General features: G+C 59.4%; 48 protein-coding genes and 1 tRNA gene (2 of these 49 running past the window's edge). 34 read left to right on the top strand and 15 right to left on the bottom strand.

What is annotated here, in order from left to right; translation table 11 throughout:
- Positions 1 to 207: the 5' portion of a DUF1780 domain-containing protein gene (locus tag SB765_RS26510; RefSeq protein ID WP_016501581.1), read on the bottom strand. The gene continues 423 nt to the left of window position 1, outside the view; 207 of the gene's 630 nt are visible here — the first part of the coding sequence; its start codon is at positions 205 to 207; its stop codon lies beyond the left edge, outside the window.
- Positions 208 to 400: 193 nt separating this feature from the next.
- Here SB765_RS26510 and SB765_RS26505 point away from each other — a divergent pair, with 193 nt between their 5' ends.
- Complete coding sequence (locus SB765_RS26505; RefSeq protein ID WP_016501580.1) at positions 401 to 1,108, top strand: energy-coupling factor ABC transporter permease; 708 nt, start codon at positions 401 to 403, stop codon at positions 1,106 to 1,108.
- 111 nt (positions 1,109 to 1,219) lie between these two features.
- Here the strand turns inward: SB765_RS26505 and yacG are convergent, their stop codons facing one another.
- From yacG to SB765_RS26485, 4 genes are read right to left on the bottom strand one after another with little or no spacing between them, the layout of a single operon-like run.
- Positions 1,220 to 1,420 carry a DNA gyrase inhibitor YacG gene (gene yacG / locus SB765_RS26500; protein WP_016501579.1) on the bottom strand — a complete coding sequence of 67 codons (201 nt, stop codon included), beginning with the start codon at positions 1,418 to 1,420 and terminating at the stop codon, positions 1,220 to 1,222.
- Entirely contained in the window at positions 1,417 to 2,040 is a 624-nt protein-coding gene (coaE, locus tag SB765_RS26495) for a dephospho-CoA kinase (RefSeq protein WP_410932186.1), read from the bottom strand. The genes yacG and coaE overlap by 4 nt, the downstream gene beginning before the upstream one ends.
- A complete protein-coding gene (locus tag SB765_RS26490) occupies positions 2,040 to 2,906 on the bottom strand; it encodes a prepilin peptidase (RefSeq protein WP_410932185.1) in 867 nt (288 codons plus the stop codon). The genes coaE and SB765_RS26490 overlap by 1 nt, the downstream gene beginning before the upstream one ends.
- A 2-nt stretch (positions 2,907 to 2,908) precedes the next feature.
- A complete protein-coding gene (locus SB765_RS26485; protein WP_410932184.1) occupies positions 2,909 to 4,117 on the bottom strand; it encodes a type II secretion system F family protein in 1,209 nt (402 codons plus the stop codon).
- A gap of 216 nt (positions 4,118 to 4,333) precedes the next feature.
- Here SB765_RS26485 and SB765_RS26480 point away from each other — a divergent pair, with 216 nt between their 5' ends.
- From SB765_RS26480 to SB765_RS26440, 9 genes are all read left to right on the top strand, one after another.
- Positions 4,334 to 4,744 carry a pilin gene (locus SB765_RS26480; protein ID WP_016484801.1) on the top strand — a complete coding sequence of 137 codons (411 nt, stop codon included), beginning with the start codon at positions 4,334 to 4,336 and terminating at the stop codon, positions 4,742 to 4,744.
- A 71-nt stretch (positions 4,745 to 4,815) separates the two neighbouring features.
- Positions 4,816 to 4,891: transfer RNA gene (locus tag SB765_RS26475), tRNA-Thr, on the top strand.
- A 161-nt stretch (positions 4,892 to 5,052) separates the two neighbouring features.
- The gene (locus SB765_RS26470; protein ID WP_410932183.1) at positions 5,053 to 6,342 is read left to right on the top strand and encodes a tyrosine-type recombinase/integrase; all 1,290 of its coding nucleotides are present in this window, start codon (positions 5,053 to 5,055) and stop codon (positions 6,340 to 6,342) included.
- 300 nt (positions 6,343 to 6,642) lie between these two features.
- Complete coding sequence (locus SB765_RS26465; RefSeq protein WP_410932182.1) at positions 6,643 to 6,876, top strand: pyocin activator PrtN family protein; 234 nt, start codon at positions 6,643 to 6,645, stop codon at positions 6,874 to 6,876.
- Positions 6,877 to 7,116: 240 nt separating this feature from the next.
- Complete coding sequence (locus SB765_RS26460) at positions 7,117 to 7,380, top strand: helix-turn-helix transcriptional regulator (RefSeq protein ID WP_410932190.1); 264 nt, start codon at positions 7,117 to 7,119, stop codon at positions 7,378 to 7,380.
- Positions 7,377 to 7,712 carry a hypothetical protein gene (locus SB765_RS26455; RefSeq protein WP_410932181.1) on the top strand — a complete coding sequence of 112 codons (336 nt, stop codon included), beginning with the start codon at positions 7,377 to 7,379 and terminating at the stop codon, positions 7,710 to 7,712. The genes SB765_RS26460 and SB765_RS26455 overlap by 4 nt, the downstream gene beginning before the upstream one ends.
- An 813-nt stretch (positions 7,713 to 8,525) precedes the next feature.
- Positions 8,526 to 11,408 (top strand): DUF927 domain-containing protein, encoded by a 2,883-nt coding sequence (locus SB765_RS26450; protein ID WP_410932180.1) that lies wholly within the window; start codon positions 8,526 to 8,528, stop codon positions 11,406 to 11,408.
- An 88-nt stretch (positions 11,409 to 11,496) separates the two neighbouring features.
- Complete coding sequence (locus tag SB765_RS26445; RefSeq protein ID WP_410932179.1) at positions 11,497 to 12,375, top strand: chromosome segregation protein SMC; 879 nt, start codon at positions 11,497 to 11,499, stop codon at positions 12,373 to 12,375.
- 85 nt (positions 12,376 to 12,460) lie between these two features.
- Positions 12,461 to 12,649, top strand: coding sequence for a hypothetical protein (locus tag SB765_RS26440; protein WP_410932178.1), 189 nt, complete (start codon positions 12,461 to 12,463; stop codon positions 12,647 to 12,649).
- A 296-nt stretch (positions 12,650 to 12,945) separates the two neighbouring features.
- On the opposite strand, the gene SB765_RS26435 is transcribed toward SB765_RS26440, so the two are convergent.
- Positions 12,946 to 18,027 carry a hypothetical protein gene (locus SB765_RS26435; RefSeq protein ID WP_410932177.1) on the bottom strand — a complete coding sequence of 1,694 codons (5,082 nt, stop codon included), beginning with the start codon at positions 18,025 to 18,027 and terminating at the stop codon, positions 12,946 to 12,948.
- Positions 18,028 to 19,177: 1,150 nt separating this feature from the next.
- On the opposite strand from SB765_RS26435, the gene SB765_RS26430 reads away from it, so the two are divergent.
- From SB765_RS26430 to SB765_RS26405, 6 genes are all read left to right on the top strand, one after another.
- Positions 19,178 to 20,056 carry a hypothetical protein gene (locus SB765_RS26430; RefSeq protein WP_410932176.1) on the top strand — a complete coding sequence of 293 codons (879 nt, stop codon included), beginning with the start codon at positions 19,178 to 19,180 and terminating at the stop codon, positions 20,054 to 20,056.
- 88 nt (positions 20,057 to 20,144) lie between these two features.
- Positions 20,145 to 20,999: a hypothetical protein gene (locus SB765_RS26425; RefSeq protein WP_410932175.1), complete on the top strand. Its 855-nt coding sequence runs from the start codon at positions 20,145 to 20,147 to the stop codon at positions 20,997 to 20,999.
- Between the two features lie 658 nt (positions 21,000 to 21,657).
- A complete protein-coding gene (locus SB765_RS26420; RefSeq protein WP_284365305.1) occupies positions 21,658 to 21,885 on the top strand; it encodes a hypothetical protein in 228 nt (75 codons plus the stop codon).
- A gap of 529 nt (positions 21,886 to 22,414) precedes the next feature.
- Positions 22,415 to 22,798: a hypothetical protein gene (locus SB765_RS26415; protein ID WP_340622720.1), complete on the top strand. Its 384-nt coding sequence runs from the start codon at positions 22,415 to 22,417 to the stop codon at positions 22,796 to 22,798.
- 521 nt (positions 22,799 to 23,319) lie between these two features.
- Positions 23,320 to 23,547, top strand: a complete 228-nt coding sequence (locus SB765_RS26410) for a hypothetical protein (protein WP_049278030.1) — start codon at positions 23,320 to 23,322, stop codon at positions 23,545 to 23,547.
- Between the two features lie 372 nt (positions 23,548 to 23,919).
- A complete protein-coding gene (locus SB765_RS26405; protein ID WP_016501565.1) occupies positions 23,920 to 24,162 on the top strand; it encodes a hypothetical protein in 243 nt (80 codons plus the stop codon).
- A gap of 39 nt (positions 24,163 to 24,201) precedes the next feature.
- Here SB765_RS26405 and SB765_RS26400 read toward each other — a convergent pair whose 3' ends face one another.
- Positions 24,202 to 25,356 (bottom strand): helix-turn-helix transcriptional regulator, encoded by a 1,155-nt coding sequence (locus tag SB765_RS26400; protein ID WP_410932174.1) that lies wholly within the window; start codon positions 25,354 to 25,356, stop codon positions 24,202 to 24,204.
- 53 nt (positions 25,357 to 25,409) lie between these two features.
- Here SB765_RS26400 and SB765_RS26395 point away from each other — a divergent pair, with 53 nt between their 5' ends.
- The 3 genes from SB765_RS26395 to SB765_RS26385 all read left to right on the top strand — a co-directional run bounded on the left by SB765_RS26395 (position 25,410) and on the right by SB765_RS26385 (position 27,450).
- Complete coding sequence (locus SB765_RS26395; protein WP_410932173.1) at positions 25,410 to 25,778, top strand: hypothetical protein; 369 nt, start codon at positions 25,410 to 25,412, stop codon at positions 25,776 to 25,778.
- A gap of 46 nt (positions 25,779 to 25,824) precedes the next feature.
- The gene (locus SB765_RS26390) at positions 25,825 to 26,373 is read left to right on the top strand and encodes a hypothetical protein (protein WP_410932172.1); all 549 of its coding nucleotides are present in this window, start codon (positions 25,825 to 25,827) and stop codon (positions 26,371 to 26,373) included.
- Between the two features lie 147 nt (positions 26,374 to 26,520).
- Positions 26,521 to 27,450, top strand: a complete 930-nt coding sequence (locus SB765_RS26385; RefSeq protein WP_410932171.1) for a malate dehydrogenase — start codon at positions 26,521 to 26,523, stop codon at positions 27,448 to 27,450.
- Positions 27,451 to 27,554: 104 nt separating this feature from the next.
- Here the strand turns inward: SB765_RS26385 and SB765_RS26380 are convergent, their stop codons facing one another.
- Positions 27,555 to 28,376 carry an amino acid ABC transporter permease gene (locus SB765_RS26380; protein WP_003247513.1) on the bottom strand — a complete coding sequence of 274 codons (822 nt, stop codon included), beginning with the start codon at positions 28,374 to 28,376 and terminating at the stop codon, positions 27,555 to 27,557.
- On the bottom strand, positions 28,373 to 29,194 hold the full coding sequence (locus SB765_RS26375; protein WP_410932170.1) for an ABC transporter substrate-binding protein: 822 nt from the start codon (positions 29,192 to 29,194) through the stop codon (positions 28,373 to 28,375). The genes SB765_RS26380 and SB765_RS26375 overlap by 4 nt, the downstream gene beginning before the upstream one ends.
- Before the next feature lie 118 nt (positions 29,195 to 29,312).
- On the opposite strand from SB765_RS26375, the gene SB765_RS26370 reads away from it, so the two are divergent.
- The 12 genes from SB765_RS26370 (at position 29,313) to SB765_RS26315 (ending at position 43,239) form a co-directional block, all read left to right on the top strand.
- Entirely contained in the window at positions 29,313 to 30,197 is an 885-nt protein-coding gene (locus SB765_RS26370; RefSeq protein WP_410932169.1) for a homocysteine S-methyltransferase family protein, read from the top strand.
- Positions 30,198 to 30,364: 167 nt separating this feature from the next.
- Positions 30,365 to 31,636 carry a cystathionine gamma-synthase family protein gene (locus SB765_RS26365; protein ID WP_012051143.1) on the top strand — a complete coding sequence of 424 codons (1,272 nt, stop codon included), beginning with the start codon at positions 30,365 to 30,367 and terminating at the stop codon, positions 31,634 to 31,636.
- Positions 31,637 to 31,778: 142 nt separating this feature from the next.
- Positions 31,779 to 33,218 (top strand): amino acid permease, encoded by a 1,440-nt coding sequence (locus SB765_RS26360; protein WP_010951918.1) that lies wholly within the window; start codon positions 31,779 to 31,781, stop codon positions 33,216 to 33,218.
- Positions 33,219 to 33,263: 45 nt separating this feature from the next.
- Complete coding sequence (locus SB765_RS26355; protein ID WP_014859427.1) at positions 33,264 to 34,148, top strand: LysR substrate-binding domain-containing protein; 885 nt, start codon at positions 33,264 to 33,266, stop codon at positions 34,146 to 34,148.
- A 24-nt stretch (positions 34,149 to 34,172) separates the two neighbouring features.
- On the top strand, positions 34,173 to 35,561 hold the full coding sequence (locus SB765_RS26350) for a threonine synthase (RefSeq protein WP_410932168.1): 1,389 nt from the start codon (positions 34,173 to 34,175) through the stop codon (positions 35,559 to 35,561).
- Positions 35,558 to 35,995: an Lrp/AsnC family transcriptional regulator gene (locus SB765_RS26345; protein ID WP_010951921.1), complete on the top strand. Its 438-nt coding sequence runs from the start codon at positions 35,558 to 35,560 to the stop codon at positions 35,993 to 35,995. The genes SB765_RS26350 and SB765_RS26345 overlap by 4 nt, the downstream gene beginning before the upstream one ends.
- A 198-nt stretch (positions 35,996 to 36,193) precedes the next feature.
- Entirely contained in the window at positions 36,194 to 37,237 is a 1,044-nt protein-coding gene (locus tag SB765_RS26340) for a homoserine dehydrogenase (protein ID WP_410932167.1), read from the top strand.
- Positions 37,238 to 37,249: 12 nt separating this feature from the next.
- Positions 37,250 to 38,668, top strand: coding sequence for an aldehyde dehydrogenase family protein (locus SB765_RS26335; protein WP_410932166.1), 1,419 nt, complete (start codon positions 37,250 to 37,252; stop codon positions 38,666 to 38,668).
- Between the two features lie 16 nt (positions 38,669 to 38,684).
- Positions 38,685 to 39,047, top strand: a complete 363-nt coding sequence (locus SB765_RS26330) for a RidA family protein (protein ID WP_410932165.1) — start codon at positions 38,685 to 38,687, stop codon at positions 39,045 to 39,047.
- 170 nt (positions 39,048 to 39,217) lie between these two features.
- Positions 39,218 to 39,754 (top strand): sigma-70 family RNA polymerase sigma factor, encoded by a 537-nt coding sequence (locus SB765_RS26325; RefSeq protein WP_410932164.1) that lies wholly within the window; start codon positions 39,218 to 39,220, stop codon positions 39,752 to 39,754.
- Positions 39,751 to 40,716 carry a FecR domain-containing protein gene (locus tag SB765_RS26320; protein WP_410932163.1) on the top strand — a complete coding sequence of 322 codons (966 nt, stop codon included), beginning with the start codon at positions 39,751 to 39,753 and terminating at the stop codon, positions 40,714 to 40,716. Before SB765_RS26325 ends, SB765_RS26320 begins: the two co-directional genes overlap by 4 nt.
- 90 nt (positions 40,717 to 40,806) lie before the next feature.
- A complete protein-coding gene (locus SB765_RS26315; protein ID WP_410932162.1) occupies positions 40,807 to 43,239 on the top strand; it encodes a TonB-dependent siderophore receptor in 2,433 nt (810 codons plus the stop codon).
- A 77-nt stretch (positions 43,240 to 43,316) separates the two neighbouring features.
- Here SB765_RS26315 and SB765_RS26310 read toward each other — a convergent pair whose 3' ends face one another.
- From SB765_RS26310 to SB765_RS26285, 6 genes are all read right to left on the bottom strand, one after another.
- Positions 43,317 to 45,746: a TonB-dependent siderophore receptor gene (locus SB765_RS26310; protein WP_410932161.1), complete on the bottom strand. Its 2,430-nt coding sequence runs from the start codon at positions 45,744 to 45,746 to the stop codon at positions 43,317 to 43,319.
- Positions 45,747 to 45,825: 79 nt separating this feature from the next.
- On the bottom strand, positions 45,826 to 46,794 hold the full coding sequence (locus SB765_RS26305) for a FecR domain-containing protein (RefSeq protein ID WP_410932160.1): 969 nt from the start codon (positions 46,792 to 46,794) through the stop codon (positions 45,826 to 45,828).
- Positions 46,787 to 47,326 (bottom strand): sigma-70 family RNA polymerase sigma factor, encoded by a 540-nt coding sequence (locus SB765_RS26300; RefSeq protein ID WP_258655093.1) that lies wholly within the window; start codon positions 47,324 to 47,326, stop codon positions 46,787 to 46,789. The genes SB765_RS26305 and SB765_RS26300 overlap by 8 nt, the downstream gene beginning before the upstream one ends.
- Before the next feature lie 101 nt (positions 47,327 to 47,427).
- Positions 47,428 to 48,384 (bottom strand): arsenic resistance protein, encoded by a 957-nt coding sequence (locus SB765_RS26295; protein ID WP_410932159.1) that lies wholly within the window; start codon positions 48,382 to 48,384, stop codon positions 47,428 to 47,430.
- Positions 48,385 to 48,514: 130 nt separating this feature from the next.
- Positions 48,515 to 49,768 carry a serine hydroxymethyltransferase gene (gene glyA, locus SB765_RS26290; protein ID WP_012270418.1) on the bottom strand — a complete coding sequence of 418 codons (1,254 nt, stop codon included), beginning with the start codon at positions 49,766 to 49,768 and terminating at the stop codon, positions 48,515 to 48,517.
- Positions 49,769 to 50,052: 284 nt separating this feature from the next.
- Entirely contained in the window at positions 50,053 to 53,883 is a 3,831-nt protein-coding gene (locus SB765_RS26285; RefSeq protein WP_410932158.1) for an EAL domain-containing protein, read from the bottom strand.
- A 247-nt stretch (positions 53,884 to 54,130) separates the two neighbouring features.
- Between SB765_RS26285 and SB765_RS26280 the strand changes: the two genes are divergently transcribed.
- The 3 genes from SB765_RS26280 to gdhA form a co-directional block, all read left to right on the top strand.
- Positions 54,131 to 54,544, top strand: coding sequence for a hypothetical protein (locus SB765_RS26280; protein ID WP_410910738.1), 414 nt, complete (start codon positions 54,131 to 54,133; stop codon positions 54,542 to 54,544).
- 291 nt (positions 54,545 to 54,835) lie between these two features.
- The gene (gene ettA, locus SB765_RS26275; protein WP_016501553.1) at positions 54,836 to 56,503 is read left to right on the top strand and encodes an energy-dependent translational throttle protein EttA; all 1,668 of its coding nucleotides are present in this window, start codon (positions 54,836 to 54,838) and stop codon (positions 56,501 to 56,503) included.
- A 221-nt stretch (positions 56,504 to 56,724) separates the two neighbouring features.
- A protein-coding gene (gdhA, locus tag SB765_RS26270; protein WP_410932157.1) for an NADP-specific glutamate dehydrogenase crosses the window boundary here: on the top strand, positions 56,725 to 57,671 show its 5' portion. It continues 394 nt past the right edge of the window; only the first 947 of its 1,341 coding nucleotides appear in the window; its start codon is at positions 56,725 to 56,727; its stop codon lies off the right edge, out of view.

Raw genomic sequence — 57,671 nt, 5'->3', positions numbered from 1 at the left:
CACCTCGAAGGCCGCATCGCGGAACAGCACATCGGGCGGCTCTTGTCCGGCCGGGGTGAAGTCCTCGCTGCGGTAGGGGATGTTCAACCCCTGCAATAGACGCTGGCACACCCAACGCTCCCGCTCCCACTTGCGGGCGTTGGAGAGAAAGGCGTTAGCTTGCTCGGCCTGGATGGTAAGCAGGCGCAGGTAGTCTGAGTCATCCATGCAGACAAGCTTAGCCGCTAATCGATGACGGTAAGATGCTGTTTAAGCGTGGGAATCAGCCCAGTACTGATAACGCTTGCACAGGTGCGCCCGATTTCTTCGGGCTTGACCGATGCTTCCTGGATCGAATGAGGGCACTAATCCACCGCAGCCGAAGGAAAGGGAGAATGGGTGTAGACTCGATCTTATCCACATGGCTGCAAAGGGTATTGTTCAGGTGATCAGCGCGCAGGTGTTGTCCGGCACCACCCTTACTCTTGGCTGGCTGGGTTTTGTGCCGTTGCTGATCTGGGCGGTAAGCCGGGTTCGCTGGGTTGAACTGTTCACCGACCGGCGCCGCCAGCATTTGCTGTTTGGCACGGTGTTCTGCCTGTTCGCGCTGTGGCTGGTGAGGCGCGATTTTGATACCGGGGTGTCGTACCACTTTATTGGCATGACCGCAGTCACCCTGTTGCTGGACTGGCCGCTGGCGGTGCTGGGCGGGTTCATGGCCCAGCTTGGCTTGCTGGCGCTAGGGCGACAGGACCTGGCGGCGCTGGGGGTGAACGGCTTGTTGCTGATTGGTTTGCCGGTGCTCATTACCGAGGTGTGCGCGATAGTGGTCGAGCGCGCCCAGCCGCGAAACCTGTTCGTTTATATCTTCTGTTCGGGGTTCTTCCCGGCAGCGCTCACCGTGCTGGTTTGCGTACCGGCGGCGCTAGGGTTGTTGTGGCTGGACGGGCGTTTTGCCCTGCCGGAGTGGCTCAGCGACTTTGTCGGCTACCTGTGGCTGATGATGTTCCCCGAGGCGTTCATCAACGGCATGGTGATCAGTGCGCTGGTGGTGTTTTGCCCGGAATGGCTGGAAACCTTCAACCGCACACGGTATCTGCAGGCGCCCTGGAAGGACGATGAGCGGTGATCATACGGCGGCTCTGCCATCATATCTAAAACCTGACGCGGTCTCTGTGGGAGGGCCCTTTCGCGACACAAGGCCCCTCCCGCAGGCCGGCACAGCCGCCTTGCAATCAGCTCAGTGCCGCGGCTCCAGGTCCCCCGAATACAGCTCATCTTCGGACTCTTCCGACCCCGCAATCTTGTGCTCCTCGGCTGCCCAGGCCCCCAGGTCGATCAGTTTGCAGCGGTCCGAACAAAACGGCCGGAACGCGCTTTTCTCGGCCCATTCCACAGGTGCGCCACAAGTAGGGCAATCGACGGTCAACGGCTGGCTCATGGCTGGCCTCCTTTCAAAGTCAGGTAAAAGTGGTGCAGGCGGTCAATCTGCTCATGCAGCGCGGCCAAATCGCCGTCGTTGACCACCACATCATCGGCATGGCGCAGGCGGTCTTCACGGGCCAGCTGGGCCTGCAGAATCGCCTGCACCTGTTCGGCACTGGTGTTGTCCCGCGCCAGGGTACGGGCTATTTGCAGCTCCTGCGGCGCATCGATCACCAGCACGCGCTGGGTCTTATGGCACTGCCCCGATTCGATCAGCAGCGGCGACACGTACACCGCATACGGCGACTGCGCCTTGGCCAGGTAGCTGAAAATCTCTTGCCCGATCAGCGGGTGCAGCAGTTGCTCCAGCCATTTGCGCTGCGCCGGGTCGGCGAAGATCAGCTGGCGCAGGGCGGCGCGATCAAGCTGGCCGTCCGCCTGCAACACACCCGGGCCGAAGCGCTCGACGATGCTGGCCAGGGCCGGGCGGCCAGGTTCGACAACCCAGCGCGCCGCCTGGTCGGCGTCGACCAGGTGCACGCCAAGCTCGACAAAGCGCTCGGCAGCAGCGCTCTTGCCGCTACCAATGCCGCCGGTCAGGCCGAGAATCCAGGGGGTAAAGGCTGCAGTGGCCATCAGTATCCAAGCAGTTGCATGTAAGAGGCGTATATTTCATCACCCCAGAGCACAGCAATCCACCCCGCAATCGCCAGATAAGGGCCAAACGGTATCGCCGTGCCCATCGCATGCCGGCGCAAACGCAGCAGGCACAGGCCAACCAGCGCCCCCACCATCGACGACAGCAGCAGCGTCAACGGCAGCACCTGCCAACCGCCCCAGGCCCCTATCAGCGCCATCAGCTTGAAGTCGCCGTAGCCCATGCCTTCCTTGCCGGTGACCAGCTTGAACACCCAGTACACCGCCCACAGGCTGAGGTACCCGGCCACTGCGCCCCACAACGCGTCGGCCAGTGGCACATACAGGCCAAAGGTGTTCACGATCAGCCCAAGCCACAGCATCGGCAGCACCAGCACATCCGGCAGCAATTGGTGGTCCGCATCGATCAGGCTCAGGGCCAACAGGCACCACGTGAGCGGCAGTGCCAGCAAGGCCTCGACCGAAGCGCCAAAACGCCAGGCCACCACCAGCGACAGCAGCGCGCTGGCTATCTCGACCAGCGGGTAGCGCGGGCTGATACGCGCTTTGCAGGCTGAGCACCGCCCGCGCAACGCCAGGTAGCTGAGCACCGGAATGTTCTCCCACGCACGAATCTGATGCGCGCAATGCGGGCAGCGGGATGCCGGCAGGCACAGGTCGAACCGTTCGTGTTGCGCAAGCGGCAGCCCCAATACCTCCTGCGCCTCACGCTGCCATTGGCGCTCCAGCATGATCGGCAGGCGATACACCAGCACGTTGAGAAAGCTGCCCACCAGCAAGCCGAGCACCGTGGCCAAGGTGAGGAGGTACGCCGGCTGCTCAGCCAGCAAAGTCCATAAAGTCATGTTCAGATCAAACTACCCAACTGGAAGATTGGCAGGTACATCGCCACCACCAGGCCACCCACCAGCAGGCCCAGGATCAGCACGATGGCCGGCTCCAGCAGGCTGGTCAACTGGTCCAGCGACTGGCTGACCTGTTCCTCGTAATGGCAGGCGGCTTTTTCCAGCATCTGGTCCAGCGTGCCACTGGACTCCCCGATGGCGGTCAGCTGCACCAGCAGCGGTGGGAACAGTAACTCGCCCGCCATCGCCTGGTTCAGCCCCTGCCCATTGGCCATGCCCTGGCGCAGCCGCAACACCGCCTGCTCATGCAGTTCGCCCCCCGTCACCCGGGCCACCGTGCCCAGCGCATCCAGCAACGGCACCCCGGCGCCGTACGACGTTGCCAGGCTACGCGCAAACCGCGCCAGCGCCGCCTCCCTCAGCAACTTGCCGAACACCGGCAAGCCCAGTACACGTCGAGATATCCACAGGCGCGCTGGCGCGTGCTGCCGATAAAGCTGGCGCACGGCCAAACCCAGCACCACCCCCATCACCAGCAACAGCGGCGCAAACCGGCTCAGCCCTGTGGACAAGTCGATCACCCACTGGGTAAATGCCGGCAACGCCGCGCCCATCCCCGAGAACATGCTTTCGAATTTCGGGATCACCTCCAGCAACAAGATCGCCGACACCCCCAGCCCCGTCAGCAACAGCAGCAGCGGATAGACCATCGCCTTGCGCACCTTCTTGTGCAGCGCCCGGTGCTGTTCCAGCATGCCCGCCAGTTGCTCCAGCTGCCGGTCCAGCGTGCCGGACTGCTCACCTACCCGCACCAGGTTGCAGTACAACGCATCAAACCATGCCGGGTGACGCTGCAACGCATCCGCCAGCCCCAGGCCCGAGGCCACATCCTGCTTCAATCTACTCAGCAACGCCGCCTGCGCCGCATCGCAACCACTGCGCCCCATCACCTCGAACGCCTGCAGCAGCGGCACCCCGGCCTTGAGCAAGGTCGCCAACTGCCGGCTGAACCCCGCCGGGTCCGCCTTCACCCGCCGCTTCGGCAAACTGAACACCAGCCCGCTGGCCGGCCGCAGACTGGCTACCGTGATGCCTTGGCGAATCAGCCCGGCGCGCACATAAGCCGGGCTGCGCCCAGGCGTTTGGCCGCTGACCGGCGTGCCGTTGGCGTCGGTGCCGTGCCAGCGGTAAAGCAGTGAAGTTGAAGTCATGCAAAGGTCCTTTTCCTGCCCCGGCGACAAGCCTGGAAACAGCTTGCCGCGTCCATGCAAGGGCGCGCGTCCGTGATGCTCACTAGAGTAGTTCAGCGAAGATGACGCCCAAGCGGGCAGGGGTGACAAAAGGTGTCTGTTCAGGCCTACTGCGCCGCTGCCGGTTGGGGCGCAACCCACCTCAATGTGTAAGCGAATCAAAAAGGAAAGATGTTCATGAAAGGGCAACGCGGTATCACCCTGATCGAACTGATGATCGTTGTCGCGATCATCGGCATTCTGGCGACCATCGCCTTACCGATGTACACCAACCACCAGGCACGCTCCAAGGCCGCGGCCGGGCTGCTGGAGATCAGCGCGCTGAAGACGGCGATGGACCTGCGGTTGAATGACGGGAAAGACGTAGCGGCCGTGGCCGAACTGGGTGGCCAGCCGGCGACCGCGCATTGTGCGATCACCGCTAGCGGCAAGGCGGCAGATGGCAGCGGCAGCATTGCTTGCACGCTGGTGGATGCGCCGGCCAACGTGCTGGGCAAGGCACTGACCCTGACCCGTTCGGCCAGCGGCTGGGCGTGCACCACCGACATCGAGGAAGACCTGGCGCCCAAGGGCTGCAAGGGGGCTTGAGGGTAGGGCAATAAACCAGCGGAAACAGGGGTTTGCGTTGCGGGTGTGAGCAGTGGTACGTTGCGCTACACGCCGGTGTAGCTCAGTCGGTAGAGCAGCGCACTCGTAACGCGAAGGTCGCAGGTTCGATTCCTGTCTCCGGCACCAGAGACCAGTTTCCAGAAGTCTATGACTGTCTACGAAACACCCCGCAGAGCCCGCCTAGCGCGGGCTTTGTTGTTTCTGCCTGTCTCGTTTTGTCTCTGGGCATCTACGCGATTTAGGGATATGGTTAGGGATATCTCGGTTCGACAAGGAAACGTATCCCTATGGCGCGCACAGTGGTGCCTCTCACCGATCCCAAATGTGATGCGGCCAAGCCTCGGGAGAAGGACTACAAGCTGTTCGATGGCAAAGGCCTCTACCTGCTGGTGAAGCCGTCAGGGGTCAAGACCTGGCGTATGAAGTACACCAAACCTGATGGCCGGGATGGTTTAGCAACGTTTGGCAACTATCCGGCGCTCGGCTTGAAAGCGGCTAGGGAGCGACGCGCTCAGGCGCTTGAACTCCTTGCTGCAGGGAAAGACCCCATCGAGCAGGCGCGCTTGGACAAACAGGAAGCGGCTAACGCCCGGGCGAATACATTCCGTTTGCTTGCTCAGGAATGGCACGCGGCCTGTGCTCGTAAGTGGACACCTGGTCATGCCTCCACCGTGTGGCGCCGCATTGAATCCCACCTGTTGCCCACTCTCGGTGATCGTCCGGTCGCGGAGCTCAAAACACGGGATCTACTAGTTCCGCTGAAAGCGGCGGAAAAGCGGGATACCTTGGATACGGCTGCACGCCTACGCCAGTACATGACCGGCATCCTCCGCATGGCGGTTCAGCATGGCCATCTGGATTTCAACCCTGCGATCGATCTGCAAGGCGCCACGGCTACCCGCAAAACAGCGCACCGGCCTGCTTTGCCATTCGAGCGCTTACCTGAGCTTCTCCAGCGGATAGATGCCGACAGCGGGCGCGGCCTGACCAAGCTCGCGGTGCAACTGACCATGTTGGTATTCATCCGCTCCAGTGAGCTCCGCTTCGCTCGCTGGGGAGAGATAGACATGGGGAGGCTGATGTGGGAAATCCCTGGCGAAAGAGTGGCTATTGAGGGGGTGAAGAACTCCCATCGAGGCTCCAAGATGAGCACGCCACACCTGGTGCCGCTCAGCCGACAGGCTGTAGAAGTCCTGGAGAGAATTCGTAACCTCACTGGTCGTTTCGATCTGGTGTTTGCGGGTGACCACAATCACTGGAAGCCCATGAGCGAGAACACAGTGAACAAATCGCTGCGGCGTATGGGGTATGACACCAAAGCAGAGGTATGCGGCCATGGTTTTCGGACTATGGCCTGCTCCGCACTGGTTGAGTCTGGGCTTTGGAGTAAGGACGCTGTCGAACGGCAAATGAGCCACCAGGAGAGAAACACGGTGCGTGCCGCATACATCCACAAGGCTGAGCACATACAAGAGCGTAGGCTCATGGTGCAGTGGTGGGCTGATTACTTGGATGCTAATCGCAAGGAGGCAATCACCCCCTACGATTTTGCCCATGGGCGGTTGCCTCATTCATGAAGCAGATTGGGTGGGAAATATCGAACAGGGACATTTGGGTAAATCTGGTTGGGGATGCTCAGCCTCTTCAAGGCCGGTGTATCAGGTGTATCAAGTGTAACGATAGGATGCAACGCATTGAAAACATTGATGAAAACCTGTTTACACCTTATGCAGTGTCGGCTTACACCCGGGTGTAGCACAGCGAAAAAGTGTAACAGCCGGAATGCCCAGCTCTTTCTGCTGGTCGCTCTTTCGTTCGGACAAAACATCTAAACGGCGCGGAATTCAGGCCACAGCCATGGGGCGCGGGGGGGGCAAATGATTGATACCCAAACATACGACATGCTTTTGAAACGTTTCGGCAGCACGTGCTTACCGCTTGAGCTCGTGCGACAGCACTATTTTTCACACATGGGGATGCCGGCGCTTCTCAGGGAGTTTGGCAAAGGGAGGATATCGTTGCGCGTAGTGAAGGGGGAGTGGGGCGGACGCATGCAACGGGTGGTATACCTTCACGACCTGGCTAGCTGGCTCGATCAAGGGGGCAATTGACCCCCTTACCACTGCGCAGCAGGTTGTCGAAGACCACTACCGTTCGTCGGGGCCGAATGTCGTATAGATGTGACGAAGGTGCTACGAAGAAGCGAAATGGGGATAACTCCAGTCGGCTAGAAATTTCTCTGTTTCTTTCCCGAGTGAATCGGCATAAATAGTTGGCCCTGTTCATACCAATACAGGGAACTAGCTATGACAGCTCGTAGCACTTCAAGCGCCACCCCTCTTGCACCGTCAATTCCAAGAGCTGACCTCGGTGACACGAACCCACTCGGTTTTGATCCAGCAACACGACTGATCCGCATAACAGATGTGGTCGCCCTGGTAGGTCTTGCGCGTCCGACGATCTATAAGCTGATGAGCCAGCCTGAAAGCGGTTTTCCCCAGCCAGTCAAACTCACGGATAGCACCGCTCGCGGTGCGCCTGTCGCTTGGGTCTTGTCTGAAGTTTTGGACTGGACCCGCGCCCGCATTGCCGCTCGCGACAAGGTGGCGGCATGACTCCAATCTTCCTGCCACACACCATCCTCGACGCGGTTGGAGAACTTGAAGGCGGCCGGCCTGCGATGGCCATGGGGCGTGATCGCCTACGCGCTTTGCGCGATCGTGCCATTTCTGAGGGCGCGCACGTTCTGCTCTTGGCTTGGCCGTCGCTGGAATGGGTGATGCTGGCCGTCGAGGTGCCATCGGGCGTAGTGATCGAAGACGCGCGGCAACTAATCCCCAACCTGCTGGCCAATCCCGGTGCCTTGGAGCACATGCGTTCAGGGGCTCGCGATGGCCAGCATCTAAGTTGGCTGTCTCTGGTCCGCCCCGTCGCCGCTAAGCACTAACGCAAACGCCCCCGGCTGCAACCGGAGGCGTTAGAGGTACATTCGTATGCCCCCTCAATCTATGACGTCGTGCGTGATCGCGCAAGCCTCGCGTATTGCTCTTATCAAATCGAGGCGCTATGCTCCGGCTGTCGCTGCAAATTCAGTGACCGGGTTTGGCGACCCGATATACTTGGCGCATAGGCGCCCCATCCGACAGCAGGCGCTTTTTTTGTGTCTGCCGTTTCGTGTTATGGCGGCTGTGCGTGGGAGGCCTTCGGGCCTGCCGGGTTCCAAGTTCCCGGTTCGCCAACCTGCGCACAGCTGCCACCCAAAATCGTTTGGCGACGATCAGTGGCAGCTCCAGCTAACTTGGAGTACCACACATGCCCGCCCTCAATCCGTCCAAAATCCGCGCCGCCGCCCACCGGGCAATGGCTCTCGCCGCTCTACACGCAAACTCAAGCCTTGCTACCCGCCTCGCACGCTACAACCGACATATGAGCATTGCTCGCTCCCTGGAAACCGTCGGGGGTGCGCAATGAAATCTGCATCTAAGGGACTTGAGGGGCGTCTCCCCGAAGACCTTCTATCCGTATGTGCAACCAATGATGCCGGTGTGCCAATTGATGCCATCACTGCGGCTTGTTCCCGCGTCGACGCCGTTTTGCACTTGCTCATGGCACAGTTCAATTCCGGTCCGGATGTTGAGAGGTTGTCTGACTCAGTAATAGCGAATGTTATTTGGGACGTCCAAGGGACAGTGGGACTGATTCGGTCGCTGGCTTTGCACGGCGACAAGTCCACGTACCAGCTGGTGCATGGAGCGGGCAAATGAGCAAGCGCCCCAGCTTTTCCGAAGTCAAACACGCCTCCCTCAAGTCAATCGACCAAGTCCTTTCTAACTGGTTGCCAGGCGGTAAACGGGTAGATGGCGGTAAGGAGTACACCGCACCGAACCCCACCCGGAATGACAAGCACGCAGGTTCTCTGAAAATCAGCCTGACTAAGGGCACGTGGGCTGACTTTGCCACGGGCGACAAAGGCGGAGACTTGATCGACCTGGTGGGTTATCTCGAAAGCTGCTCTGACGTTGATGCATGCCAGAAGCTGGTGGAGTTTCTGCGTATTGATCCAAGCGCGGCTATCGCGACTCAACCTGCGAAAAAGCCCGCCGTTTCTGAGTGGCAGGCAGTACTGCCGATTCCCGCTGAAGCGATGGCGAAATGCCCAAGCAAGCATCGACAGCACGGCGCTCCATCGAAAGCTTGGTGTTACCGCAACGGGCAAGGCGAGCCCTTGATGGTTCTCTATCGCTTCGATGTCGCCGGCAGTCAAGATGAACCCACCAAGAAAGTATTTGCGCCGCTCACCTGGTGCGTGCGTGGCGCGCAAGGGCCGGCTCAATGGCGCTGGCAGGGGCTAGCTGAGCCACGCCCTCTGCTACGCATGGATAATCTGAGTAAACAGCCAGACGCCCCGGTGATTCTGTGTGAAGGCGAGAAGGCCGCTGATTCAGCCCAGGCACTTTTGCCCACACACGTGGCCACCTGTTGGCCGAACGGATCCAACTCTTGGCATAAGGCGGACTTCACACCGTTGCGGGGCCGTAGGGTGCTGTTGTGGCCGGACAACGATGACAGCGGTACCAAGTGTATGCAGGCGGTGGCTGCCAAGCTGGCGGAAATGGGCTGTGAAGTACGCACCATCGATCTATCAGTGTTCAAGCGCAAGCCCGTGCTCAAGGGTGAAACTCCGGGTTTTGCCAAAGGTGGGCGCTGGAGCGACGGAGATGATGCCGCCGATGCATTGGAAAAGGGCTGGACTGCCTCACACATCGCATTGCTTGCTGAGAGCGGTGAGCTGTTCGGCGGCTCGAATCAAAGCTCTCCACTCGCTGTCGAGGTCGCTGATGCAAAGCCAAGCAAAGCGGCGAAAGCTAAGACCCGCCCCAGCCGGGAAACTCTCCCGACGGGCTTCCGCCTGACAGAAGACGGTGTGTTCTACGCCACCGAAGATGGTGACGCTCGCCCTGTGTGTTCACCACTTGAAATTCTTGCGCGCACTCGCGACGAAAAGGGACACAACTGGGGTCTACTCGTCGAGTTCGATGACCCCGACGGTGAAAAGAAGCGCTGGAACATCCCGGCGCGGACCATGACAGGCGACTTCGGCAAAGACGTATTGGGTCCGTTGGTCGACATGGGGCTGCGCCTTGCCGGTTCTAGGTCAGGCAGGCATGCGCGCAATGATCTGCAGAGTTATCTGCAGGGTTTCGACAGCTCGCAGCGGGCACGATTGGTTACCCGGTTGGGCTGGCACAACAACGCATTCCTGTTGCCTGATCGCCAGATCGGCCAGCATGGCGAGCACCTTCACTTTTATGACGCTGGCGCTCAGCTCCCGCCAATCAACGAGGCGGGAACTCTAGAGCAGTGGCAGAGCCAGATTGGCGCTTTGTGTGTTGGTAACCATCGCTTGGCGTTTGTAGTCAGCACTGCCTTTGCCGGCCCCTTGCTTCATCTTCTTGGCCACGAGTCAGGTGGCTTCCACCTGTATGGCGATAGCTCGGGCGGCAAGACCACGCATCTGCAAGTAGCCGCGTCGGTTTACGGCGGACCACGTCTGGTGCGTTCTTGGCGATCAACCGACAACGCCTTGGAGTCGATAGCGGCGGCGCACTCAGATGGACTGTTGATCCTTGACGAAATCGGCATGTGTGATGCTCGGATTATCGGCGAGACGGTCTACATGCTGGGGAATGGCACCGGCAAAGCCCGGGCAAATGATCGAGGACAAGCAGGCCGCTCCGTCCAGGAATGGCGACTGCTGTTCCTTTCGACTGGCGAGAAGACGCTGGCGCAGCATATGGCCGAGGCCAACAAGGAGCTCAAGGCCGGCATGGAGGTGCGCATGCTGGCGGTGCCGGCGAACGCTAGTAAAGGATTGGGCATGTTCGACACCCTGTGCGGGTTCGAGGATGCAGCGGCGCTTTCGGACGCTCTCAAGCTGCGAGTTAGTAAGTTCTACGGTACACCGCTGACGGCCTTCCTGGAGGCAGTGTGCGCTGCCGGCAAGCTGCCGGGTTGGATCAGCATCTTACGTCGCACGGTCGAGCAGTTCATCGCGCAAAACGTCCCAGCTTCGGCGAGTGGTCAGGTGCAGCGAGCGGCAATGCGGTTCGGCTTGGCTGGTGCTGCTGGCGAGCTGGCCACCTCCTTGGGCGTGACCGACTGGCCGGATGGCGTTGCGCTCACAGCGGCCCGCGTTTGCCTGCATGCTTGGCTGGCGGAGCGCGGCGGCGCTGGCAACATGGAAGGTGAAGCCATTATGGCGCGCCTGCGCCAGGTCATTGAGCGTTTCGGCGAGAGCCGGTTTACGCGGTGGGAGTCCATCGCCGCTAAGACTGATGAGCATGGCCCAAGAACGATAGACCGTTTGGGTTTCCGCAAAACCATGGAACACGGCATGGGCGACACCATGCACACCACTATCACTTACTACGTGCTCCCCGAGGCGTGGCGATCAGAGGTGTTCCGGGGAATGAACATCACAGCCGTGAATCGCGAGTTGATAGAGCGAGGCGTTCTACAGGGCGGCAAGGACGGAAAGGCGTCTTGCACTGTGCGGCTGCCTGGCATGGGGATGCAGCGCTGCTATGTGGTGCTGAGTGAGCCAAACCCCGAAGCGCCGTTGGCTGAGGCTGCGGCTGCCTGATAGCAGCCCTTGCACATGAGGAATACGCCGGCACGCCCGGCCTCGCCAGCCGCTCAACTCACACATCAACTTTATGGATGACAGATCAATGAAAAGCCTAGAAAAACTGAATACCGAGCGCAGCCACCACCAAACAGAGCTTCAAGAGCTCGAAGGGCAAATCGCCCAATGGGAAGTGCACTTGAGCGACTCAAGCTTCGCAGCGACCTCAGCCGGCGATGACCTTCTTGTCCGCCTGCGAGAGGCAAAGTTAAAAGTCGGCGACATCGAATACAAGATCTCCGTCATCGACCAGGACATCGAATGGTACGACCGGAAAGCCAACAGCTCCGCGCTAATGGCAGGATACAGACAGACTATGGAAAGCTGGTCCGCCGACAAAGTTGATCTGGAAGGGAAGCGGAAAGCCCTCTACACGCGGTTGGCAGAAACGAAGAGCCAGTCCGAGAAGATAATTGCTGATGCCCGCGAGTCCGAGGAGCAGGCTGCGCGCGCCTACGCCCAAGCAGTTGCATGGGGCGACGTTGAGGGTGAGAAGAAAGCAGCCGATGATACACAGAAGGCGGCGAAGACATTGAACTCAGCGATGGAACAACAACGTCGACAAGCCTTGATTATTACTGCGATGGAGCAAGAAATCGAGACCATCGCTGCGCACATCGAGGAGGCATTTCAGAACATTCTTAAAGCGGAGCGCTCAGCAGTTTGGTTGGTTAAAGAGCGTCTAGAGGAACAGTGGGATGCGTCGGCGAAACAGCTTTTGGATGTAGGGGCACAGCTGTATGCAGCGAAATGCTACATGGGGCACGAACAGATGGCATTTCTGGGTTTCAAAGTAGGTAGTCAAACAGAAGGATTTACAACCTGGGACTCTCAGGACATTGCGAAACTGAGCAGAAGCTACTCTCCTTCACAGATCATCGACATTCAAATCACAGGGGCCACGCAAGTCGATAGCGCGGCTTGATAAGGTGCCGGGCGTATAACGGCGATAGATTATAATATGCTCGGCACCCACCTATTTCCCAGTGCAAGCGAATAGAGTTTCCGATATGAAAGCAAAAGAAAAGAAAGAAAAGACATTGAATGAAGCCCTCCGTGAACGGAGGCTCCATCTGATAGAACTCAACAGCCTAACAATCGGAAGCTACAAGGCCTTTTCCAAAGTGCAGCTTTTGTCAATTGAATTAAACAACGCCATGATCAAATGCATTGAAGTCCAACTTGAGAGACGATCTTGAGCACCTGGCTAGCTAGGCTTTATGTAATGTGCAGGGCAAGTAACACATATGCCACTTTAATTATTTTTGGATGTCAGGAGCCGAAGGGCAGCAATCGAGCCTGAGCAAATTTCCGCTAGGGTCTGCTAAAGGCCAATAGCTTCCGCTCGCATGGCATCCATCAATGCAAAGAAGGGCGCGTAGTCTACTAGTGAATCATCCAGTCGTTGAGCGTTGATAAAAGCACCAACTTACTATTTTAGCGATTCTTCCTCCGCATGCCCTATAAGCCGCCGAAACTTATAGGGCATATCATATCAGACAGCAATCCTGCGCGTGCGAATCAGCGACTCACGAAGATAGTAGGCCCTAGCAGAGCCTGTTTCCACTATGCCAGTGAGCAGATCCAAGCAAGCCTCATATCTTCTGCGACTAATCTTACTTCCTGAGCTCTGCAAATATTTCGCCATCGACATCTCAAGACAAAATGCCGCATTCTCACGAGAGTCTAGAACCCTCGGATTCTCCTTAAACGCTCTGGCCAGAATATCGATACCCTTTTCAAAGAACAAATAATGGGAATGATACATCAAGGTACATAGCGACTCAAAAACAAGACTATTTGCGGCTGATCGCTCGCAAAAACCTATGAGAAGTTGAGCGCCGACCTCTAGCGCCTTAACCCTCATTGGGTGACGAGGGGCAAACCCGTCCGCATACAACATGCCGCGCATAAACATATTCAACTCAAATTGACGACCTCCATATTGGGTGTTGGCATCAGTCAAGGCGATCTCATGCATCTGCGGCGCAAGTAGACTCCAGAGTTCCCAAATTCCGCTGTAATCTTCTGCTGCCTCCATGGACGCGTCAAATCGGAGTTTCACTCCGTAGATAAACCCCGGATCCTTTTGGCAGCCTTCAATCAAAACGTCGATTATAGATTCGAAATTACTTGCTCTGGTTGCTATAGCATGATCTCCCAAGCAATCCTGAATAACTTTTTTGACTTCATGATTTAATCGCTCCGATCGATTAATGTTCCGGTCCGAGTTTTCGTCATCATAAACAATGGAAACTGTTCTAGATAAAAGCTCTGCACATACATTTTCGGAGCTGCCAAATGGAATCATCAGCATCGGAACGTGGAATCGCCACATGGAATGGGATTTAGATGTAATGCTGGCGGGCTCAGCAGTAAACTTACCCTCTAGAACCTCCTCTCTGAACTTTGAGATAAGGGCGGGCCATTCGTCTGGCGCTGAACTCCCTCCATAGTATGAAGTGCGCCGAGTATAACTATTTGTCAGCTCGAAACGGGCGAACTCAAGTGCACCGATTAAACAAGCGTTTGCTAGTGCCTCATCTCGCGCCCACAGATAGTCTCGAACCCCTTTTGCAGCTGAAACACACACATGAACATTAGCGTGAGTAAGAGCCGTTACGATGGTGTAATGAAGGCTCGCTACTTGCTCCGGATTAAGTTCACAGTCCAAAAGTTTAGCAAGAACATAAGCACAAGCGCCGCTTCCAGAAGAGTCTGTTGCGTCGACAGCCGTGTGTCCGTCTAATTCATCAGAATGGAGATGGATTACCTGGATGATCACATCCAAGCACCAGCCGAGATCCTCTTCAGATAGTTGATTGAAATAGTCTCGTACCGCCACGGCAGCAGCGGTAGCCACGGCCCCGAGAGCCATGATCTCAAGATTTCCAACTCTACCCTGTATGAGTGATTCGAGAATATCTTTAGCATCTTTGATTGCTTCGGCACAAGAAATGAAAGCATCCCTGTTTATCTTGGGGTCTTCAAATATTTTTTTTGACCAAACGTATAAACGGCTAATAGGAGCATCTGACGCATGCTTATTCTGATGCTCCGATTGAATCTGCTGAAGATCTTCACTGAGTTCTTGTTTGGATTGAAAAATTATTCGGCTGTTTTCTTTATCTTCTATTGCCTCCCATTCCCGAGTATTGACGCGATGGATCAAAAATTTCAAAGCCTTATCATCAGTTGCTTCTGCGATCTCAATTAGCTCGTCAACGATTTTACAGGCTTCTGATCTATAGTTCTCAAGAAGCTGGAGCTTCGTCAATAGTGTTTCGAGATTTTCATTGCGCCAAGTTCTTAATGTGGCTTGCTTTCGTTCTTCCTCGTATATTCTTGACATTGAATCGCGTTGAGTAGCAAACCAGTTTAATTCGCCCCCTTCTTTAAGGCTGCGCATCATATCTAGCTTGTAGAACATCGGGCATCTTAACAACGGATAAGCTAAGGCTCCAACTTTTTCAGGAAACCCAATCGCAACAGACGCTAGTACAGATGTTGTAAGTACTGAGTTACTGGATTTTAATACGTAGTCAAATATCCAAGTAATTTCGTTTTTTGCGGGAGGGTTCTCAACATACTCAACTAGCCAGCTTTCAAATGCCATCAGTGCGCACTGAAGTAAATATGGCACTGTCGATTGCCCCCGGTATCCACACCACAAGTGGGGCGAGGCATAGTTCAAAACTTGCGTGCCGTCTTGCGTATAGAGTTGAACTTGCTCAACCACCATTTCATCTAGAACATCTGAATCCGGCTGCTCTCGGTGCCTATATTCGGAGCATCCGTGCTTTTGAGCACCAGCCCGGCAAAGATCTAATATGAAGTCAAGTCCCTTGCGTGGATGATGCTGAAGTAAATACTTGAATGGCCCTCGAGCCCCACTGGCAGGGAAAAAACCACGCGGGTCTTCTAAACCATAACTATCAGCAACGCCAAGCATTGATCGGAAGATCCTGTCTTCACCCTCAGGTTCTGGACTCAACCATTCATGCATAGCAAGTCTGATGATGAAGTCTGGCCGATGGCGGCAGAGCATCGCCACCATGTCACCAGATAAAGCCAAGCTTACAAGCTCATCTACGTACCTCGGTCGCTCACGCCTACGCCTTGAAACAAACACATCCTTCTCGACTAACGCGTTGAACTGTTCTGGTATCGCTGGAACTACCTTCAGAAGAACCTTCAATAACTTGCTACGCAGCGACTCTCTTCTGTAGGAATTCTCGAAGCTCTCTAACATAAACAAGCACAGCTCACCAACAGCTTCGGACTCAGGAGGAAACTTAGACCAGATATTGATACCCTCTGACCAACTGTCTAATACCTCCACAATATGCGGGTAGTGGCTCTCATCAAAAGAAAGCCTGTGAGCGAAAGTGAAATTTAAAAGCGTACTCCACCCTTTACCGTAGGGCCTGAGGAACAGTAAAAATTTTGTGTCATTACTATCATCGTCAAGCTGGATACCTTCTAGACCTTCCATGGGTCGCTGACATGTGATGCGCAGAATAAAGAAAAACCTAATTAACAAGCGTGCTTGATCACAGAGCAAATTTTCTTTCAGCAAGGCGAAATAAGCCTCGGGGGCATCACTTTGAAGAATTGCTGCAATCACCTCATCCTTCCAATAGCTGGCGACAACTCCGTCAGCCAGAACATTCTCTATAAAATCCGTCAACTCTTCACCAGCTGCAATCTTGTGTCCTAACCACAAGCGAAACCCTCGATTTATAGCGGGCTCATTGCCTATAGCTGTTAGAAAATCGCTTGCGTTGCCGAAGCTTTCTAAGTACTCGCCCTCAATAAACTCTTCAAGCGCCCAATCCTCAAGAACATCATGAGCAGGACTTATAAGTGAAGTTCGAGGTTCTTTAAGTATTAAATTGTCCGACTCTAGCTTTGCCACAACTTCCGGATCAAAATCAACGTCACGAACGCCGAATACCATTTTCTTGGCGCGCAGCTTTGCGATTTCGATAAAGGTTGACCGACGACGCGCCGGCATCCCTCCTCGTCGGTCAGACTGGTTCTCAATAACCGCCCCCCAGATGGTTGACCTAAACTCTGACTCTGTTTCGCTAGTCCCGAACTCAGCTCCATTACCTAGAGCACGCACCGCGAGATCGATACAAAACGGGTTACTGAGAAGCCCTACCAATGATCGGTTCTCTGTTAACGGCTTGAGAGCGGGGAAACTAGCGCACACCTCTGCGACCTGGTCACTAGAAAATCCCGTAACATTGACACTATTAAACCGTATTCCGCGAGGCTGAAAATAATTAAATGCAAGTTGCTGGTATGCATAGTCACGACCGGTAGCAATGATCCCCCAATCTTGCTGTGCAGATATAAAGTTCAGAAGATCCGAAAATGCCGTTGGATTATTAAGCTCTAAAACTTTCTCAACCGACTCTATGACTAGGATTTTGTCCCGAATTAGCGCAAAATGGGTAGCAAGCTGTCCCAGGTCTGACCGTATTCCAGATGATGCAAATACATCATTAAGATGGCTTTTGTCGAAGTCTTCTGCCCGAACATAGAATATCGCTGCATTTTCGCCAACTGTTGCCGCATAGTCTTTGACGACGCCAGACTTCCCCGCCCCCCTTTCGCCAGTTACAAAAACAAATCCGCCAGCCTCATAAGCATCCCTGACTGCTTCGACGGCTTCATATCGCGAGACATGCGTGCCACTAATTGAGTTGGAAATGCCAGAGTAGACATGTTTACTTCGTTCCTTGAGTTTCTCAACATCTTCAGCAAGTGCATTATTTACGCTTGCTTTGAAGAGGCTCTTTAAGTCGCCAGGAACGTTGCTAATCGTCAGTGTCCCTGCGCACTGGTTGAAATCCTGTGCTACGGTGACAACCTTCGCCAATACGGCTGATACTGGTAGCTCTGAATGCTGCTGAACCAAAGCACCCAGCATAGCGGCCGTAACAGATCCAGCTTGGTCGACGTCATATGAGATGAGATAAAAAACTTTCAGAAACCTCCAGACCTCATCATCAGTCAGCGCCTTATCATTATTAGCCCGATCTAACTGCTTTCGAATCTTCTTTAAGCGCTCTATTTTCTTTTCACTTGTAAAGCCTTCGGCCATTGTTTTGCAAAAAAATTCCTCAGCGCTTGAAGAGTAGCGCGCCCATTCTAATACAGGAATAGTGTTAGTAACATCAACTTTGGTTAGCGGGCCAGTGACTAACGCGATGGAGTCGAAGCTTGTATTAAAATCAGGACTATTAAAGTCTTGCCAGGCTGCACCAATAACTTCCGAAAATGTCGAGTCGACAGCGTCACTTACTGTTATTTCGTGCTTTATTTGGACATACAGCCTATATATCTGCCCTGACACATCCACAGCTTGTATGTGAATGTCATCAGTATGCACGCCCTTATACTTACTCTGAAAACCCACCTCAGTGATCCGGGCACTGTTAGGCATGCATGGCACAGGCGTGCCAGCTAGGAATGCAACCAGAAACGATGCTTGTACGCGTGTCTCGAAATTGACACCGCCGCCACCTGTGGAAAATGGATTACTTTGCTCTTTCAATTGACCCATGCCGCTAACTCTCCTTCGAAACCCGTCTGAGTAACCATCCCTAGAAACGTCCCCCTTAATTCACTTCTTACTCTTTCACGGGGGGCGTTTCTGAAGTCAGGGTCTGATGCACACCTCACAAGCCGCCAGCTTAGGCTGCTGATGAAAGCAGTATCCGGCATGATGGCATCTTGATAGAACTTGGACCAGACGTAACGGGAGCTTGTAACCATTCACACCGATGCCTAGATCCACGGGTGATTTCGAAAGACTTTTAACACCTACAAGGGCATGAAGGTCTGGGACTGAGTCCGGCAGCTATTGGCCGATCGCGGCCCCTCACGTACGGCAGCTATCGGCAGAAGCTTCAACACGTCCACGACGTCCGTGTCCACGGCCTGATAGGGCTAGCGTTTCTCTCATCGTCGAGTGGCTGCTGCCTCAAAGAATGGCCGACCGATGACTTATATGCTGTAACCGATGGCAATCACAAACAGCGTGGGAAAGCGAACCTACCAACGAGCGTGAACCTTTGCCTGATGCATGGTTAAGCCAGTAGCATCGGCTTCACGGCCTTGCCGAATCAACGGCAGCCAGCCGCGACCATTCCAATGAAGGTGGCTTCACCACCGTGGTGCTCTGATCCGATGATGGCGCATTATAGAAATGCTAGGGCCGAGGAATGAGCGGATTGAGAAGATGCCACGGTTCATTTCGACTAGTTGCTATTCCCACATCCGCCAGCGTACGTGAGCATCCGCAAGCGACCATATCGGCTGCGTAACACTGTTACACGCAACACTGAGCTGTTACACGCGCGTCACTGCAAACCGACAACCAAAAATATTGAGATAAATCAACGGTTTGCCTTGATTGATACACTTGCAACACCTGAAACCTCATTCAAATGCAACTATACATCCTACCCCCGCCCAGCCACTGGCAACACCTCCAGCGAGAACCGGTTCCTGACGCTTGGTGCTAGGCCCTGCTTGCATTTGGCCGGGGGGACCCTGAGCAAAACACTGAGATACGGGGCAGGAAACCCGCGTGATCTTGTTAGCGGAAGGTTTGGGAGCTTAGTGAACTGGTTCACCTGGTGAACACCCTCATACGAAGGTTCACTCGCCCTGTGGCGATGGCCCATAGTTTCTTGCAGTGATCCCGGCCCTTGGCCATCATCAAGCTTTTGATGCTTTGGGAGGGAGGAGTTATGCAGGATGCTGAGCTGACCGCTTTAGCGACGGTGCTGTTAGTCGCCGTAGGGGCTGCCCAAGTCAAGATTCTCTCAGGGCAGCGACAGCAGCAGAGGCTTGATTGGGCAGAGATGTACCGCAGTCGATGGATTGAACTTAGGGGTGATTGGGCGACGATTGTGTTTCTCGGGCGTAGGGTTAATGATTTTTACCAAGTCGCTCATCACGATCAGCTTCAGAAGCTCCGTGAAGAATCTCAAAGGCTTTCGGACGAAATCGCTTCTTCATGGGCTCAGGCGTCCGTTCGCAATGTATGTGGGATGCTGAGTGACCTCTGCACCAGGGTGCTGCAAGGCAACATCAAAATTCAGGACGTCTATCCAATTTTCGGTACAGAGCTGCTGAGGCAGGGTGCTCCTTTTCGTACCTTGTTAGACAACCGGTCTGAGCACCTTAAGTGCTATGGGTCTTTGGGGCCAACAGCAGAAGAGTCAAGGCATGACCGACTGCGCAGTGAAATCACAACCTGGTTGGTCTGTCACGATGGTATCCGTAGGCGGTGCCTGATCATGATTGATCTTCTGTGGGCTGAGGCCGCAAGACTTGAAGACTTACCACCCTATGAGCTGGTAGCAGCTGCGAACGCGAAGGCCAGCACGGGCGAGCTGAATCGAGCGAGGCTTCGTATTGAGACCATGAGGCTGGGCGGCTGGTCCACCTGGAGAAGATCACGTCGTCTCGCGAATTTTCTTCGTCACGCTGAATGGCGGCGCTTTCCTTGGTGCCGAGGCCTAAGGAAGAAAAGGATGAAAAAGCTCGATGACGAGTGGACGCAAAGATATCTCACCAGTTAGGTCTGGCTGACGCTCAACTGGCTGGAAGTCAGGTTTCCCGAGCTTTACCTATCACTTGTTTAGTTTGCACCGGCCAGAGGTAAGAGATGTGAGCAGACAAAGTGAGTCGCTTGTGGCGCTGCGGGCTGTAATCGAAGAGCAATTGAAGCTTCTAAACATCACGCTGTACGTAATGTCGGAAGGCCCTGTGCTCCTAGAAGGTCAATGGCTGGCATGTGTATTAGAGACTGACCAAGTACGTGCTGCTTCCGCAGTAGCCATGGGTGCTGGCCAGTCTCTCAATACGATCATCAAAAACGTGAACGAGCGGGGGCTCGCTGTCAGGGATCTGTTTCCAATTGCTAGGGGCGTTGTTGAAGGATTCGTGAATGCGGCATTTTTTATGACACAGCCGGTGGAGGTCGCCACAAGGGCTTTGGATCACAGGCTATACGCAGCCTGGAAGCATGATCACCGAGTGATCGGGACAGGGGATTTCATGTTCACGTTAGGGTCTATCCAAGACCCGAAAGCAACCGCAGCCAAGCTTTTTCCAGCGTTTTCTGGTCAAGGGAAAGGCTCTTGGACTTCTCTGGATACACCAGCAAAAATCAACCGGATCGGAAAAGTCGTTCGGGCGTCAGGGGGGGCACTTCTTGGCGCTTACGCTGGCATCTACGCGGCTTCATCGGAAATCATCCATGGATCAGTGTATGGAATGAGTTATTTCATGGGAATGCATGCTCGCGGTTCACAACGCGTGGACGACTTCCAGCATGGGACCACAGAACATATGATCGATATCCTGTCGGCTGTTTCCCACGGGATCAGTGGGTATCTCACTGCATTCGCCAACATTCATAGGTTTGGCCCTCTTGTCCTTGAGGAACACGAGCTTTTCAAGCGAATGTTCAGAGCAGCGACAGGGGATGAGTGGGTAGGTGGTGATCCTCCAACGGATTAGCATCTTATGATCCGGCTCATCGGTTCCTAGGATCATCACCATGTAACAGTGACGGGCAGATGGTTTCCTCTTTAGGGATACGTTTAGGGATACGGTTTGAGTCGTTCTCACCTATTGTCCAGCATTTACTGGATGTTAAGCCGTGTATTCGATTCCTGTCTCCGCAACAGACTCAGTTGGCCTTTTCCAGGCTGCTTAGCTTCATCTCGCCCATTGGCTGGCTTTTGCCTACAGTCTTTCGCGACCATTCGTACACCGCACAATCTTGCATTAGAATCCCCGCAGCGATACCGTACTCCAGTCGCGGCCAATTCCGCGACCGGGTTTGGCGACCCGAACGAAAAGGCGCATCGGCGCCCCCGACCACGATTGCAGGCGCTTTTTTTGCGTCCGCAGTTTCGTGTAATGGCGGCTGTGCGTGGGAGACCTTCGGGTCTGCCGAGTTCCTTTTCCTCGGTTCGCCAACCTGCGTACAGCTGCCACCCTAATCGTTTGGCGACGGTTAGCGTGGTGCTTCAATCGAAAAGGACCGCATGCATGTCAACCGCAAGCCCATCCATGATCCTCGCATCCGCTCTCCTCCGTCGTTCCTCGACGATCCTTAGCTACTTCAACGTCAGCCAATCCCGCTCCGTTTCCGTCCAATCGGAGGTACACCATGACTGACCAAGAACGCCTATCCACCATCCAAAGCTACGCCTGGACCCTCGAACTCCTAGGCGAGGCCTTGGTCCAGCACGATGAAATGCTGGAATGCGAACACAACCCGCAATTGAGCTTTCGCAACACGGCCGGTATCCATCAGGCAATTCGGATTATCAGCCGGCTGGCCAGTGAGCAGTGTGGGAAGGTGATGGAGCAGAACGGCCATGAGTTGGAGGGATAGGGGAGGTCGTTGATGAGTGGTGGGCCAGATGTCGGGGTGGCAACTGGCTCCTTCTGTTGAAGGCCGATGGTGGGTAATTCCTGCCAGGCCGGGGTATGGGGCTGCTGCGCAGCCCATCGCAGGCAAGCCAGCTCCCACACCGGCCGCATTGAACTCATGCCTTGTGTACTACCGGGGGTATGGGGTAGCAAGAGGCGGTCGTTTCCCCGTCATGGTCAAGAAAAGGAAATCACCCTGTCCAACCACCACTGGAATGACTGGGCCGGCGGGTTGACGCTAGTCCTTCAGGCAATCGTTTATATCCCGCTGCTTTACATCCTCCTGATGCCATGGCTTTGCCTGGCGCTGGTCAAGCTTGGGAGGATTCCTTTCTTGCCGGGGTTTTCCAGTCAATGGCCTCGACCGGGTGGCTGGTTGCTTCTGGGCTTGCGGGCCTGGTAGTACTGTTTGTTGTGGTTCGTAGCTTGCCCCGATGATTTACCGGTAGCTAGCTGCTCCCAGTTCCATCCAACATCGAGAATACATCGCTATGGAAAGCACTTTCGCCCAAGTCAAAGACCGGCTGCACAATCGTCGTTTTGCAGTCGCCAACAATTCCCAGGGCCTGTCTGGCACTGGCACGGTTTTCCATTACCAGGTCGATGGTGTTGCGATCACCAGCACCTACCAGGGTGGCCGGATTCGGACCGGCCATCAGGTGGGTCGAGTAACTGGCCCCGATACCATCGAGCTGCTTTACCACTGCATCACTAACGACGGCGAAATGCTCGCCGGTTGGTCACGTGGCAGGGTCATGGTCGATGATGCGGGGCGTACTACGCTCCATTTCGTATGGGGTTGGTTGTCGGGGGCTCAGGGTGGTGGGGAGTCAAACTACGTTGAAATCGAAGCGGCGGACGCTCTGATCAATTAAGCGAGGCTCGGTCATGAGCCCAGGCATGTAAGTAGAAATGCAGAAGTCGTCCGTATGGTTAGCAGCTGCTTCGGCGCCGTTCGTACATTATTCAGAGACGTTTCCTACAACTTCCATACTTGCCCGGCCAAGCAATATGAGGCTAAATCTCTGCGTCACGGTAAATCCCGTGACCGGGCGTAGGAACCCGTTGGTAAACTTGGCGCATGCACTAGGCGCCCCTGCACCACAGCTGGCGCCTTTTTTGTGTCTGCCGTGCTGTGTCATGGCGGCTGTGTGTGGGCAGGCTTCGGCCTGGCCGGGTTTCCAAGTTTCCCGGTATTCCTACCCCGCACACAGCTGCCACCCAATCCCGTAGGAAGGATCGTGGCAGCTCCAACTAAAACTTGGAGCCTCATGCATGCTTACCTCAAGTCCAAGCAGGACCCTCGCATCCGATCTCCTCCGTCGTTCCTCGACGACCCTCAGCTATTTCACCGTCAGCCAATCCCGCTTCGTCTCCGCCCAATCGGAGGCACGCCATGACTGACCAAGAACGCCTCTCCACCATCCAAAGCTACGCCTGGACCCTCGAACTGCTCGGCGAGGCCCTGGTCCAGCATGACGAAATGCTGGAATGCGAACACAACCCGCAACTCAGCTTCCGCAACACTGCCGGCATTCACCAAGCTATCCGGATCATCAGTCGATTGGCCAGTGAGCAGTGTGGGAAGGTGATGGAGCAGAGTGGTCAGGCCCCGGCTGATTAGGCTGGGCCTTTGCTGACTGGCGCTTCCTGCGCAGTGCGCCGCCGGCTAGCCGTTGAGCAGGCATCACGGTGGGTGGCACGGGCTGCGCCCGTGTTCGCGGGCTCGCCCGCTCCCACAGGGATCTTGTCAGGTCTCAGGAGTTGAGCGGGGCAGCTGTCGTACACCCGGTGTTTGGTGCGGAGGTATAGATTACTGGGGCTGCTTTGCAGCCCTTTCGCGACACAAGGCCGCTCCTGGAAATGACCACTTTGGGGCGGGTTGGGGATATGTTTACAGGCATGGTAAATGGGGCTCATGCCTTGTGTACTACCGGGGGTATGGGGTACCAAGAGGCGGATGACTCCCCGTCACGTTCAAGATAAGGAAATCACCATGTCCAACCACCACTGGAATGACTGGGCCGGCGGATTGACGCTAGTCCTTCAGGCAATCGTTTATATCCCGCTGCTTTACATCCTCCTGATGCCATGGCTTTGCCTGGCGCTGGTCAAGCTTGGGAGGGTTCCTTTCTTCCCGGGGTTTTTCCAGGCAATGGCCTCGACCGGGTGGCTGGTTGCTTCTGGGCTTGTGGGCCTGGTAGTACTGTTTGTTGTGGTTCGTCCCTTGGTCCGTTGATTTACCGGCACGAGGAAGGTGCTTTTGGAACCGTGTTGTTCACTGTTCGTAAGTCTTCAGGGCGAGGGTAAGCATTTCATGAATGTGCGCCCGCAAGGCAAGCGGCTCCAGCACCTCGATGTCGGCAGCATTTGCCATCAGGAACAACCGTAGCCCCTGGGTGTCGCGAACCTTGCAGGTCAGCAGCCATTTGTCGCCGTCCTGCAACAGCTTCTGGTTTTTATCCAGCGGGTTTTCAGCAAGGCGGTTGTACAGGTTCTGGCTAAGCCGAAGGCGGGTTTTTTGGGCAGGGGAGTGGATGGTCACCAGGTCTGTCTGGGCGTCGTCTGCGTGAATGTCGTAACCCTCCGGGTCGTCGATAATCCGCTTGCCCGGCTCTACCTTGGTAATCCTGTGCAGCATCAGCGCGCAGAGTGTATTGGGCCCGTTGCTGCTGTACTTGCCTCGTGGCACGTCGGGCGCGGGTGCCTTACCCAGCCACTGCTCTTCGGTGACATAGGCAGACAGGTAGATATTGGAATCCTGGTGGGACAGGCCCAGTGGTTTGAGCTGGTAGACACACTCGACCCCGTCGGCATTACGCGGGCGGTACCAGACCTCAAGGGCTTCGTTATCGAGGATGGCCATCTGTATCTGCTTGAGGTGTTGGGCTTTGTACTTGCCCGGCTGTAGCTGGGTAAACCGCGTTCCTGAAGTAATACGCTTGGTGAAGTTCAGCTTGCGCTCAGCGCCGTCCTGCATCACCAGTTCCGTATAGTCGCGCAAGCCCTTCAACTCATCGGTGGCTGATTGCAGGCCGAACCGCTCGGCGTGCTGGAAAACCGCCCAGAGTGACATGGCGTCTGTAGGTGAAAGCACTAGCGAGTGGCTTCGGCCCACCGCAAACCAGACCAACTTTCGTTTGTCTGCAGGGTCCGTTAGCGACTTCACGTAGTCCAGTTCCTCAAGCACCTTCAAATCCCTGATGGTGGTTTTTTCGTGCTGGTCGTCACTGTCATCCCCATGGCGCCGAACCCACACAACCATCCTCGCGTGCACGTCGGCGGTGGAGAGTGGCTCACCCGCTGCATGAAGAATTTGGCGCAAATAGTCGCGGCGATGGGCACGATTGATCATTTTGTTTGAATCCGGACAGAAACTGTCCCTATTGGAGTTCAATATGGCCCTCGTTGGCAAGGCAACGACCTTGACCACGGTATTCCCGCGCCCTGCGTCGAGGGTGCAGCAGAGATAAAGAGGGCATCGCGATGAGCGACATCGAGAAGGTGAAGGCACTGATTGTTCAACACGCAGCCGACGGCATCAGTGCTCCGGAACTGTTCCTGCGGCTAATGCCGCAGGGTGCCCACCTGGCGGGAATTGAAATTCAGATGACCCTGTTCGCACTCCAGGAAGAGGGCCGTCTTTGCGGCCAGGAAGTAGAAGGCCAATGGTGGTACACGAGCATTGATCAGAACGACCCTGCCAGCGCAGCGCCGGAATACAGCCCTCAGTTTGCAGAACGCATCATTGCTGCGTCCTGTGGAGCGTTTCAAGAGATCGACGCAGACGATCTGATCAAACAACTTGATGACATGATCGCTCAAGCGCGACGTGGCCAAACCGATACCCAGTAAGCGCCTGTCACCGGGCAACTGTCAGCCAACCAAGGAAGTACACACTATGGTCAGCACTGATGTGACCTCTGCCATTATCAACGCCAAGCCTGGCATCCAGAAATACCTGGCCCTGATGGACCAAGTGGACACGGTGGATGTTTCGACCGACGCAGTGTTCCAGCGCATGTACAACGGGTTTTACCGCGTGCAGCGGCGTGAACGCTCCTGGTATGGCGCCTACTACCAGTTGATGCAGCAAATGAAGGCCGCGCAGCCTACGTTTGGCGACGTGCTCGATCATATGTACGAAGCCACCGGCCGTTACGAGCCTTCGTTCTCCAGCAAGCTGGTTGCGACGTTGAACCCTGGCAAACCGGTCTGGGATATTCATGTGCTGCGCAACATCAACCAGAAGGCGCCGGCCTACTATTCGCGCAAAAAAATCGAGGACGCCAAGGGCTGCTACGCAAAGATGGAAGACTGGTACCAGGCCTTCCTCGCATCCAGCCAGGGCGCCAGCTGGGTTGACCAGTTCAACCAACTGACCCCAGAGCACAACAAGCTGACCGACCTGAAGAAAGTGGATTTCATCCTCTGGCAGATGCGCGGTTAATACACCGTTTGAACCCTGGGCAGGGCAGGCCAGTGTCCCGTTAGTTGCCGGCCATCAGCCTTTGGGTGGCCTTTTCGCCTCGGCGGGTAATACTTCTCTGTATATGCAGGCGTGTTCCTGGTGGCGCGCGCCGCTGGGAGGTGTCAGGTGAACAAGCTAACAATCGTGGGCGCCGGCTTGGTCGGCGAGGCAGCGGCGCAGATCATCGCGCGGGAGGAGTTGTGCCGTGAGCTGGTGCTGATGGACGTACAGGGCGAGCTGGCGCAGGGCAAGGCGCTGGACGTGTGGCAGGCAGCCGTGGAATCAGGCTCCGATACCCGGGTTTACGGCGGGGGCAAAGCCGACATGCTGGACGGCTCCGAGCTGGTGGTAATTACCGCAGGCGTGCCGCGCAAGCCCGGCCAGTCGCGCCAGGATGTACTGAGCATCAACCTGCCAATCCTCGACAGCATCATGGCCGACATCAAGCACCATGCGCCGGCAGCCACGGTGCTGGTGGTGTCCAACCCGGTCGACGTGCTCACCTACCGCGCCTGGAGCGTCAGCGGCCTTGGGCGGGACAAGGTGTTCGGGCAAGCGGGGGTGCTGGATACCGCGCGCATGAAGTGTTTCATCGCCGAACAAACCGGGTTTTCTGCCCGGGATATCACCGCGCTGGTGCTGGGCGGCCATGGCGACAGCATGGTGCCGCTGATGCGCTACTGCCAGATCGGCTCGGTGCCGCTGTCGCACTTCCTGTCCAGCGAGCAGATCGAACAGATTGTCGAGCGCACCCGTAAGGGCGGCGGTGAGATTCTGGGGTTGAAGAAGACGGGGAGCGCCTGCGATGCCCCGGGCGTGGCCATTGCGCAGATGGTCGATGCGATCGCCAATGGGCGGAACCGTATTTTGCCGGCGGTGGCGATTCTCGAGGGCGAGTATGGGCGAACGGATATCGCCATGGGTGTGCCCTGCGTACTGGCAGAGAAGGGGCTTGAGCGGATTATCGAGTTGCCGCTGGATGCGCAGGAACAGGCGATGTTCGACCACTCTGCAGACCAAGTGGTGAGGGATATTGCCGAGATGAAAGCTTTGTGAGCAGCAAAGCGGCTTCAGTTAACGCAGTAGATGCGGGAGCGCCCTGGTGGCGCTCCTGCGCGTCGTGCCTGCGTAGATGATTTCGCAGGCGCCGTGTGCAGCCCTCAGCGCTGATAAGCCTTGCCAAAATGCCGTTCCAGCCGCGCCTGCAGCAGTTCCAGCAGTATCGACAGCACCCAGTAGATCACGGCGGCGGTGGTCAGCATTTCCAGGTAGCGATAGCTCGAACGCCCATACGACTGCGCCAGAAACATCACCTCCCAAACCCCCATCACGGAAATCAGCGACGAGTCCTTGAGCATCGAGATGAACTGGTTGGCGGTGGGCGGAATGATCACCCGCATGGCCTGGGGCAGGATGATGTGGCAGAAGATCTGCGGCGTGCGCATGCCCAGCGCCAATGCTGCTTCACGTTGCCCACGGGCCACGCCGAGGATGCCGGCGCGGAAGATCTCGCTCAGGTAGGCCCCGTAGTTCAGCGACAAGGCAATGATGCCGGCGCTGATGGCGCCGGGTACCAGGCCCACCTGCGGCAGCCCCAGGTAGATCAGCAGAATCTGGATCAGCAGCGGCGTGCCACGGAAGAACGAGGTGTAGAAGCTGGCCACACCCACCAACACCGCGCTGTTGGATAACCGTGCCAGCGCGGCGGCAAAGCCGAGCAGCACGGATACCACCATCGAGCACAGGCACAGGAACAGGGTCAGTGCGGCGCCTTGCAGAAAACCATTGGGCCCCAGCTTGAAACCGGCCAGGTTGGGAAACTTCTCCAGAATGATGGCGAACTTCAGGTCAAAGCTGAGGAAGAAGGCGACAAACAGCCCGAACAGCGCCAGCCAGGTCAGCAGTAACCGGGTGCGAAAGCCGAACAGGCCGGCGCCCGCAGGCTTTGCCACGGGCTTGGGGGAGGGGGGGAAGGTGCTCATTTGCTGATGTCGGCGCCAATCCATTTCTGCGACAGCTTGGCCAAGGTGCCATCAGCCTTCAGCTCGGCGAACACCTGGCGTACCTTGGCATCCCACTCAGGGTCGCCTTTTTCGATGGCTACCGCGTTGGGCTCTTCATACAGCGGCGCGCCGGCCAGCTTGAAGCGCTTGTCTTGCTGCAGGCGCGGCTGCGCGGTCACCAGGTTGGTAATGATGGCGTCCAGGCGCACGCCAGTGCCCAGGCCCAAGTCCTGGAAGGCGACGTTGTCAGTGTCGTAGGGCGCAGCCTGCACGAAGTCGAACGGGTAGTCGATCTTCTGGTCTTCCTTGCCTTCAATGACCAGGTTCTTGTTCAGGTAGCTTTCGTAGCTCGATGCACTGATCGAACCCACCTTGAGGCCTTCCAGGTCTTTGGCGCCATGGATGCGCTCATCCGAGGCATTGACCACGATCACGGCGGGCGATGCGTAGTACTCCACGGGGAAGTCGAACACCTCGGCGCGCGCCTTGCTTGGGGTCATCGAGCAAATGCAGATGTCGTAGCGCCCGCTCCAACGGCCAGCGGCAATCACGTCCCAGGACGGTGTTTCCAGGCGCAGTTTGACGCCGAGCTTGTCGGCCACTGCCTTGGCCACGTCCACGTCGTAACCGTCGAGCTGGTTGTGGTCATTGAGGAAGGAAAACGGCGGGTAGCTTTCCATCAGCACGTTGACCATTTCCTTGCGCGATTCAACCCGCTCCAACGTGGCGCCAGCAAAGGCTTGGGTGGCAGTTGCGAGCAGTACAAGGCCCGCACCCAGCAGAGAAGAAAATCGCATGTACATACCTGATATGTTGGGCAAATGGGTGATAGGGTATTTAATAGTTATAACCCTAATCCCCATAATGAATTTTATTCATAAGAACCTTCAGAGAAGTTATATGGCAGAGCGAACGATGGTAATTCTGGACGGTGGTATGGGCCGAGAGCTGCAGCGCAGCGGTGCACCGTTTCGCCAGCCCGAGTGGTCGGCGCTGGCGCTGAGCGAGGCGCCGGAGGCGGTCGTGGGCGTGCATGCAGCCTTCATCGATGCGGGTGCGCAGGTCATCACCAGCAACAGCTATGCGGTAGTACCATTCCACATCGGTGAAGAACGCTTTGCCGCCGAAGGGCGACAGCTGGCCCATATCGCAGGCCAGCTTGCGCGGCACGCGGCAGATAGCGGCGCGCACCCGGTCAGGGTGGCGGGTTCGTTGCCGCCGCTGTTCGGGTCCTACCGCCCCGACCTGTTCCAGCCCGAGCGTGTGGCAGAGGTGCTGACCCCGCTGCTCCAGGGCCTGGCCCCGCATGTTGACCTGTGGCTGGCCGAAACCCAGAGCTCTGTGGCCGAAGTGCGGGCCATTCGTAGCCATTTGCCGGCAGACGGCAGGCCGTTCTGGGTGTCCTTCACCCTGCAGGACGAGGACGTCGACGAGGTTCCGCGCCTGCGCTCCGGTGAACCGGTGGCCGACGCCATCGAAGCCGCAGTCAGCCTGGGGGTGGCTGCGGTGTTGTTCAACTGCAGCCAGCCGGAGGTGATCGGCGCCGCCATCGATGTCGCGCGCTCGGTCATCGAGCGACACAACGCCGAGATTGCCATCGGTGCCTATGCCAACGCCTTCCCGCCGCAGCCTAAAGAAGCCACTGCCAACGATGGCCTGGACGAACTGCGCGAAGACCTCGATCCGCCGGGTTACCTGGCATGGGCCAAGGACTGGCGTGCGCGTGGTGCCAGCATGGTCGGCGGTTGCTGTGGCATCGGCCCGGAGCATATCGCCGAGCTGAAGCGCAACCTGGCCTAAGCGCCCACGTGGCCGGGCGGCTTTTGCAGCGCCCGGTCCGCAGCCATTAAAAAAAACGCCAGTCAGACCCGGATTCCATCGTTTTTCAGGCCCCCGCCATCTCCCTATAGTCCGCTCAAGGCCGATGCTGCATCGGAGTACACAACTCAGCTGGGCGGGAACCGGATATGAACAACAACGAAAAATTCGAGGGCAATGCTGCGGCCGGTGTGGGGACGCGGGTCGTGTGGAGCGGGGAGCAGGTACAGCACCCGTACAACGCCACGCAGACCCCGATCGTGGTCAGCGCCGCTTATGGCTATAACGATATCGATGCCTGGTACGACGTGGCGCAGGGCAAGCAGCCGGGCTTCATCTACAGCCGCATGAGCAACCCCACGGTCGCCACGCTGGAAGCAAAACTGGCCGAGCTGGAGCAAGCCGAGTCGGCAGTCGCGTTCAGCAGCGGCATGGCGGCCATCAGTGCCGTGCTGCATACCTTCCTGTCCAACGGCAAACGCGTGGTGTCGACCCGCGACAGCTATGGCGGCACCAACAAGATCTTCGAAGAGTTCCTGCCGCGCATGGGGGTGCAAGTGTGCCTGTGCGATACCTTGGACACTGAAGCGCTGGAGCGCGAGATTGCCGCCGGTTGCGACCTGCTGTACCTGGAAACCCCCACCAACCCGACGCTGAAGGTGCTGGACATTCGTCGGCTGAGCGCCGCTGCGCACAAGGTGGGGGCGCTGGTGGTGGCCGACAACACCTTTGCCACGCCACTGAACCAGAACCCGCTGGCGCTGGGCGTTGATGTAGTGGTGCACAGCGCAACCAAGTTTCTGTCCGGGCATGGTGACGTGCTGGGTGGGGTGGTGTGCGGCGCGGAGGCGTTGATGGCTCAGGTGCGGCACTACCGGGAAATCAACGGTGCGGCGCTGGACCCGTTCTCGGCCTACCTGATCATCCGCGGTATCAAGACCCTGGCAGTGCGCCTGCGCCAGCAGCAAGCCAGTGCCATGGCGTTGGCCCTTTACCTGAGCACCGAGCCGCTGGTTGAAGCTGTCAACTACCCAGGTTTGCCGGCGCATGCCGGGCATGCCATTGCCAAGGCGCAAATGCGCGGGTTTGGCGCCATTGTCAGCTTCGTGCTGAAGGGCGGCATGCCGACCGTGGCCCGTTTGCTGCCGCGGCTGAAGTATGCCCATCGGGCCGGCAACCTCGGCGCGGTAGAAACCATCTATGGCCCGGCGCGCACCACCAGCCATGTCGAGAACACTTTGGAAGAGCGCCTGGCGCTGGGCATTTCCGAAGGGCTGGTGCGCATTTCAGTGGGCATCGAGGAGACCGATGACCTGCTGGCGGACTTGGCACAGGCCTGTGCATCGGTGCGTGAGGAACTGGCCGTTGCAAAGGAATTGCACGCTGACGCAGACGCCTGCCAGCGCCCGGTGCAGGCCTGAGGCTGGCGCGTAGCACTCACCCGTGCGGTGGGTGCCACTTCATGAAGTCGAACAAAAACAATATGCAAGGCAACTCGATTCGCTCTGCCAAGACGAGGTCGTTGCTACGTCCTTGCCCGCCAACTTTCATGAGTAACCCACAATGTCCGTGCAGACAACCACAACTAGAAATGCCTCGGCGCATACCTTCAAGCAGGATATGCAAACCCGCCACATCGTCATGCTGGCACTGGGCGGTGTGATAGGCACCGGCCTGTTTCTCACGTCGGGCTACACCGTTAACCAGGCCGGCCCGTTGGGCGCGGTTATCGCCTACATACTCGGCGCAATCATGGTGTACCTGGTCATGATGTGCCTGGGCGAGCTGGCGGTACACATGCCGGAAGTCGGCTCGTTCAGCAGTTATGCCACGCGTTACCTCGGCCCGGGTACCGGCTACATGGTGGCCTGGATGTACTGGCTGACCTGGACGGTGGCCATCGGCTCCGAATTCACCGCTGCGGGCATCCTGATGGTGCGCTGGTTCCCCGACACGCCGGTATGGATGTGGAGTGCGCTGTTCGGCGCTGCGGTGTTCATCAGCAATATCATTTCGGTGCGATCGTTCGCCGAAACCGAATTCTGGTTGTCACTGGTCAAGGTGTTGGCCGTCATCGCCTTTCTGGTGGTGGGCGGCGGAGCCATTCTGGGTGGCTTCGAGATCCAGCAGGCGCACAGTGCAGGGCTGGGCAATTTTACCCGTGAAGGGTTGTTCCCCACCGGTTTCTGGTCAATTGCCATGACCCTGCTGGCAGTGGCCTTCGCGTTCTCGGGTACCGAGCTGATCGGCATCGCTGCCGGCGAAACCAAAGACCCGGAAAAGAACGTGCCCAAGGCCATTCGCACCACGGTGCTGCGCCTGGCGCTGTTCTTCATCGGCACCATCTTTGTGCTGGCCACCTTGCTGCCGCGTGAACAGGCCGGGGTTATTGAAAGCCCGTTCGTGATGGTCTTTGCGATGATTGGTATCCCGTATGCGGCCGATATCATGAACTTCGTCATCATCACCGCGCTGCTGTCTGCCGCCAACTCCGGCCTCTACGCCGCTTCGCGCATGCTCTGGACCCTCAGCGACCAAGGCAACATGCCCCGCCGTTACGCCACGCTCTCGCGCCGCGGCACCCCCTTCAATGCGATCGTGCTGAGCATGGCTGGCGGCATGGCTTCGCTGTTGAGCAGTGTGTTTGCCCCCGACACCATCTACCTGGCGCTGGTGTCGATTTCAGGGTTGGCCGTGGTGGTGGTGTGGATCAGCATCGCGGCGAGCCAAATCGCATTCCGCCGTCATTACATCGCCAGCGGCGGCAAGCTCGAGGACCTCAAGTTCCGGGTGCGTGGCTATCCGTTCGTACCACTGGGGGCCATATTCTGCTGCGTACTGGCCTGCGTCGGCATTGCCTTCGACCCTGCTCAGCGGGTTGCCTTGTACTTCGGCTTGCCCTTCATTGCCTGGTGCTACCTGGCCTACTGGCTGACGTGCAAGTACCGCAGCCGCCGTACGGCCCCGCTGGAAATCGTCGCCCCAGGTTCCGAGGCCGCCTGAGCAGGTGATACTAGGCCACCGGAACCTAGCCACGAGAAGCCGCCGATGACCCAGAAAACTTTGCCCCCCCTGAACTGGCTGAGAGCCTTCGAAGTGTCGGCGCGTTACTTGAACTTCACCCATGCGGCAGAAGAGCTGCACCTTACCCAAGGGGCGGTGAGCCAACAGATTCGTCACCTGGAAAGCCAATTGGGTGTGGCGCTGTTCAAGCGCCTGCCGCGCGGGCTGGGGCTGACCGAAGAAGGGCAGTCCTACCTGCCGGTGGTGCAGGACGCCATCAGCCGCCTTGCGGTCGGCACCAATGAAATCTTCGGGCAACGCCAACGTCGGCCCCTGAAAGTACGGGGCAGCCTGTCGTTCCTGCACTTCTGGCTGGCCCCGCGGCTGGCCGACTTTCGGCGTTCGCACCCGCAGGTGGACATCCGCTACATCAGCAACCTGTGGGTCAAGGAGCTGGATGCCGAAGATGATCTGGAAATCCGCTGGGGCAGCGGGCAGTGGGCCGGGGTAGAGGCGCAGCGCCTGACCCGCGACATGCTGGTGCCGGTGTGCGCACCCGCGCTGCTGGCCGGTTGCCCGCTGCGCGACCCGCGCGACCTGGCCCGTGTGCCGTTGCTGCATGTGCTGGGTTACGAGGAGGGGTGGGGCTACTGGCTGGAGCGGGTCGGCGCCGATCAGGTCGACTCTTCCAGTGGTCTGCAGTTCGACACGCTGGTGTCGACCCTGCGCATGGCGGAGCTGGGGCTCGGGGTGGCGCTGGCACGCTCGTCGCTGGTCGAGGACCTGCTGCAGGAGGGGCGGCTGGTCGCTCCCTTTGCCCAGCGTATCGAGGCAAGCGAGTCGTTTTTCCTGGTACGCGGCCTGGGTGAAGCATTGTCCCCCGATGCCCAGGCGTTCAGCCATTGGCTGGTGGCCATGGCGCATCGTTAATTTACGTAGCTATCTGGAGCACCGATGCAGTACACATCCACGCGCGGCAACGAGACACGGGTCGATTTCCGCACGGCATTGCTTTCTGGCCTGGCCGACGATGGCGGGCTTTATGTGCCCATCTCGGTGCCGGTGTTCAGCCCACAGGAAATTGCCAGCTGGTCGTGGTTGCCCTTCGACGAACTGGCCTGGCGGGTAATGGCACCGTTTGTCGGCGATACCCTCGACGAGCCTACCCTCAGGGCGCTGGTCAGCGACAGCTATCGCGGGTTCCGCCACCGCGGCATTGCGCCGTTGCAGCAGCTTGGCCATAACGAATGGATCCTGCAGCTTTTCCATGGGCCTACCCGGTCCTCCAAGGACTTTGCCGCGCAGTTGCAGGCGCGTTTTGTCCGGCACTTTCTGGGGGCGGAGTGCGAGCGGGTCATGCTGGTCGGTGCCAGCAACGGCGATACCGCAGTAGCGGCTATCGAAGCGTTGCGGCATTGCCCTGCAGCAGGCTTGCTGGCGCTATACCCCAGCGCAGGCACGCCCGCCGACCGTGCTGCAGTGATGCGCAGCGCCGCGTCTGACAGCGTGAGCTGCGTGGCCGTGGATGGCAGCTTTGACGATTGCCAGTCGCTGGTGTCGGCGCTGCTGCGTGATTGGCCATGCCCCGGGCTGATTCCGGTCAGCTTCAACTCCACCAACTGGGTCGGTGTGCTGGCGCAGATCGTGTTCTATTTCCATGCAGCGCTGCAGCTCGGTGGCGGAATACGCCCGGTCGGGTTCAGCATCCCCACGGCCAGTTTTGCCGAGATCTACGCAGGGTTCATTGCCCAGAAAATGGGCCTGCCGATCAACCAGATCATCGTCTCCACCAACCGCAACGATGCCTTGCACCGGTTCATCCACTGCAACCGCTACAGCCGTGGCTCAACCAGCCAGACCTTGTCACCGGTCATGGACTTTTCGCTGTTCTCCAACCTGGAGCGCTTCGTCTGGGAACTGTATGACCGCGATGGTGGGGCGACCCGGGCACTGATGGAGCACTTCGAGGCGTGTGGCGAGCTGAGCATCGGCAACCGCCAGTGGTTGCATGCGCGCATGCTGTTCGACTCCTATGCCGTGGACGACGTGCTGATTCGCGAAGAAATTGTCACGCTGTTCCACGAAACGGGCAGCGCAGTAGACCCCCATGCCGCGACAGGGGTATTCGCCGGGCGCCTGCACCGGCGCAACATCGGTGCGCCCATCGTTACGCTGGGGCAGTTTGCCCCCGAAAAGTCTGCCGGGCTGCTGGCGGAGCTGGGGGCCTGGCACGGTGAGGTGCCGGCCGGCGCGGTCGGCACAGCGGGTGATGGGCCGCTGTTGGCACCTGACGACCTGGCCGGTGTTCATGCCTTGTTAACCCGGTTGCAGGCTGGGCGATGAAGCGCATCCTCGATCCCCTGGACGAGCGCATTCTCGCCGAGCTCACCGCCAATGCGCGTATTGCCCACGCCGAGTTGGGGTTGAAGGTGAACCTGTCGCGCAATGCGGTACGCCAGCGCATCGAGCGCCTGGAGCGCGACGGCGCCATTCAGGGTTATACCCTGCGCATCGGTGAGGGCAGACGGCCGGCGTCGTTGATCAACGCGGTGATCTTCGTCTACCGCTATGACCGCATGCGCGGTGAGGCGGTACTCGATGCACTGCGCCAGATCCCCGAGGTGATCCAGTGTGAAGTGCTCAGCGGCGAGTTCGACCTGATGTTGCGCGTCGAGGCCTCCAGCCCGGAGCGGGTGCATCATGTGTGGAAGGAAATCGCTGCAATGCCCGGGGTGGAGAACACGGTGACTTCGTTCGTCCTGGCTGCGGTGGTCTGAACCGCGTCTTTGCATTGGCTAGCACAACGCCGCCTGGGTTCGCGCCCAGGCGGCGTTGTGCGTTTTGCCCCGGCGCAGGTGCGCGCTTTGCACTGGCCAAATTGGCCAATAAATACAGCGGATTGCCATATTCAACTGGCAGTGCACGGCTCTTACGCTAGTCCTCATCGACCCACTGCCTGAGCAGGACAGCAAACCATGACCGAATACAAAATTGCACTCGTTGGCTTTGGTGGCGTTAACCGCGCTCTTGCCCAACTGATCGCCGAACGCAATGCGCGCTGGCAGCAAGAGTTGGGCTTTGGCCTGAAAATCGTTGGTGTCACCGACTTGTTCCTGGGGTCGGTGATCGACCACGACGGCCTGGATGCCGCCATGCTGGCCGCGCTGCCGGCCCAGAAGGGCGCGCTGGCGCAAATCCCTCAAGGTTCGGCCGAGGCGTTCAATGAGGCGGTGATCAAGCAATCAGGCGCCGACATCATCGCCGAGGCCACATTCACCAACCCCAAGGACGGTGAGCCGGCAGCAACCTTCTGCCGCTGGGCGCTGGAGGCGGGCAAGCACGTGGTCACCACCAACAAGGGGCCGATTGCCTTGCATGCCCAGGCGCTCAAGGCCTTGGCCCAGGCCAACAATGTGTCGTTCGAATACGAAGGCGCCGTAATGAGCGGCACACCGGTGCTGCGCATGGCGCGCCAGACCCTGGCGGGCGCGGGCCTAGTGGGTTTCGAGGGCATTCTCAACGGGACTTCGAACTATGTGCTAACGCGCATGGAGGAAGGGCTTGGCTTCGACGAGGCGGTGGCCCAGGCACAAGCGCTTGGCTTTGCCGAGGCTGACCCGACCGCCGATGTGGAAGGCCATGACGTACGCCTGAAGGTGGTGATCCTCGCCAATGAGTTGCTCGGCGCCTGTCTGCAGGTGGGTGATGTGGCGTGCAGCGGTATCAGTGCCATCGACAGCGCGGCTATCGAGCGGGCACGGGCGGCGGGCGAGCGTTGGAAGCTGATCGGCAGTGCCCGCCGTGAGGCCGATGGCTCGGTGCGAGCCAGCGTCGAAGCGAAGCTGCTGCCTGGCCATCACCCCTTGGCAGGTATTTCAGGCGCCACCAATGCGCTGGCGTTCGACACCGAGTTGCTGGGGGCTGTAACCGTGTCCGGCCCGGGGGCGGGGCGCATCGAAACGGCTTTTGCCCTGCTTTCGGACATCATCGCCATTCACACGGCCGGCCATTCGGCCTGAGGAGCAACGTTCATGAGCCTGACTTCCGTTTCCCGGGCGCTTGTTCAGCAACCCGCCTTGATCGATGTGTACAACCCCTTCGATGGCAGCCTGGTCGGCAGCGTCGACAATCTCGGGGCAGAAGCGGTGCCTGCCTTGCTCGCCCGTGCCCGTCAGGGTGTGCGTGAAAGTGCGGCGCTGCCCCGGCACCGCCGGGCACACATTCTTGAACACGCCGCTCAGCTCATTGAACGGGATGCGGCAGACTTTGCCGGCCTGATCGTCGATGAAGCGGGCAAGACCCTGCGGCAGGCCGAAAAAGAGGTCAAACGCTGCATCAACACGCTCAAGCTGTCTGCAGAAGAGGCGCGGCGCAACGCCGGTGAGGTGGTGCCTTTCGATGCCTATGAAGGCTCCGAATCGCGTCAGGGCTGGTTCACCCGCGAGCCGTTGGGGCTGATCCTTGCCATCACGCCTTACAACGACCCGCTCAACCTGGTGGCGCACAAGCTGGGGCCAGCACTTGCAGGGGGCAATGCAGTCATTCTGAAACCCTCGGAACTGGCCCCTCTTTCTGCCCTGAAACTGGTGCAGTACCTGGTGGATGCAGGGTTGCCGGAGGCCGTCGTCACCGTAGCCACAGGGGGCGCCGAACTGGGCAAGGCGCTGGTGGCCGTGCGTGAGGTGCGCATGGTTTCCTTTACGGGCGGTTTCGCGACGGGCGAACAGATTGCGCACGGGGCTGGCTTGAAAAAGCTTGCCATGGACCTTGGCGGCAACGCCCCGGTGCTGGTGCTCAAGGACTGCGACCTTGAAGCCACGGTCGAGTCGTGTGTGTCGGGCGCGTTCTGGGCGGCCGGGCAGAACTGCATCGGCACCCAGCGCATTCTCGTAGATGCCTCGATCTACGAGGCGTTTCGTGCACGCTTCGTGGCATTGACCCAGGCGATGGTCTGGGGCGATCCGGGCCGGCGCGAAACCGATATGGGGCCGATGATCACCGAAGCGGCTGCACGGCAGATCGAAGCACGCGTCAACCAGGCGCTTGAGGGCGGTGCCCGCCTGCTCTGCGGCCACCAGCGTCAGGGGGCGGTCTATGCGCCGACAGTGCTCGAAAGCGTTGACCCCGTCAGCCGGCTGTGGCTTGAGGAGGTTTTCGCACCGGTGGTGATGCTGGCGCCTTTCGAGACTGTCGAGCAGGCGATAGCGCTGGCCAATGCCCCGGAGTACAGCTTGCATGCCGGTGTGTTCACCCGCGACCTGTCGCTGGCGTTGAACCTGGCCCGGCGTATCGAGGCCGGCGGTGTAATGATCAACGACTCTTCCGACTACCGCTTCGATGCCATGCCATTTGGTGGGGCCAAGTATGGGAGTCTTGGGCGTGAGGGGGTGCGGTTTGCCTACGAGGACATGACCCAACCCAAAGTCGTCTGCTTCAACCAGATGGGTTGAGGGGGAGGGTACCTCGATGATCACTCGCTACGGATCAAGCGCGCGGATGTCACTGGCGGTCAGTTACAGGGGCCTGTTTGAAACGGCAGGCATCGTGGCGGATGACCTGCAACAGGATGTGCAGGGGCAGTTGCGTCAGGCGCTGAGCGTGATCGACGGCCTGATGGTGCAGGCCAACGTCGGCAAGGCGCAGCTGACGCGGGTTCAGATGTGGCTTGCCGACTACCGCCACTTCGACCTGGTCAACGAAGTGTACGACGCCTGGTTGCAAGGCTGTGCAAAACCGGTGCGGGCCTGCGTGGGCGCAGCCCTGGGGGATGGCTACCTGGTAGAGGTGCAGGTGTTCGCTGTGTGCCCTGGGTGCCCGGATTCACTGTGACCGCTAGGCTGAAAGCGCAGACCAGTTGCTTGATATGGGCAGGCCTCGGCCTGATCGCAAAATCATCCCTGCCATGACCAAACCGGGCAGCGTTGCTTATCGCAATTGCCCGGCGTCATTCATCCACGCTACCATTGTGAATAATTCCTATTAGCATAATGGCCGGCCCCATGAATGCCTCTCCCAGTGCTCCAGCCCCTGGTTTCGACCTGGAGGAACTCTACCGTTCCCACCATGGCTGGATTCGCCAGTGGCTCCAGCGCAAGCTCGGCAATGCCCATGATGCGGCGGAACTGGCCCAGGATGTGTTCGTTCGGCTGTTGTCCAAACCCCGTGTGTTCAATGACCACGAGCATGCCCGTGCGTACCTGGGACGTATGTCGCGCAATGCGTGTGTGGACTTCTGGCGACGGCGGCGGGTGGAGCAGGCTTATCTGGAAGTGCTGGCCACCCAGCCCGAGCAACTTGCGCCTTCGCTGGAACATCAGGCCGTTATCCTCGAAACCCTCGAGCAACTGCAGGCAATGTTCGAGCGTATGCCCCAGCGCGTGGCCGAGGCATTTTCCATGGCGCAGTTGCAGGGCATGAAGCAACGCGAGATCGCCGAGCAGTTGGGCGTGAGCGAGCGCAGTGTGAACAGTTACCTGGCTCAGGCTATGTACCAATGCCTGCTGCTGGAAGCCGAACTGGATGGCTCGCTGGCATGAGCAGGGCGCCACTCGACCATGGCGTACTGCAAGCGGCTGCCGGTTGGTTCGCACGGCTGCACGCGGCGCAGAATGACGCTGCGATCCAGGCGCAGTGGCATGCGTGGCTGAACGAGGATGCGCGGCATCGCCTGGCCTGGTCGTACGTAGAGAACATCAATCAGCGCTTTGGTGGCCTTGGCGGCCAGGCAGAGCAGGCTCGGCAAGTGTTCGACAGCGTGCGCCGTGACCGGCATTCGCGCAGGGCCGTGCTCGGTAGCCTCTGTGTGGCGGGTGTGGCAGGTGTGTTGGGTTGGGGCGGATGGCAGCGTGGTTGGGTCGATTCGCCACGTGCCTGGTTCGCCACTTACCGCACTGGCCTGGGTGAGGTGCGGCCGGTCACCCTGGCCGATGGCAGCCAGCTGTGGCTGAACGGCGGGACGGCGCTGGATGTGCAGTTCGATGAGGGATCAAGGCAATTGCGCCTGTATCGCGGAGAAATCCTGATCGAGTCCGGCAAGGACCCACGTCCACTTTCCGTGGTGACGAGGGCAGGGCGGGTGCAACCGCTTGGCACGCGCTTCAGTGTCCGGGACCAGGGGTTGCAGACCACCTTGAGCGTATTTGCCGGCGCCGTGCAGGCAACTTGCTCCGGCAGCGGCAGGCAAACCACGCTGCAAGCCGGGCAAATGATGGTGTTCGACGCGCAGCAAGTCGGCGCCCCATCAACTGCACAACGCTTGCGCGAGGATTGGAGCCGCGGTGTGTTGGTGGCGGAGGACATGCCGCTGGCTCAGATGATCGGCATTCTGCGCGATTACCGCCTTGGCCACTTGGGCATCGACCCGGCGATTGGAAGCCTGCGTGCGGTCGGCACCTTCCCGTTGCTCGACACCGACCGTGCGTTGGCCATGCTCGAGCGTGCGTTGCCCATCCGGGTTGTGCGTACCTTGCCTTGGTGGGTCTCCATCGAGGCGGTCTGAAGTTTTTTCAAAATTCTTTTTCCGGTTTTGCGACGCTCATTCGCTTGGTGGGATGACGCTACTTCATCCTCTTTGCGAAAGGATTCTTCCATGCTGCTTCGCGACTCTGCTTCCGCGCACCGTCATCCGTTGGCCCTGGCCATTTTGCTAGCCCTTGGCGGCCACGTTGCCGTCGCCGAGGCCGACAGCAGTGCTGCAGCCCAAAGCGTGGTATTCGACATTCCAGCCGGGCCATTGGCGCGCCAACTGAACCTGTTGGCCAGCCAGGCCGGGCTGTTGATCGGCGGTGATGCGGCGCTGACGGCCAACAAGCAGAGCCAGGCGGTGCACGCCTTGAGCGTAGAGGTGGCGCTGGCGCAGATGCTGGCCGGCACCGGTGTGGCGGCCGTGCGCACGGGTGAGCGGGAGTTCCAGCTGGTGAGCCAGGCCGAAGATGCGGCAGGCGCGATGACCTTGGGCGCCACTACCATCTCGGGCCAGGGCCTGGGTGCTGTGACGGAGGGTACAGGGGCTTATGCGACGGGCCGTTCGTCCACTGCCACCAAGCTGCCGATGAGCCTGCGTGAAACGCCCCAGTCGGTCACGGTGGTCACCCGTCAGCGCATGAACGACCAGAATATGAAGAACCTTGACGACGTAATGCGTAACGCCACCGGCGTCACCATCATCAAGAACGGCAGCGAGCGCTCGCTGTACCAGGCTCGCGGGCAGACGGTCGACAACCTGCAGATTGATGGCGTGCCGACCAACATTGGCAACCCGTACTCGATGGATACCATTTCCAAGCCCAACACCGACATCTACGACCGCGTGGAAGTGGTGCGGGGCGCCACCGGCCTGATGGAAGGCGCGGGTAATCCGTCGGCCTCCATCAACCTGGTCCGCAAGCGGCCCACGGCCGAGCACCAGGCGTTGATCGAAACATCGGTCGGCTCCTGGGACGACTACAAGACCATGGTCGACCTGTCTGCGCCGCTGAACGAAGCAGGCACCCTGCGCGGCCGCTCGGTCATTACATACAACAATGCCAACAGCTACCTGGACACTGCCCAGAAAGAAAACCAGCTGTTCTACGGGATTATCGAGGCCGACCTGGATGAGTCGACCCTGGCCACCTTCGGTTTTACCTACCAGAAGGACCGCAACTCAGGTTATGACTGGTCGGGCCTGCCCAGCAAGCAGAGCGGCGCGTTCTACCCAGTTTCGCGCTCTACCTCGCTGACCGGCGAGTGGAACCACCTGGACAAGCGCAATACCACCGTGTTCGCCGACATCCAGCACACCTTTGCCAACGGCTGGAAGGGCGTGGTGGCCGTGAACCAGATGTGGGCCAAGTCGGACTTCCTGGGTAACTACACCTACCCGGGTGGTGGTACCGACCTGTTCACCCTCAACCCCCGCCACTTTCACTTCGATGATACCCAGACCAGCATCGACGGTTATTTCACCGGCCCGTTCCAGCTGCTGGGCCGCCAGCATGAGCTGATCGTTGGCGGCAACTGGAACAAGGACGACTTCGACTATCACGGCGGGCGCGACGCAACCTATCGCTACATCGTCGACATGAACAACCTGGCAGCCTTCGATCCACCCAGCCCGACTGCCCTCAACGTCAACCAGTGGCAATACAACCGCACCCAGGAGCAGAAGGGCGTGTATGTGGCCAGCCGGTTCAGCCTCACCGACAGCACCACATTCATCCTCGGCAGCCGCCTGAGCTGGTACAGCCACGATTCGCTGGACGATACCAATGGCGTGCGTGAAGCCTCCGACCGCAAGCACTTCTCCAAGAGTGGCGAAGTCACCCCTTATGCGGGCCTGGTGCAGGACCTGAACGAAAACTGGTCGGCCTACGCCAGCTACACCGAAATCTTCAAGCCGCAGAGCGCGCAGGATGTGAATGGCACCACGCTCCTGCCAATGACCGGCAGCAACTACGAGATCGGCTTGAAGGGTGAGTTCCTGGACAAGCGCCTGCAAACTGCCATCGCGCTGTTCCAGGCTGACCAGACCGGCCGTGCCGAGCGGGTAACCTGTGCGCAGACCTGGGCTTGCTACCGCGCGTCCGACAAGGTGCGCAACAAAGGCATCGAGCTGGAACTGACCGGTGAGGTACTGCCGAACTGGAATGTATCGGCGGGGTATACCTATACCCAGTCCAAGTACATCGGCGGCCAGCAGAAAGGCGACGATTTCAACGGCGCTTCGCCACGCCACCTGTTCAAAGTTGCGACCGACTATCGTCTGCCTGGTGCGCTTGACCAGCTGCGGGTAGGTGGCAGCTTCTATGCGCAGAGCAAGATGACCCAGACCGAGGTTGGGGCAGACTACAAGCTCCAGCAGGACGCTTACCACCTGACCAACCTGCATGCGATCTACGAGATCAACAAGAACCTTGAAGTGCAGTACAACCTGGATAACGTGTTCGACAAGAAGTACTACCAGACCTTGGGCAACCCCAATTACTGGAACTTCTATGGCGAACCACGCAACTTCAACGTGGCGTTGCGGGCACGGTTCTAACCGGCAGACTTGACTCCCGCAACGCTGACATCGCCGCATCTGCTACATCCAGCACGCGCGCGGCGATTAACCGGCTACTAGAAACTGTACCGGGCAGTCAGTTTCACGTTACGTGGGTCACCGTAGATGTCGTATGGGCTCCACCCACCGTTGGCGACGCTACTGTAGTAGGTGCGGTCGAACAGGTTGTTGACGTTGACCTGCAGGTCTAGCTGCTCGCTAGCCTTGTAGCCTGCCACCAGCCCGACCACCGTGTACGAGCCCTGCTGGTTTTGCCATGCAGTAGCACCGGCGCCCCCAGAGTTACGGATGCGGCTCTGTTGGTAGATATCACCGCCAATGCGCCAGCGCTGCAGCTCGCCGGGCAGGTTGTAGATCGTGGACAGTTTGAATAGCTGGCGCGGTTTGGCACGGTCGAAGTCTTCGCCTTCGCGGGCCTTGTTGGCGTCGTTGACGTATTTTGTCTGGGTGTAGGTGTAGCCGGCAGCCAGCTGCCAGTTGTCGGTCAGGGCGCCTTGAATTTCCAGGTCGATGCCCTTGCTGCGTACCAGGCCGGCCGCCTCGTAGCAGGCACTGGCGGCGCCCGAACCGCAACCCTTGTTGTCAGGTAACTCCTGGGCGCGGTTCTTCTGGTCAATTTGAAAAACAGCCAGGCTGGCGTTCAGTGCGCCACCAAAGTATTCCCCCTTGATGCCCGCCTCGTAGTTTTCACCCACCACAGGGTCGAGCACTTTTCTGTCCATGCCTTTGCTGGTCTGCGGCTTGAAAATATCTGTGTAGCTGACATAGACCGAGTGATGGGCGTCCAGGTCGTAGATCAGGCCGGCATAGCGGGTCAGGTTACGCGTGATCTTGTAGTTGCCTTCACTGTTTTCGCTGTCATCGAATTCATACCAGTCGAGACGGCCGCCGAGAATCAGCGACAGTGGTTCAGTCAGGCGCAGGCGGCTGCTGGCATAAACGCTGTCCTGTGTGGTGGTCTCGGGCAGGCCGTCAGGGCCGGTAACGTAATCCGGTTTGGCATGACCACGGGGGTTCCATTCGAAGGGGTTGCTGCCGGTGTCGATGAAATCGCTCCAAGCCTTGCCAGAACGATAATCCAGCTGGCGCTTGCTGACGCCCAGGGTCAGGTCATGTGTCTGGCCGAGCAACTGGAAGGGGCCGCTGAGTGCCAGGTCGTAGCCTTTTTCCTTTTGCTCCATGGCTTCTGTCCATAGATAGTGGCGATCATATTCCCATACCGAAGAGGCCAATACGTCGGTGTCGGTTTTCGTCTGCATGGCCGCGAGGCGAAGCGACCAGTCATTGGCGAAGGCATGCTCCAGGGTGGCGAAATAGCCGGTGGTGCGATTGTCCGAATATTCCCAGTCATGGCCCAGGAAGGTGTCGCGCGGTAGCCCGAGGTGGCCGCCGCCCCGGGCCATGGGCAACCCGCCCCAGATATAGTTGGTGTGGTTCTTCTGGCGGTAGGCCCCCAGCGTGAGGGTGGTGCTTTCGCTAAGGTCGGCGTCGACTACGCCGTAGAACAGGTCGTGATCACTCTCTACCGAATCACGGAAGCTTTTGGCGTCCTGCCGGGAGACCACGGTGCGGGCACGCAGGGTGCCGTTTTCATTGAGCGGGCCGCCGACATCCAGCGTGCCGGTGTAATCGTCCCAACTACCAGCACTGCCGGTGAGCGTGCCCTGAAATTCATGGGTGGGGCGCTTGCGAATCAGGTTGATTGCACCACCGGGGTTGCCGGCGCCTTGGGCCAGCCCGGTGGCCCCGCGTACGATCTCCACCCGGTCATACATGGCCAGGTTTGCTTCCCCACTGGGCAGGTAGGTCAGGAAGCTGGTGGGAAACCCGTCGTACATGATGTTGTCGACGTCAAAACCGCGGGCGCTGAAAGATGGCCGCCCAGCGCCACCGGAGTTACTGAGAAAAATCCCCGGCGCACTTTTGACCACATCGCTGATAGTCGTCATGGCCTTGTCGTCCATGCGCTTGCGCGTAACCACGCTGACCGACTGCGGCGTTTCGCGCAGACTCAAGGGTAGCTTGGTGGCAGTCTGCATCGTGCCGGTGGTGTAGGAACCGCTGTTCTCGGTAGTTGCCGACAGGCCCTGCCCGGTAATGCTGGTAGCGCCCAGCTCCATGCCTGTGCCCATTGCCTGCGGGGTCAGCAGGTACAGACCATTGCCTTGTGGTGAAGCTTGCAGGCCTGTGCCTTGCAGCAGTTGGTGCAGGCCGTCTTGCACGCTGGTGGCGGCGTTCAGGCCAGGGCTGCGCAAACCTTCCACCAGCCCCGGTTCGATGGGAAGGGTGATATCCGCCTGGCTGGCGAACTCGGCGAGGACGCTGCTCAGGTTACCGGCTGGTACCTGAAAGGTACGGCTCTGCTGCGCGGTCTGCCCGGCGGCTTGCGACCCAACTGCCGCCAGGCTGCCACCGGTGATGATCAGGCCCAGTGCAGCAGCATGCACTGCCCGCGCCAATGGTTGCATGCCCTGTGTCGTCGCCATGTGTTCGTCCCCGCCCTGTGAAAGTGATGTGCTTACGGAAGGGACACGCAGCTTGAGGAAAACACGACAACGATTCTTTCTACGCGTTGGCACGCGCAGTGAGGGTGACCCAGTAAGGCGTCCGGTAGTGGACATCCACCGGCAATGTCTGGCTTAGGGCGCGCAGAATCTGATCGGTGTCGCGCAACTGGAAGGTGCCGGAAATCAGCAGCCCGGCCACGGCCGGATCGCACCGCAACAGGCCGGGGCGATAGCGCCCCAGCTCGCTGATGAAGTCATCCAGGCGCGTCTTTTCTACCCGCAGCACATGGCTGAGCCAGTCGAGATGATGCTGGGCCAGCGGCATGGGGGGCTGTGCAGCCTGGATGCTGACATGGGTTTGCTGGCCGGCAGCCAGGCGCACCAGGCCATCATCACCCGGTGACAACCGCGGGCGCACTTCGACAGCGCCCTCCAGTGCGGCGAGGAACGTGCTGCCTGGGTAATGACGCACTAGCAAACGGCTACCGAGCGTGGTGATTTGCGCTTCGGCGGTATCGACGATGAATGGGCGCCTTGCAGGCTCGCTCAGCACCTCGACCAGCATCTCACCGGTGATAAGGTGCACGCGGCGAGCACTGTCGTCGTAGGCGATATCGACGGCGCTGCCGGTATTCAGACGAATCTGCCCGCCATCCGGCAGGTGCACGGTGCGTAGCTCCCCGGCGGCGGTACGCGCGTCCGCACGCCATTCGCGCCACGGCAGCTCTCGGTAGGCTGCGAGGCCAAGCGGAGCGGCGGCGATCAGCAGCGCAAGGGTCTTGAGCGCATTCCGGCGTTCCTGGCTGCGCGGGCGCTCCAGGGCCGCCCGTGCGGGTTCACCGGTAAGCTGCTGTGCCCGGCTGCTGAAGCGCACGGCCAGTTGCCAGGCGCGTTCGTGGTCAGTGTGCCGCGCTCGCCACTCGGCACCGGCCGCATGCTCTGCGGCGCCGGCGCTGCTGTTCTGCAAGCGCACGAACCAATTGGCCGCTTCACGGGCAATGCGCCGGTCGATGGGCGTATTACTCATGTTGCACGCACAGGCTGGCGAGCACTATGCATTCCTCAAACGCCCGCGCAAGGTGGCGTTGTACCGTGCGTACGCTGAGCTTGAGCCGGCTGGCGATCTCTTCTTGTGTATAACCTTCCAGTTGCGCCATCAGAAACGCCTGCCGGCTTTGGGCTGGCAGCAGCGCAAGTACCTGGTCAACTTCGTCGAGGGCTTCGAGCACCAGCGCCTGATGTTCCAACGACGGTGCCAGTGCTTCCGGTGTTTCCGCCAGCGCGGCCAGATAGGCTTGCTCCAGTGACCGGCGGCGGTAGAAGTTGATGGTCAGGCGATTGGCAATGGTGGCCAGATAGGCGCGCGGAGCCGAGCAGTTCAGTGGTTCGCCAGCCGCACTGCAGAGAAGCCGCACGAACGTGTCCTGGGCCAGGTCTGCGGCATCGGCGGCACTGCCCAAGCGCTTGCGCAACCAGCTCTGCAGCCAACTGTGATGGTGGCTGTAGAGCTGATCGATGGCCTGATGCTGGTGGTGGTTTACCGATGAAGTGGATTGCACGGGATAGAATGAATGTTAATGAGAATTCATCGCATTCTATCAGGGTAGGGGCGCGCGCGTACAAGCAAAAGGTTCAGCTTCCCTCAATCTGCCTTAATTCATCAGCTTCGCACTAATGCGGGGAATACGCGCACATAAACCAGCTCACTCAACAGTTCCACCAGCGTCTGGGTAATCACTGCCGCTGCGGCCAGGCCGCGAATGTCCTCCGGCAAAGCTAACGCCAGCGGCAACACCACCAGCGAATTACGCGTGGCGGCGCTGAAGGTTACCGAACGTGCTTCGGTGGCCGGCAGGCGCAGCAGACGCGCCGAGATGAAACCGAGCACTGGCGCCAGCAGCATGAAGCCGATGTACACCGGAATCACCGGCAGCAAGCGGTCGAAATCACGCAGCACCACGTCAATCTGCGAAGCGATCACGACCACCAGCACCAAGGCCATGGCTGGCACTGGCAACCACGCCCAGGCGTCATTCCAGGCCGCGACTGTGCGCGAGCGGCGGTCACCGAGGCTGGTGAGCACGGCAAGCAGCATGGGCAGCACGATCAGCAGCACGAAGGCTTCCACGAACGGGGTGATGGAAATGGCCACGTTGTTGCTGTCTCCCAGCATCAGGGCGAGGTAGATCGGCAGCAGTGCCAATTGCACCAGCAATAGCACGGGTGTGGCGGCCAAGGTCAGGCGCGAGTCGCCTTTGCCGATGTGGGTGAACACCACCACGTAGTCGATGCAGGGTGTAAGCAGTACCAGCAGCGCGCCAACAAGGATCGCCGTGTGCTCGACCAGCCCACGGGTAATTGCCCAGACCAGCAGCGGGACGAGGATGAAATTGGCCAGTAGCAGGGCAGCGATGAAACGCCGATTGCCCAGGCCCTGGCGCAGGTCGAGGAAGGGTATTTGCAGAAACATCGCGTACATCAGCACGGCAATAGCGGGGGTGACCAGGGCTTCCAGGTGGCGCGCGCTGTCACTGGCCATCAAGCCGAAGGCAACGGCTGCGAGCACGGCAGCGAAGTAGATCGGGATCTGGTGGGTCTCGAGTTGTTCTCTGGTCAAGGTGCGGCCTGTGTGGGGTGATGAACTGGGAACGCGGTCTTTGTGGGGGCAGCGGTGCGTGTGAAGCAACCGAAATCAAACAAAAAAGCCCGGCACTGGGCCGGGCTTTTTCACTTCAGGCTGGCGCCAATCAGTTGCCGTAAACCGGCAGCTTCTTGCAGATGGCCTTGACCTTCTCACGAACGGCGTCGATCACCGCTTCGTTGTTCAGGTCAGCCAGAATGTCGCAGATCCAGCCGGCCAGTTCCTTGCACTCGGCTTCCTTGAAACCACGGGTGGTAACGGCTGGGGTGCCGAAACGCAGGCCCGAGGTGACGAACGGCGAACGTGGGTCGTTCGGTACCGAGTTCTTGTTGACGGTGATGAAGGCTTTGCCCAAAGCGGCGTCAGCGTCCTTACCGGAGATTTCCTGCTTGATCAGCGACAGCAGGAACAGGTGGTTCTGGGTGCCACCGGACACCACGTCGAAGCCACGCTCGATGAATACGCTGGCCATGGCCTGGGCGTTTTTCACGACCTGCTGCTGGTAAGCCTTGAACTCAGGCTGCAGGGCTTCCTTGAAGCAGATGGCCTTGGCGGCGATGACGTGCTCCAGCGGGCCGCCCTGGGCGCCTGGGAAGACAGCGGAGTTCAGCTTCTTCTCGATGTCGGCGTTGGCACGGGCCAGGATCAGGCCGCCACGTGGACCGCGCAGGGTCTTGTGGGTGGTGGTGGTGACCACGTCGGCGAACGGAACAGGGTTCGGGTACACGCCAGCGGCAACCAGGCCGGCAACGTGGGCCATGTCGACGAACAGGTAGGCACCGACCTTGTCGGCAATGGCGCGGAAGCGGGCGAAGTCCAGAACCTGCGAGTAGGCCGAGAAGCCGGCAACGATCATCTTCGGCTTGTGCTCGACAGCCAGGCGCTCGACTTCGTCGTAGTCGATCAGGCCGTTGCCGTCGATGCCGTACTGGATGGCGTTGTACAGCTTGCCCGACGAGCTTACCGAAGCACCGTGGGTCAGGTGGCCACCGTGGGCCAGGCTCATGCCCAGGATGGTGTCACCGGCCGACAGCAGGGCCAGGTAGACAGCGGCGTTGGCCTGGGAGCCAGCGTGCGGCTGGACGTTGGCGTAATCGGCGCCGAACAGTTCCTTGGCACGGTCGATGGCCAGTTGCTCGACGATGTCGACGTACTCGCAACCACCGTAGTAACGCTTGCCTGGGTAGCCTTCGGCGTACTTGTTGGTCAGGACCGAGCCCTGAGCTTCCATGACTGCCGGGCTGGTGTAGTTTTCCGAAGCGATCAGCTCGATATGCTCTTCCTGGCGCAGGGCTTCTTGCTGCATGGCTTCGAAGAGCTCGGCGTCGTACTTGGCAATGGTCAAATCACGGCTGAACATGGCGGTCCTCAAGGATCGGGGTAGTTTGGGGGGGCATTCTAACCGATTGATTCGCGGCTGGCATATGAAGTGGCATCAAGTCGCGGACCAATGGGGCTCATGTTGCATCCCGCGCCGTATCTGGGCTGGGTGGGTGCCGGAGCTGACTCTCAGGTCCATTTTTTGGGGCGCATATGGCCTCATCGCCGGCAAGCCAGCTCCCACAGGAATTGCGCTGGCCTTGAGGCTGATGCATCACTTGTGGGAGCTGGCTTGCCGGCGATGAGGCCAGTGCAGGTACCGCATCAATGGAACATGAACAGCGTTTCGTTGGAGAACTGCGCCTCGAACTGATGTGCCGGCATCGGCCGCCCGAACAGGTAGCCCTGCACTTCGTCGCAGCCATGCTCGCGCAGGAACTCCAGCTGCTCGTGGGTTTCCACGCCCTCGGCGATTACCGCCAGGTTGAGGCTGTGGGCCATGGCGATGATCGCCCGGGCTATCTGCGCGTCCTGTTCGCCCTCGGGCAGGCCGTCGACGAAGGTGCGGTCGATCTTCAGCACGTCGATGGGGAACTGCTTGAGGTAGTTGAGCGATGAGTAGCCGGTGCCGAAGTCGTCAACCGCAATGCTCAGGCCGAGGTTTTTCAGGCTGGCCAGAATCTGCAGCGCCTCGTTCACTTCGCGCATCAGGATACTTTCGGTCAGCTCCAGCTCAAGGCAGGCCGGCGGCAGGCCGCTTTCTTCGAGAATGTTGGCAATCCGCGTGCCCAGCTGGCCGTCGGAGAACTGCCGTGCCGAAATGTTCACCGACACCTTCGGCACCCGCACCTTCGCCTTGTGCCAGGCCTTGAGCTGGCGGCTGGCCTCGCGCAGCACCCAGTCGCCCACGTCCACCACCAGGCCCAGTTCCTCGATCACCGGGATGAAGTCGCCCGGCGGCACCAGGCCCCGGGTGGGGTGGCGCCAGCGCAGCAGTGCTTCGGCGCCGGTCAGGCGCTTGCCGTCGCCGCTGAATTGCGGCTGGTAGTAAAGAATGAACTCGTTCTGCTCCATGGCGTGGCGCAGGTCGCTTTCCAGCTCCAGGCGCTCCAAGGCGCTGGCGTTCATCTCGGCCTGGTAGAACTGGAAGTTGTTCTTGCCGCGTTCCTTGGCGTGGTACATGGCGGTGTCGGCGTTTTTCATCAGCTGGCTCAGCTCACTGCCATCCTGCGGGCTGAGGGCGATGCCGATACTGGCCGTAACGAAGAACTCGCGGTTTTCCAGTACAAACGGCCGCACCAGGCTGCCGAGGATGTTCTCGGCCACGTGGATGGCGCGGTTCAGCGCCAGTTCGCGGCTGGCGCGCGGTTGCAGCAACAGGGTGAACTCGTCGCCGCCCATGCGCGCCACCGTGTCGTCGTCATCCACGCAGGCCAGCAGGCGCAGGGCCATGTCCTTGAGCATGCGGTCGCCGGCGGCATGGCCGAGGGAGTCGTTGATCGGCTTGAAACGGTCGAGGTCCAGGAACATCAGCACCACCCACGCCTTCTGCCGCTCGGCCTGCTGCAGCGCGTTGTACAGGCGGTCCTGGAACAGCGTGCGGTTGGGCAGGTGGGTGAGGGCGTCGTAGTAGGCCAGGCGGTGGATGCGCTGTTCGCTGGCCTTGCGCTCGCTGATGTCGGTGAAGAAGCACACGTAACTGGCCAGGTCGCCTTCGTCGTCCAGTACCGCAGTAATGCCGACCCATGCCGGGTAGTGGTCGCCGTCACGGCGCTTGAGCCACACCTCGCCCTCCCAACTGCCGCGCTGGTGCAGTTGCTTTACCACATAGCGCAGGTGGCCTTCCTGCTGTTCGTCGACGGTGAGCATGCCCGGCAATTGGTCGAGCACTTCACTGACGGCGTAACCGCTGACGCGGCTGAACGCCTCGTTGGCCTGCACGATATAACCGGCCGGGTCGGTGATGAGAATGGCCGAAGTGGAATGCTCGAACACCGTCGCGGCCATGCGCAGGTCTTTTTCGGCGCGGCGTTGCTGGCTGATGTCACGGCCTACCCCAAGCACACCCTCGAAGCGCTGGTCGTCGTCCCACACCAGCACCAGGCGCAGCTCGATTGGGATCTTGCGGCCATCGCCGCGCAGGCAGTCGAACACGAACAGCTGGGTCGGCAGCTGGCTGCGCAGTTGGGCCAGCTGAACCGGGTCGCTCATGGCCTTGCTCACGCGCTCCATCAGGCTGTAGATGCCGGTGAGTTGGGCCGGGTTGGCGATGATCGACTGCCAGCCGTTGGCAAAAATCCAGTCGGCCTGGTAGCCCAGCACGCTCTGCACCGAAGGGCTGACATAGTTGAGCTTGAGCAGGCTGTCGGTGGAGAAGATCACGTCGCTGATGCTTTCGGCGAGCATGCGGTAGCGCTGTTCGCTGTCGCGCAGCGACTGGCTGGCCTCTATCTGTACCGTCACGTCCTTGCCCACGCCGATGATGCGCGTTACCAAGCCTTCGGCGTCTCGGGTCAGCACCTGCTCGCGGATGTCATAGCAGCGCCAGCCGCCATCATGGTGGCGAAAGCGTAACTGGCAGTGCAGCGGGTGGTCATGGCCGCTATCGCGCTGTTGCTGGCGCAGGGCCTGATAGTGCGCGGCGTCTTCGGGGTGCAGCAGCAATTCCCAGAAGCGGTCGCCCATTTGTGCAAGCTCGGTGCGGTCGTAACCCAGGGTCTGGCCCAGGTGGCGATTGCTGAAGATCATCCGCTGGCTGAGCACGTCCTGCACGTACAGTTGGTCGGGGACGGTGCGCACCACGTCCGACCAGAAGCTTTCGCGCTCCAGCAGCGACAGCTCTACCTGCTTGCGGCTGGTGATGTCGCTGATGCTGAGAATGACCGCCTGGTAGTCGCGGCGCTGCTGCGGCAGGCGTGCCATCAGCCACAGGTGCAGCTCGCCGCCCAGCGGCGCCGGCAGGCGTACTTCCAGCTCCAGCAGTGGCCGTTGTTCGATCAGCGCGTCGATCAGTTGCATGCCGATGCTGTCGCGGCCATCGCCCGTGCCGTCGATCAGCCGCTGCCAGGCACCTTCGTGGCAGTTGATGTTCAGCAACTGGCGCGCAACCTGGTTGACCTCGGTGATTTTCAGCTCCAGCAGCAGCGAGCGGCGCAGGTTCGGGTCTAGGGCCAGGCTGTGCTTGAGCGCGGCGCGGTTGCGCAGGTGGTAGCGGTCGAGCTGGCTGGGCAAGCTGGACAGGTCGAGCACACACAAGGCCACGCCGGTGCCTTCGAAAATTTCCTGGTAGCGCCGGCGGTCCTCCTGCAGCGCGCGCTGGCGGCGGCGCATGTTTATCAGGGCCAGCACTGGCAGCAGGGCGCAGAACAGCACCAGCAGGCATTTGCCGATCAGTGCAGGCAGCAGTTTCTGCTGGGTCAGCTGGGCGTCGAACAGGCCGCGCAGCTGCCAGGTGCTGTTGTCGATAAAGGCCAGCATCACGCTCTGTAGCGGCTCGCTGCCGGTGTCGGCCGGCGCGTGGCGTTGCAGTACCTCGCCGCTGCGGCTGTTTTCCAGCAGCCACAGGGGGTGGCCGGCGCCATCGAGGTGGACGGTGAGGGTGCGGTAGTAGTCCGGCGAAAGGCGCAGCAGCCAGAAGCCACGGTCCTGCTCGGGGGACTGACGCAGTAGCAGATAGAGGGTGCGGTTGTCGGCGGAATTGGTGAAGAAGTACGGGCGGCCCTGGTTCAGTGTGAGCAACTCGTCAAGCAACTTCCGGTCAGGGCTGCCGGCCAGGCTGTCGCCGCGCAGTTGCCCTGCGCTGTCCAGCCAAGCCACGCTCTGCAGGGCAGGCAGGCGCTCGCGCAAGGTATGCACAAGGCCCGGCAGGGCGTCGGGCGTCGGCGGATTGACGTAAGGCTGCATCACATTTACCGCCTGCTGCGCCTTGAACGCCATGTTCAGGCTCAGGTGGTCGGCCAGTTCCGCGGTGGCGTCCAGGCTTTGTTTGCGCAGGTCGGCCTGGGTGTGGTTGAACTGGGCAAAAAGCTGCCACAGCAGCAGGCCCAGCAGGATCAGGGCAAGCATCGCCAGCGCACCCTTGACCGACCCGCGCAGGGTAGCGGCGGGCGCCTGTGACGCGGTACGCAATGTCGACGGATGAGTAAGGTTGGTCAAGCGTTGATCCTGCGATTGGGCTGGCGATGGCAGGGAAGCATCATGCACGGTGTATGCCGGTGTCTGGTGGCGCACAACGGTGGCGCACTATAAGGCCGGACACCCGAAACCGGCTAGCATGCCTAGGATTATGGCAAAGTGCCAGCCATGTTGACCGATGGTGCCGGCCCGGTGGTTCGGCAAGCCCCTGCAACCTGTGCGAGAATAGCGCCCGCTATACATGACAACGCATCGGAGATGTTCGGTTTTGGTTACTCACTTTTCCTCCAATGGCCTCGATTCCGCCTGTGGGCGCAGCAGTCAGACCCTTGTCAGCACTGCCGTGACCGAGGACGTATCCTGCAAGTCTTGCCAGCGCTCGCTGGTCAAACCTGACGCTGGCGCCAGCGCCAAGAGCAAAGCGCCCTCGCTGGCTGAACTGCGCAAGACCGCCAAGGCGGCAGCAGCGCCAACGCCGGCAGAGGCGGCGGTCAAGCCTGCTGCCAAGGTGGTCAGCACTGCGCCTGCGGCTGCCAAACCGGCCAAACCTGCCAATGTGGCCGAGCAGCAACCTGCCCGCAGCGGCGGCTTCAGCGTGAAGTCCGCCTGGGCCGCGCGCCTGGCCGGGCAGGGCGACCGTTGCCGTTTGCCGCGGGGCAAGGCCAAACAGCGCCACGTCTGAGCCCTCTCGGCTGCTTTGCCGGCCGTTTCGCGGGCACGCCCGCTCCCACAGGGATCACGGATTGCTCAGGCCCTGTGGTGAACCTGTGGGAGCGGGCGTGCCCGCGAAGAGGCCGGTACAGGCAATAGCATCTTCTCTGGGATCCCCCCACCCTCGACCCCTCCTATGCAACGCCGCGCGTTGGCGTAGAATGGTCGACTTTGTTCAATGACACCCGAACACGCATCCCCCTGGCCATGCTGCCTGGGCGATCGTCGATGTCTTTACCTATCTGAATTAGAGGGCTTGGTTTTGGCTCAATACGTCTACACCATGCATCGGCTGAGCAAGGTCGTGCCGCCGAAGCGGGAAATTCTCAAGAACATTTCCCTGTCGTTCTTCCCGGGCGCCAAGATTGGCGTGCTCGGCCTGAACGGCGCCGGTAAATCGACCCTGCTGCGGATCATGGCGGGCGTCGACAAGGAATTCGACGGCGAAGCCCGTCCGATGCCCGACATCAACGTTGGCTACCTGCCGCAGGAGCCACAACTGGACCCGACCAAGACCGTGCGTGAAGTGGTCGAGGAAGCGGTCAGCGTGATCAAGGACGCCCAGGCCCGCCTGGACGAGGTCTACGCCGCCTACGCCGACCCGGATGCCGACTTCGACAAGCTGGCCGCCGAGCAGGCCAAGCTGGAAGCCATCCTGCAGGCCGCCGACGGCCACAACCTGGAGCGTCAGCTGGACGTGGCCGCCGACGCCCTGCGCCTGCCGGCCTGGGACGCAAAAATCGAACACCTGTCCGGTGGTGAAAAGCGCCGTGTGGCCCTGTGCCGCCTGCTGCTGTCGGCCCCCGACATGCTGCTGCTCGACGAACCGACCAACCACCTGGATGCCGATTCGGTGGCGTGGCTTGAGCGCTTCCTGCACGACTTCCCTGGCACCGTGGTAGCCATTACCCACGACCGTTACTTCCTCGACAACGTCGCTGGCTGGATCCTGGAACTGGACCGCGGCGCCGGCATCCCGTACGAAGGCAACTACTCGGGCTGGCTGGAAGCCAAGTCGGACCGTCTGGCGCAGGAATCCAAGCAGCAGAGCGCCCACGAGAAGGCCATGAAAGAGGAACTGGAGTGGGTGCGCAAAGGCGCCAAGGCTCGCCAGTCCAAATCCAAGGCCCGTCTGCAGCGCTTCGAAGAAATGCAGTCGCAGGAATTCCAGAAACGCAGCGAGACCAACGAGATCTACATCCCGGCTGGTCCGCGCCTGGGCGACAAGGTCATCGAGTTCAAGAACGTCTCCAAAGGCTACGGCGACCGCGTGCTGATCGACAACCTGTCGTTCGCCATGCCTAAAGGCGCCATCGTCGGCGTGATCGGTGGTAACGGTGCCGGTAAGTCGACCCTGTTCCGCATGCTGATGGGCAAGGAACAGCCGGACTCGGGCAGCATCGAGATCGGTGAAACCGTGCAACTGGCCTGCGTGGACCAGAGCCGCGAAGACCTGGACGGCGCCAAGACCGTGTTCCAGCAGATTTCTGACGGTTCCGACCAGATCCGCATCGGCAACTACGAGATCCCGTCGCGTACTTACGTTGGCCGCTTCAACTTCAAAGGTGGCGACCAGCAGAAGTTCGTCAAGGACCTGTCCGGTGGTGAGCGTGGCCGCCTGCACCTTGCCCTGACCCTGAAGGAGGGCGGTAACGTCCTGCTGCTCGACGAACCGTCCAACGACCTCGACGTCGAAACCCTGCGTTCGCTGGAAGAAGCCCTGCTGGACTTCCCGGGCGCTGCGATCGTGATTTCCCACGACCGTTGGTTCCTGGACCGTGTGGCTACCCACATCCTGGCGTACGAAGACGACTCGAACGTGGTGTTCTTCGAAGGCAACTACACCGAGTATGAAGCTGACCGCAAGAAGCGCCTGGGCGATGCTGCTGCCCAGCCGCACCGTGTACGGCACAAGAAACTGGCCCAGTAAGCCGGTTTTTTGATGCACAAGAATGGGGCCCTTGGTGGCCCCATTTTCGTGCTTGGCTCAAACGGGAAAACTGCTGATCGAGCGCGTGCTTTGTATACACTTATATAAAACGCACCAAATAATTTCAAAAAAACGACATTTCGCCCTATTCCAGTGCGATTGCTTCTTGGTACATTCGAAAAAAAACCAATAAGTCCAATCCTCTTGGTGAGATGTCTACCATGATCGAATCTGTCGACCATTTCCTTGCACGCCTGCAACAGCGTGACCCCGGCCAACCGGAATTCCACCAGGCGGTGGAAGAGGTGCTACGCACTTTGTGGCCGTTCCTTGAAGCCAACCCCCACTACCTGCAATCGGGCATCCTCGAGCGTATGGTCGAGCCTGAGCGCGCGGTGCTGTTCCGCGTTTCCTGGGTCGATGACCAGGGCAAGGTGCAGGTCAACCGCGGCTACCGCATCCAGATGAGCAGCGCCATCGGCCCGTACAAGGGCGGCCTGCGCTTCCACCCGTCGGTGAACCTCAGCGTGCTGAAGTTCCTGGCCTTTGAGCAGGTGTTCAAGAACTCCCTGACCTCGCTGCCCATGGGCGGCGGCAAGGGCGGCTCGGACTTCGACCCGAAAGGCAAGAGCGACGCCGAAGTGATGCGCTTCTGCCAGGCGTTCATGAGCGAGCTGTACCGCCACATCGGTGCTGACTGCGACGTACCGGCCGGCGACATCGGCGTGGGTGCCCGCGAAATCGGCTTCATGTTTGGCCAGTACAAGCGCCTGGCCAACCAGTTCACGTCGGTGCTGACCGGTAAAGGCATGACCTACGGCGGCAGCCTGATCCGCCCGGAAGCCACCGGCTTCGGCTGCGTGTACTTCGCCGAAGAAATGCTCAAGCGCCAGGGCAAGCGTATCGACGGCCGCCGCGTGGCGGTTTCCGGCTCGGGCAACGTGGCCCAGTATGCGGCGCGTAAAGTGATGGACCTGGGCGGCAAGGTGATCTCGCTGTCCGACTCCGAAGGCACCCTGTACGTCGAAGCCGGCCTGTCCGATGCCCAGTGGGACGCCTTGATGGAGCTGAAGAACGTCAAGCGTGGCCGCCTGAGCGAACTGGCCGGGCAGTACGGCCTGGAGTTCCGCAAGGGCCAGACCCCGTGGAGCCTGCCGTGCGACATCGC

The organism is Pseudomonas sp. SIMBA_067, from assembly GCF_046534675.1.
Taxonomy (GTDB): Bacteria; Pseudomonadota; Gammaproteobacteria; order Pseudomonadales; family Pseudomonadaceae; genus Aquipseudomonas; species Aquipseudomonas putida.
This window is presented reverse-complemented; position numbering and strand designations above follow the sequence as displayed.

What these genes read in the sequence shown, in the direction of transcription:
- SB765_RS26420 (WP_284365305.1), top strand. Translation starts at nt 21,658, where the DNA reads ATGACTGACCAAGAACGCCTATCCACCATCCAAAGCTACGCCTGGACC.
- SB765_RS26390 (WP_410932172.1), top strand. Translation starts at nt 25,825, where the DNA reads ATGGTCAGCACTGATGTGACCTCTGCCATTATCAACGCCAAGCCTGGC.
- SB765_RS26445 (WP_410932179.1), top strand. Translation starts at nt 11,497, where the DNA reads ATGAAAAGCCTAGAAAAACTGAATACCGAGCGCAGCCACCACCAAACA.
- SB765_RS26310 (WP_410932161.1), bottom strand. Translation starts at nt 45,746, where the DNA reads ATGGCGACGACACAGGGCATGCAACCATTGGCGCGGGCAGTGCATGCT.
- SB765_RS26415 (WP_340622720.1), top strand. Translation starts at nt 22,415, where the DNA reads ATGGAAAGCACTTTCGCCCAAGTCAAAGACCGGCTGCACAATCGTCGT.
- yacG (WP_016501579.1), bottom strand. Translation starts at nt 1,420, where the DNA reads ATGAGCCAGCCGTTGACCGTCGATTGCCCTACTTGTGGCGCACCTGTG.
- SB765_RS26365 (WP_012051143.1), top strand. Translation starts at nt 30,365, where the DNA reads ATGAACAACAACGAAAAATTCGAGGGCAATGCTGCGGCCGGTGTGGGG.
- SB765_RS26370 (WP_410932169.1), top strand. Translation starts at nt 29,313, where the DNA reads ATGGTAATTCTGGACGGTGGTATGGGCCGAGAGCTGCAGCGCAGCGGT.
- SB765_RS26325 (WP_410932164.1), top strand. Translation starts at nt 39,218, where the DNA reads ATGAATGCCTCTCCCAGTGCTCCAGCCCCTGGTTTCGACCTGGAGGAA.
- SB765_RS26440 (WP_410932178.1), top strand. Translation starts at nt 12,461, where the DNA reads ATGAAAGCAAAAGAAAAGAAAGAAAAGACATTGAATGAAGCCCTCCGT.
- SB765_RS26480 (WP_016484801.1), top strand. Translation starts at nt 4,334, where the DNA reads ATGAAAGGGCAACGCGGTATCACCCTGATCGAACTGATGATCGTTGTC.
- glyA (WP_012270418.1), bottom strand. Translation starts at nt 49,768, where the DNA reads ATGTTCAGCCGTGATTTGACCATTGCCAAGTACGACGCCGAGCTCTTC.
- SB765_RS26350 (WP_410932168.1), top strand. Translation starts at nt 34,173, where the DNA reads ATGCAGTACACATCCACGCGCGGCAACGAGACACGGGTCGATTTCCGC.
- SB765_RS26375 (WP_410932170.1), bottom strand. Translation starts at nt 29,194, where the DNA reads ATGCGATTTTCTTCTCTGCTGGGTGCGGGCCTTGTACTGCTCGCAACT.
- SB765_RS26360 (WP_010951918.1), top strand. Translation starts at nt 31,779, where the DNA reads ATGTCCGTGCAGACAACCACAACTAGAAATGCCTCGGCGCATACCTTC.
- SB765_RS26405 (WP_016501565.1), top strand. Translation starts at nt 23,920, where the DNA reads ATGTCCAACCACCACTGGAATGACTGGGCCGGCGGATTGACGCTAGTC.
- SB765_RS26355 (WP_014859427.1), top strand. Translation starts at nt 33,264, where the DNA reads ATGACCCAGAAAACTTTGCCCCCCCTGAACTGGCTGAGAGCCTTCGAA.
- SB765_RS26395 (WP_410932173.1), top strand. Translation starts at nt 25,410, where the DNA reads ATGAGCGACATCGAGAAGGTGAAGGCACTGATTGTTCAACACGCAGCC.
- SB765_RS26315 (WP_410932162.1), top strand. Translation starts at nt 40,807, where the DNA reads ATGCTGCTTCGCGACTCTGCTTCCGCGCACCGTCATCCGTTGGCCCTG.
- SB765_RS26335 (WP_410932166.1), top strand. Translation starts at nt 37,250, where the DNA reads ATGAGCCTGACTTCCGTTTCCCGGGCGCTTGTTCAGCAACCCGCCTTG.
- SB765_RS26465 (WP_410932182.1), top strand. Translation starts at nt 6,643, where the DNA reads ATGATTGATACCCAAACATACGACATGCTTTTGAAACGTTTCGGCAGC.
- SB765_RS26345 (WP_010951921.1), top strand. Translation starts at nt 35,558, where the DNA reads ATGAAGCGCATCCTCGATCCCCTGGACGAGCGCATTCTCGCCGAGCTC.
- SB765_RS26340 (WP_410932167.1), top strand. Translation starts at nt 36,194, where the DNA reads ATGACCGAATACAAAATTGCACTCGTTGGCTTTGGTGGCGTTAACCGC.
- SB765_RS26330 (WP_410932165.1), top strand. Translation starts at nt 38,685, where the DNA reads ATGATCACTCGCTACGGATCAAGCGCGCGGATGTCACTGGCGGTCAGT.
- SB765_RS26505 (WP_016501580.1), top strand. Translation starts at nt 401, where the DNA reads ATGGCTGCAAAGGGTATTGTTCAGGTGATCAGCGCGCAGGTGTTGTCC.
- SB765_RS26450 (WP_410932180.1), top strand. Translation starts at nt 8,526, where the DNA reads ATGAGCAAGCGCCCCAGCTTTTCCGAAGTCAAACACGCCTCCCTCAAG.
- SB765_RS26305 (WP_410932160.1), bottom strand. Translation starts at nt 46,794, where the DNA reads ATGAGTAATACGCCCATCGACCGGCGCATTGCCCGTGAAGCGGCCAAT.
- SB765_RS26490 (WP_410932185.1), bottom strand. Translation starts at nt 2,906, where the DNA reads ATGACTTTATGGACTTTGCTGGCTGAGCAGCCGGCGTACCTCCTCACC.
- SB765_RS26410 (WP_049278030.1), top strand. Translation starts at nt 23,320, where the DNA reads ATGACTGACCAAGAACGCCTCTCCACCATCCAAAGCTACGCCTGGACC.
- SB765_RS26320 (WP_410932163.1), top strand. Translation starts at nt 39,751, where the DNA reads ATGAGCAGGGCGCCACTCGACCATGGCGTACTGCAAGCGGCTGCCGGT.
- SB765_RS26470 (WP_410932183.1), top strand. Translation starts at nt 5,053, where the DNA reads ATGGCGCGCACAGTGGTGCCTCTCACCGATCCCAAATGTGATGCGGCC.
- SB765_RS26455 (WP_410932181.1), top strand. Translation starts at nt 7,377, where the DNA reads ATGACTCCAATCTTCCTGCCACACACCATCCTCGACGCGGTTGGAGAA.
- SB765_RS26435 (WP_410932177.1), bottom strand. Translation starts at nt 18,027, where the DNA reads ATGGGTCAATTGAAAGAGCAAAGTAATCCATTTTCCACAGGTGGCGGC.
- SB765_RS26380 (WP_003247513.1), bottom strand. Translation starts at nt 28,376, where the DNA reads ATGAGCACCTTCCCCCCCTCCCCCAAGCCCGTGGCAAAGCCTGCGGGC.
- coaE (WP_410932186.1), bottom strand. Translation starts at nt 2,040, where the DNA reads ATGGCCACTGCAGCCTTTACCCCCTGGATTCTCGGCCTGACCGGCGGC.
- SB765_RS26485 (WP_410932184.1), bottom strand. Translation starts at nt 4,117, where the DNA reads ATGACTTCAACTTCACTGCTTTACCGCTGGCACGGCACCGACGCCAAC.